61 protein-coding genes and 1 tRNA gene (1 of these 62 only partly in view) are annotated in these 57,477 nt (G+C 40.8%); 50 read left to right on the top strand and 12 right to left on the bottom strand.

Features of this window, described 5'->3' with window-relative positions:
* Window positions 1-454, top strand: the final stretch of a protein-coding gene (locus tag SANK73390_RS13985; protein ID WP_462766637.1) for a sigma-54 dependent transcriptional regulator. The gene continues 986 nt to the left of window position 1, outside the view; 454 of the gene's 1,440 nt are visible here — the last part of the coding sequence; its start codon lies beyond the left edge, outside the window; it ends in the stop codon at window positions 452-454.
* Here SANK73390_RS13985 and SANK73390_RS13980 read toward each other — a convergent pair.
* Complete coding sequence (locus SANK73390_RS13980) at window positions 441-1,055, bottom strand: DNA-3-methyladenine glycosylase I (RefSeq protein WP_462766635.1); 615 nt, start codon at window positions 1,053-1,055, stop codon at window positions 441-443. The two genes, SANK73390_RS13985 and SANK73390_RS13980, sit on opposite strands and share 14 nt — an antisense overlap.
* A gap of 172 nt (window positions 1,056-1,227) precedes the next feature.
* On the opposite strand from SANK73390_RS13980, the gene SANK73390_RS13975 reads away from it, so the two are divergent.
* The 29 genes from SANK73390_RS13975 (at window position 1,228) to SANK73390_RS13835 (ending at window position 29,598) form a co-directional block, all read left to right on the top strand.
* Entirely contained in the window at window positions 1,228-2,331 is a 1,104-nt protein-coding gene (locus SANK73390_RS13975; protein WP_462766633.1) for a sensor histidine kinase, read from the top strand.
* Entirely contained in the window at window positions 2,328-3,713 is a 1,386-nt protein-coding gene (locus tag SANK73390_RS13970; protein ID WP_462766632.1) for a sigma-54-dependent transcriptional regulator, read from the top strand. The genes SANK73390_RS13975 and SANK73390_RS13970 overlap by 4 nt, the downstream gene beginning before the upstream one ends.
* 153 nt (window positions 3,714-3,866) lie before the next feature.
* Window positions 3,867-4,199, top strand: a complete 333-nt coding sequence (gene fliE / locus SANK73390_RS13965) for a flagellar hook-basal body complex protein FliE (protein WP_261592199.1) — start codon at window positions 3,867-3,869, stop codon at window positions 4,197-4,199.
* A 22-nt stretch (window positions 4,200-4,221) separates the two neighbouring features.
* Entirely contained in the window at window positions 4,222-5,931 is a 1,710-nt protein-coding gene (fliF, locus tag SANK73390_RS13960) for a flagellar basal-body MS-ring/collar protein FliF (RefSeq protein ID WP_261592200.1), read from the top strand.
* On the top strand, window positions 5,924-6,964 hold the full coding sequence (gene fliG, locus SANK73390_RS13955) for a flagellar motor switch protein FliG (protein WP_462766629.1): 1,041 nt from the start codon (window positions 5,924-5,926) through the stop codon (window positions 6,962-6,964). Before fliF ends, fliG begins: the two co-directional genes overlap by 8 nt.
* A 3-nt stretch (window positions 6,965-6,967) precedes the next feature.
* Window positions 6,968-7,786 carry a flagellar assembly protein FliH gene (gene fliH, locus SANK73390_RS13950; RefSeq protein WP_462766628.1) on the top strand — a complete coding sequence of 273 codons (819 nt, stop codon included), beginning with the start codon at window positions 6,968-6,970 and terminating at the stop codon, window positions 7,784-7,786.
* Between the two features lie 14 nt (window positions 7,787-7,800).
* Window positions 7,801-9,132, top strand: coding sequence for a flagellar protein export ATPase FliI (fliI, locus tag SANK73390_RS13945; RefSeq protein ID WP_462766627.1), 1,332 nt, complete (start codon window positions 7,801-7,803; stop codon window positions 9,130-9,132).
* Entirely contained in the window at window positions 9,132-9,572 is a 441-nt protein-coding gene (gene fliJ, locus SANK73390_RS13940; RefSeq protein WP_462766675.1) for a flagellar export protein FliJ, read from the top strand. The genes fliI and fliJ overlap by 1 nt, the downstream gene beginning before the upstream one ends.
* 77 nt (window positions 9,573-9,649) lie before the next feature.
* Complete coding sequence (locus SANK73390_RS13935) at window positions 9,650-11,692, top strand: flagellar hook-length control protein FliK (RefSeq protein WP_462766626.1); 2,043 nt, start codon at window positions 9,650-9,652, stop codon at window positions 11,690-11,692.
* Between the two features lie 56 nt (window positions 11,693-11,748).
* Complete coding sequence (gene fliL / locus SANK73390_RS13930) at window positions 11,749-12,273, top strand: flagellar basal body-associated protein FliL (protein WP_462766625.1); 525 nt, start codon at window positions 11,749-11,751, stop codon at window positions 12,271-12,273.
* Between the two features lie 8 nt (window positions 12,274-12,281).
* The gene (gene fliM, locus SANK73390_RS13925; protein WP_261592205.1) at window positions 12,282-13,373 is read left to right on the top strand and encodes a flagellar motor switch protein FliM; all 1,092 of its coding nucleotides are present in this window, start codon (window positions 12,282-12,284) and stop codon (window positions 13,371-13,373) included.
* Window positions 13,374-13,401: 28 nt separating this feature from the next.
* Complete coding sequence (fliN, locus tag SANK73390_RS13920) at window positions 13,402-13,803, top strand: flagellar motor switch protein FliN (protein ID WP_462766624.1); 402 nt, start codon at window positions 13,402-13,404, stop codon at window positions 13,801-13,803.
* Between the two features lie 5 nt (window positions 13,804-13,808).
* Window positions 13,809-14,201 carry a flagellar biosynthetic protein FliO gene (gene fliO, locus SANK73390_RS13915; protein ID WP_261592207.1) on the top strand — a complete coding sequence of 131 codons (393 nt, stop codon included), beginning with the start codon at window positions 13,809-13,811 and terminating at the stop codon, window positions 14,199-14,201.
* Complete coding sequence (gene fliP, locus SANK73390_RS13910) at window positions 14,194-14,934, top strand: flagellar type III secretion system pore protein FliP (RefSeq protein ID WP_462766623.1); 741 nt, start codon at window positions 14,194-14,196, stop codon at window positions 14,932-14,934. Before fliO ends, fliP begins: the two co-directional genes overlap by 8 nt.
* Window position 14,935: 1 nt before the next feature.
* Complete coding sequence (gene fliQ / locus SANK73390_RS13905; protein WP_261592209.1) at window positions 14,936-15,205, top strand: flagellar biosynthesis protein FliQ; 270 nt, start codon at window positions 14,936-14,938, stop codon at window positions 15,203-15,205.
* Between the two features lie 2 nt (window positions 15,206-15,207).
* Entirely contained in the window at window positions 15,208-15,987 is a 780-nt protein-coding gene (fliR, locus tag SANK73390_RS13900) for a flagellar biosynthetic protein FliR (RefSeq protein ID WP_462766622.1), read from the top strand.
* A 3-nt stretch (window positions 15,988-15,990) separates the two neighbouring features.
* Window positions 15,991-17,121 (top strand): flagellar biosynthesis protein FlhB, encoded by a 1,131-nt coding sequence (gene flhB, locus SANK73390_RS13895; protein WP_462766621.1) that lies wholly within the window; start codon window positions 15,991-15,993, stop codon window positions 17,119-17,121.
* Between the two features lie 64 nt (window positions 17,122-17,185).
* Entirely contained in the window at window positions 17,186-19,282 is a 2,097-nt protein-coding gene (gene flhA / locus SANK73390_RS13890; RefSeq protein ID WP_462766620.1) for a flagellar biosynthesis protein FlhA, read from the top strand.
* 21 nt (window positions 19,283-19,303) lie between these two features.
* Complete coding sequence (flhF, locus tag SANK73390_RS13885; RefSeq protein ID WP_462766619.1) at window positions 19,304-20,791, top strand: flagellar biosynthesis protein FlhF; 1,488 nt, start codon at window positions 19,304-19,306, stop codon at window positions 20,789-20,791.
* Entirely contained in the window at window positions 20,784-21,644 is an 861-nt protein-coding gene (locus SANK73390_RS13880) for a MinD/ParA family ATP-binding protein (RefSeq protein WP_261592214.1), read from the top strand. Before flhF ends, SANK73390_RS13880 begins: the two co-directional genes overlap by 8 nt.
* 26 nt (window positions 21,645-21,670) lie before the next feature.
* Window positions 21,671-22,381, top strand: a complete 711-nt coding sequence (locus tag SANK73390_RS13875; protein ID WP_462766674.1) for an RNA polymerase sigma factor FliA — start codon at window positions 21,671-21,673, stop codon at window positions 22,379-22,381.
* Between the two features lie 38 nt (window positions 22,382-22,419).
* Window positions 22,420-22,803, top strand: coding sequence for a chemotaxis response regulator CheY (gene cheY / locus SANK73390_RS13870; protein WP_171625892.1), 384 nt, complete (start codon window positions 22,420-22,422; stop codon window positions 22,801-22,803).
* A 20-nt stretch (window positions 22,804-22,823) separates the two neighbouring features.
* Window positions 22,824-23,606 carry a protein phosphatase CheZ gene (locus tag SANK73390_RS13865; protein ID WP_462766618.1) on the top strand — a complete coding sequence of 261 codons (783 nt, stop codon included), beginning with the start codon at window positions 22,824-22,826 and terminating at the stop codon, window positions 23,604-23,606.
* 13 nt (window positions 23,607-23,619) lie between these two features.
* A complete protein-coding gene (locus SANK73390_RS13860) occupies window positions 23,620-25,827 on the top strand; it encodes a chemotaxis protein CheA (RefSeq protein WP_462766616.1) in 2,208 nt (735 codons plus the stop codon).
* Window positions 25,828-25,907: 80 nt separating this feature from the next.
* A complete protein-coding gene (locus SANK73390_RS13855; RefSeq protein WP_462766615.1) occupies window positions 25,908-27,023 on the top strand; it encodes a protein-glutamate methylesterase/protein-glutamine glutaminase in 1,116 nt (371 codons plus the stop codon).
* Window positions 27,024-27,100: 77 nt separating this feature from the next.
* Window positions 27,101-27,871 carry a ParA family protein gene (locus tag SANK73390_RS13850; RefSeq protein WP_261592219.1) on the top strand — a complete coding sequence of 257 codons (771 nt, stop codon included), beginning with the start codon at window positions 27,101-27,103 and terminating at the stop codon, window positions 27,869-27,871.
* An 8-nt stretch (window positions 27,872-27,879) separates the two neighbouring features.
* On the top strand, window positions 27,880-28,650 hold the full coding sequence (locus SANK73390_RS13845; protein WP_462766613.1) for a chemotaxis protein CheW: 771 nt from the start codon (window positions 27,880-27,882) through the stop codon (window positions 28,648-28,650).
* Window positions 28,651-28,674: 24 nt separating this feature from the next.
* Window positions 28,675-29,172, top strand: a complete 498-nt coding sequence (locus tag SANK73390_RS13840; protein ID WP_261592221.1) for a chemotaxis protein CheW — start codon at window positions 28,675-28,677, stop codon at window positions 29,170-29,172.
* Between the two features lie 27 nt (window positions 29,173-29,199).
* Window positions 29,200-29,598, top strand: coding sequence for a DUF2802 domain-containing protein (locus SANK73390_RS13835; RefSeq protein ID WP_462766672.1), 399 nt, complete (start codon window positions 29,200-29,202; stop codon window positions 29,596-29,598).
* On the opposite strand, the gene SANK73390_RS13830 is transcribed toward SANK73390_RS13835, so the two are convergent.
* From SANK73390_RS13830 to SANK73390_RS13820, 3 genes are all read right to left on the bottom strand, one after another.
* The gene (locus tag SANK73390_RS13830) at window positions 29,599-29,895 is read right to left on the bottom strand and encodes an EscU/YscU/HrcU family type III secretion system export apparatus switch protein (RefSeq protein WP_462766612.1); all 297 of its coding nucleotides are present in this window, start codon (window positions 29,893-29,895) and stop codon (window positions 29,599-29,601) included.
* Window positions 29,896-29,906: 11 nt separating this feature from the next.
* On the bottom strand, window positions 29,907-31,340 hold the full coding sequence (locus SANK73390_RS13825) for a hypothetical protein (protein ID WP_462766610.1): 1,434 nt from the start codon (window positions 31,338-31,340) through the stop codon (window positions 29,907-29,909).
* A gap of 121 nt (window positions 31,341-31,461) precedes the next feature.
* On the bottom strand, window positions 31,462-32,247 hold the full coding sequence (locus tag SANK73390_RS13820) for a hypothetical protein (protein WP_462766609.1): 786 nt from the start codon (window positions 32,245-32,247) through the stop codon (window positions 31,462-31,464).
* A gap of 103 nt (window positions 32,248-32,350) precedes the next feature.
* Between SANK73390_RS13820 and ccmA the strand changes: the two genes are divergently transcribed.
* From ccmA to SANK73390_RS13770, 10 genes are read left to right on the top strand one after another with little or no spacing between them, the layout of a single operon-like run.
* Entirely contained in the window at window positions 32,351-32,971 is a 621-nt protein-coding gene (gene ccmA / locus SANK73390_RS13815) for a cytochrome c biogenesis heme-transporting ATPase CcmA (protein ID WP_462766607.1), read from the top strand.
* Entirely contained in the window at window positions 32,968-33,654 is a 687-nt protein-coding gene (gene ccmB / locus SANK73390_RS13810) for a heme exporter protein CcmB (RefSeq protein WP_462766671.1), read from the top strand. Before ccmA ends, ccmB begins: the two co-directional genes overlap by 4 nt.
* A gap of 1 nt (window position 33,655) precedes the next feature.
* On the top strand, window positions 33,656-34,396 hold the full coding sequence (locus tag SANK73390_RS13805; protein ID WP_261592226.1) for a heme ABC transporter permease: 741 nt from the start codon (window positions 33,656-33,658) through the stop codon (window positions 34,394-34,396).
* Window positions 34,396-34,599 (top strand): heme exporter protein CcmD, encoded by a 204-nt coding sequence (gene ccmD / locus SANK73390_RS13800; RefSeq protein WP_261592227.1) that lies wholly within the window; start codon window positions 34,396-34,398, stop codon window positions 34,597-34,599. The genes SANK73390_RS13805 and ccmD overlap by 1 nt, the downstream gene beginning before the upstream one ends.
* Window positions 34,596-35,075 carry a cytochrome c maturation protein CcmE gene (gene ccmE / locus SANK73390_RS13795; protein ID WP_462766604.1) on the top strand — a complete coding sequence of 160 codons (480 nt, stop codon included), beginning with the start codon at window positions 34,596-34,598 and terminating at the stop codon, window positions 35,073-35,075. Before ccmD ends, ccmE begins: the two co-directional genes overlap by 4 nt.
* Before the next feature lies 1 nt (window position 35,076).
* Window positions 35,077-37,041, top strand: coding sequence for a heme lyase CcmF/NrfE family subunit (locus tag SANK73390_RS13790; protein WP_462766603.1), 1,965 nt, complete (start codon window positions 35,077-35,079; stop codon window positions 37,039-37,041).
* Window positions 37,038-37,610, top strand: a complete 573-nt coding sequence (locus tag SANK73390_RS13785) for a redoxin family protein (RefSeq protein ID WP_462766601.1) — start codon at window positions 37,038-37,040, stop codon at window positions 37,608-37,610. Before SANK73390_RS13790 ends, SANK73390_RS13785 begins: the two co-directional genes overlap by 4 nt.
* Window positions 37,607-38,062: a cytochrome c-type biogenesis protein gene (locus SANK73390_RS13780; RefSeq protein WP_462766599.1), complete on the top strand. Its 456-nt coding sequence runs from the start codon at window positions 37,607-37,609 to the stop codon at window positions 38,060-38,062. Before SANK73390_RS13785 ends, SANK73390_RS13780 begins: the two co-directional genes overlap by 4 nt.
* Before the next feature lie 2 nt (window positions 38,063-38,064).
* Window positions 38,065-39,327, top strand: a complete 1,263-nt coding sequence (gene ccmI / locus SANK73390_RS13775; RefSeq protein WP_462766670.1) for a c-type cytochrome biogenesis protein CcmI — start codon at window positions 38,065-38,067, stop codon at window positions 39,325-39,327.
* Window positions 39,328-40,059 carry an MlaA family lipoprotein gene (locus SANK73390_RS13770; protein WP_462766598.1) on the top strand — a complete coding sequence of 244 codons (732 nt, stop codon included), beginning with the start codon at window positions 39,328-39,330 and terminating at the stop codon, window positions 40,057-40,059.
* 233 nt (window positions 40,060-40,292) lie between these two features.
* Here the strand turns inward: SANK73390_RS13770 and SANK73390_RS13765 are convergent, their stop codons facing one another.
* Together SANK73390_RS13765 and SANK73390_RS13760 are read right to left on the bottom strand one after the other, a co-directional pair.
* Entirely contained in the window at window positions 40,293-40,586 is a 294-nt protein-coding gene (locus SANK73390_RS13765) for a hypothetical protein (RefSeq protein ID WP_261592233.1), read from the bottom strand.
* A 275-nt stretch (window positions 40,587-40,861) separates the two neighbouring features.
* Window positions 40,862-42,433 (bottom strand): cation:proton antiporter domain-containing protein, encoded by a 1,572-nt coding sequence (locus SANK73390_RS13760; protein WP_462766596.1) that lies wholly within the window; start codon window positions 42,431-42,433, stop codon window positions 40,862-40,864.
* A 201-nt stretch (window positions 42,434-42,634) separates the two neighbouring features.
* On the opposite strand from SANK73390_RS13760, the gene SANK73390_RS13755 reads away from it, so the two are divergent.
* Together SANK73390_RS13755 and SANK73390_RS13750 are read left to right on the top strand one after the other, a co-directional pair.
* Complete coding sequence (locus SANK73390_RS13755) at window positions 42,635-43,378, top strand: sporulation protein (RefSeq protein WP_462766595.1); 744 nt, start codon at window positions 42,635-42,637, stop codon at window positions 43,376-43,378.
* A 134-nt stretch (window positions 43,379-43,512) separates the two neighbouring features.
* Entirely contained in the window at window positions 43,513-43,965 is a 453-nt protein-coding gene (locus SANK73390_RS13750) for a GNAT family N-acetyltransferase (protein WP_462766593.1), read from the top strand.
* A gap of 18 nt (window positions 43,966-43,983) precedes the next feature.
* Here SANK73390_RS13750 and SANK73390_RS13745 read toward each other — a convergent pair whose 3' ends face one another.
* From SANK73390_RS13745 to SANK73390_RS13725, 5 genes are all read right to left on the bottom strand, one after another.
* Window positions 43,984-45,330, bottom strand: a complete 1,347-nt coding sequence (locus SANK73390_RS13745; protein ID WP_462766591.1) for a sodium-dependent transporter — start codon at window positions 45,328-45,330, stop codon at window positions 43,984-43,986.
* A 233-nt stretch (window positions 45,331-45,563) separates the two neighbouring features.
* The gene (locus SANK73390_RS13740; RefSeq protein ID WP_462766590.1) at window positions 45,564-46,850 is read right to left on the bottom strand and encodes a sensor histidine kinase; all 1,287 of its coding nucleotides are present in this window, start codon (window positions 46,848-46,850) and stop codon (window positions 45,564-45,566) included.
* A gap of 10 nt (window positions 46,851-46,860) precedes the next feature.
* On the bottom strand, window positions 46,861-47,568 hold the full coding sequence (locus SANK73390_RS13735) for a response regulator (protein WP_462766588.1): 708 nt from the start codon (window positions 47,566-47,568) through the stop codon (window positions 46,861-46,863).
* A 234-nt stretch (window positions 47,569-47,802) separates the two neighbouring features.
* A complete protein-coding gene (locus SANK73390_RS13730) occupies window positions 47,803-48,642 on the bottom strand; it encodes a MipA/OmpV family protein (RefSeq protein ID WP_462766587.1) in 840 nt (279 codons plus the stop codon).
* Between the two features lie 72 nt (window positions 48,643-48,714).
* On the bottom strand, window positions 48,715-49,467 hold the full coding sequence (locus SANK73390_RS13725) for a hypothetical protein (protein ID WP_462766586.1): 753 nt from the start codon (window positions 49,465-49,467) through the stop codon (window positions 48,715-48,717).
* 148 nt (window positions 49,468-49,615) lie between these two features.
* On the opposite strand from SANK73390_RS13725, the gene SANK73390_RS13720 reads away from it, so the two are divergent.
* A complete protein-coding gene (locus tag SANK73390_RS13720) occupies window positions 49,616-50,755 on the top strand; it encodes a serine hydrolase domain-containing protein (protein WP_462766585.1) in 1,140 nt (379 codons plus the stop codon).
* Between the two features lie 23 nt (window positions 50,756-50,778).
* Here the strand turns inward: SANK73390_RS13720 and yhbY are convergent, their stop codons facing one another.
* Window positions 50,779-51,072, bottom strand: a complete 294-nt coding sequence (gene yhbY, locus SANK73390_RS13715; RefSeq protein ID WP_261592243.1) for a ribosome assembly RNA-binding protein YhbY — start codon at window positions 51,070-51,072, stop codon at window positions 50,779-50,781.
* Window positions 51,073-51,155: 83 nt separating this feature from the next.
* Here yhbY and rlmE point away from each other — a divergent pair, with 83 nt between their 5' ends.
* From rlmE to SANK73390_RS13680, 7 genes are all read left to right on the top strand, one after another.
* Complete coding sequence (rlmE, locus tag SANK73390_RS13710; RefSeq protein ID WP_462766583.1) at window positions 51,156-51,785, top strand: 23S rRNA (uridine(2552)-2'-O)-methyltransferase RlmE; 630 nt, start codon at window positions 51,156-51,158, stop codon at window positions 51,783-51,785.
* A gap of 68 nt (window positions 51,786-51,853) precedes the next feature.
* Window positions 51,854-53,791 carry an ATP-dependent zinc metalloprotease FtsH gene (gene ftsH / locus SANK73390_RS13705; RefSeq protein ID WP_462766582.1) on the top strand — a complete coding sequence of 646 codons (1,938 nt, stop codon included), beginning with the start codon at window positions 51,854-51,856 and terminating at the stop codon, window positions 53,789-53,791.
* A gap of 157 nt (window positions 53,792-53,948) precedes the next feature.
* Window positions 53,949-54,797: a dihydropteroate synthase gene (gene folP / locus SANK73390_RS13700; protein WP_462766581.1), complete on the top strand. Its 849-nt coding sequence runs from the start codon at window positions 53,949-53,951 to the stop codon at window positions 54,795-54,797.
* Window positions 54,794-56,134 (top strand): phosphoglucosamine mutase, encoded by a 1,341-nt coding sequence (glmM, locus tag SANK73390_RS13695; RefSeq protein ID WP_462766580.1) that lies wholly within the window; start codon window positions 54,794-54,796, stop codon window positions 56,132-56,134. Before folP ends, glmM begins: the two co-directional genes overlap by 4 nt.
* 79 nt (window positions 56,135-56,213) lie before the next feature.
* Complete coding sequence (gene tpiA, locus SANK73390_RS13690) at window positions 56,214-56,963, top strand: triose-phosphate isomerase (protein ID WP_261592247.1); 750 nt, start codon at window positions 56,214-56,216, stop codon at window positions 56,961-56,963.
* Window position 56,964: 1 nt separating this feature from the next.
* Window positions 56,965-57,315: a preprotein translocase subunit SecG gene (gene secG / locus SANK73390_RS13685; RefSeq protein ID WP_462766578.1), complete on the top strand. Its 351-nt coding sequence runs from the start codon at window positions 56,965-56,967 to the stop codon at window positions 57,313-57,315.
* A gap of 64 nt (window positions 57,316-57,379) precedes the next feature.
* Window positions 57,380-57,464, top strand: a tRNA-Leu gene (locus SANK73390_RS13680).
* Window positions 57,465-57,477 lie beyond the last annotated feature (13 nt).

Raw genomic sequence — 57,477 nt, 5'->3', positions numbered from 1 at the left:
AATTGAAAGTTTAAAAGCGCATGATTGGCCCGGTAATATTCGCGAGCTTGCTAATTTAGTGGAACGTATGGTTATTATGTTCCCAGATAAAGTGGTTGATGTTACTGATTTGCCTAATAAATATCGTTATATTGAAGTAGATGCATACGAGCCAGAATATCCCGAAGAGCTGCTTGAAAAAGACGCGTTTAATGAACTATTCAGCGATGGCTTTAGTGACTTTGAAGAGGAAGGAGAAGAGACTGCAGATACGATGAATGCTTCATCTCACATTGGTTTATTACCCGATGCGGGTATTGAACTCAAAGATTACTTAGCTGAATTAGAAGTGAGTTTAATTACGCAAGCACTTGAGCGTTATGATTATGTGGTGGCACGTGCTGCAGAAGTGCTAGGGGTTAGACGCACCACACTGGTAGAGAAAATGAAAAAATATAACCTTAATCGAGATTAGACTTAATCTTTGTAAAATCGATGTTTTTATAACTATCGATAATTTGTTGCTTTCTAAAGCAGCTGTTGTCATGATCATTAATCATGCCGCAAGCCTGCATATGTGCGTATACCGTAGTTGGCCCTAAAAACTTAAATCCTCTTTGTTTTAAATCTTTGGCGAATGCGACGCTTATCTCACTTTGAGAATGGTAATCCGTTTTACTCATGATTTGATTAACAATAGGAAAGTAATTAACAAATTGCCATTGATAGCTGGCAAAACTCCCGTGACTACGTTGAATCTCAATAAATACCTTTGCATTATTAATCGTAGCTTGTATTTTTTTTTCGTTACGTACTATCCCTGTGTTATTCATTAGCTTTATTAAATCTTGCTCGCCCATTGCGGCAACATGCTTTACATCAAATTGAGCAAATGCAGTTTTATATGCTGCTCTTTTTTTTAAAATGGTGTACCAACTGAGGCCTGCTTGTGCAGATTCAAGAGTGATGAATTCAAATAGCGTTCGGTCATCAAGTACCGGCACACCCCATTCTTGGTCATGATAGCGAATATAATCTTCTTTACTTAGGTCTAACCACATGCACCGTGTACACATTTTAATTCCTCTTATAAATCATCCTAAAATTTATTGTACATGATGCTGTATAAAAAAACAGTGTCAAAAATTTGATGCAATTGTATTGATTAAGTTTTTGAAAGTATTGTATTTTATTTTGGCCTAAATCCTGCATTGGTCTGTGTAGAGTTTTAATTTAGAGAGCTATGTTATGGCATTAGCACATGTTTTGAATCCACAGTTCGTGCCACCAGCACCATTCTCTGCAGGTCTGCTTCAAGAAGCATATGTGGGAGAGTTAAGTGAATTACGTCAACAGGCAAGCTGGTTAAGCCATCTGGTGCACACCATGCCTGCAGGGGTCGTCGTACTCGATGGTCAAGGCATGATAGCAAAAGCAAATCAGATCGCTATTGATATGTTAGGAGAGCCACTGGAAGGTGAGAAGTGGTTTAATATTATCCAGCGTTCTTTTAACCCAAAGCAGGATGATGGCCATGAAATTTCTCTTAAAGATGGACGATTGATCAAACTTGATATAACAGCGCTCGCCCCAGAGCCTGGACAGCTAATTTTAATGACAGATTTAACTGAAACGCGACGTTTGCAATCCAGAGTTGCGCATATGCAGCGTTTGAGTGCATTGGGTAAAATGGTAGCTTCATTGGCTCACCAAGTACGTACCCCTTTGTCTGCTGCAATGTTATATGCAGCAAATTTAGGCAGTGGCACGTTACCAAAAGCATCTCGTACGCGATTTCATGAAAAGCTCTTGTCTAGGCTTAAAGATCTCGAGTCTCAAGTGAATGATATGTTGTTGTTCGCAAAAAGTGGTGAGCAGCAAGTTGTTGAAACTGTTTCAATGGGACAATTGCTCAATGAAGTTAAAGCGGGTGCTGATGCTATGGTGGCCATGAACAATAGTGCATTAGATGTGTTATTACCTGAGCCGGACATTGCGGTTATAGGTAATAAGACAGCCCTTGCTAGTGCGATACAAAACTTGATACACAACAGTATTCAAATTATTGGTTCACAAGCCGAAATTAAAGTAAGTGCAAAGCGTGAAGACGATAAAGTGCGAATTTCCGTTATAGATAACGGCCCGGGTATAGACCCGCAAATAGCAGAAAAAGTATTTGAACCGTTTTTTACAACAAAAAGCCAAGGCACAGGTCTTGGACTTGCGGTGGTGAGCTCGGTGGCTAATTCTCACAAAGGGCAAGCAGAAGTACAAAATATGCCAGATGGCGGTGCATGTTTCAGTTTACTTCTTCCTATTTCATTCAATACCGAACAGTTGGAGGTTGTATGAGTCATTCTATTTTAGTAGTGGAAGATGATGCAGGGCTCAGAGAAGCGCTAATTGACACCTTACATTTATCTGGATTTGATTGTGTCGAAGCATCTAGTGCTGAGCAGGCTGTTATCTTGCTAAAGCAGGCAAGCTTTTCTTTGGTTGTCAGTGACGTTCAAATGGGCACTATGAGCGGGATTGATTTGCTTAGAACAATTAAGCTAAATTACCCAGACTTACCAGTGTTGATGATGACTGCGTATGCAACCATTGACGATGCTGTAGAAGCGATGCGATTAGGCGCTATTGATTATATGGCTAAACCTTTTGCGCCTGAGGTTTTACTGAATATGGTAAGCCGCTACATGCCAGTGAAAGAAAAAGAAACTGATGGTCCTGTTGTTAAAGACCCACAAAGCCTCCAGTTACTTGAATTGGCAGCCAAAGTCGCAAAGTCAGATGCGAGTGTAATGGTACTTGGGCCAAGTGGTTCAGGTAAAGAAGTTTTGGCGCGCTATATCCATGATAAATCTGAGCGTGCCCAAGAAGTATTTGTTGCTATAAATTGTGCTGCGATACCAGAGAATATGCTAGAAGCGACGCTATTTGGTTATGAGAAAGGTGCGTTTACGGGAGCTATTCAAGCTTGTCCAGGTAAATTTGAACAAGCCCAAAAGGGTACTATTTTACTTGATGAAATCACCGAAATGGACCTAGCCTTGCAAGCAAAGCTGCTCAGGATATTGCAAGAGCGTGAAGTGGAACGATTGGGTGGCAGAAAAACCATAGAGCTTGATGTACGTGTATTGGCTACCAGTAACCGAGACTTAAAAGAAGCTGTCGCGGCAGGTAATTTTAGAGAAGATTTGTACTATCGGCTAAATGTTTTTCCACTAATGTGGTTGCCATTGTGTGAACGTCCAGGCGATATTGTTGTGCTTGCAGAGCATTTGATTGCAAGGCATTGCACCAAAGCGAGCAAACCGATACCAACACTTTGTGAGGATGCCAAACAAAAGCTCTTATCACATTTTTGGCCAGGTAATGTGCGTGAATTAGATAATGTTGTGCAGCGAGCTTTGATATTACACCAAGGCTTGCAAGTTAATTCAGATGATATTTTTATAGAAAGTCATCAGCCTGTTTTGTCTCGAAATGACAATAAAGCAATAGATCAAATTCAAGTTGAGTTGGCTACGAAATGTGAGATAGCTGACAGTGTGGATAGTCAAAGTTATAAAGTAGAGTTACAAGATAAGGAACACCAAATGATTCTGGACACCTTGTCTCGATGTCAAGGTAAGCGCAAAGACGTGGCTGAAATATTAGGGATGAGCCCTCGAACGTTACGGTATAAGTTAGCGAAAATGCGTGACATGGGGATCCCACTACCAGCTTAACCCCTTCCAAATACCATGAGCCAGTTTAATACTGGCTTTTTCTAGTCAAAATCATGACAGCCCGCTTTGTTTGTAACTAACTGTTATAGTTGATTTTTATTTTGGCATGAATTGTGCTTCATCTATGTATCTTTAGTAAAAAGGGTGAGCACAATGAACATTCAACCCAATGCTTTATATCAAGAAATGCAGTCGTTAGCTTCAGAAGCTACACGCAATAAACCGCAAGATAGTCTGCCAGTACAGACATCAGCAAATTCATCAGCGCAGTTTGGCGACATGCTATCAGATGCTATTAATACGGTCAGTGGCTTGCAAAAAGATGCAAAATCAAAAGTAACGGCACTGGAGATGGGTGATCGCAGCGTGTCGCTCGCTGAAGTCATGATTGCTTCTCAAAAATCGTCAGTGGCTTTTGAGGCGACGGTACAAGTTAGAAATAAGCTTGTAGAGTCATATAAACAAATTATGAGCATGCCTGTTTAAGCTTAGGTAGTGGAGAATAACTGTGGCAACGAACCAATCAACAGAACTGGCTTTATCGGATGGCGCTACTGGCGCAGATTCTGGTGAACAGCAAGAGCAAAAATCAGGTTATCTGAGTGCGCTAAGTGGCGTTGATATGCTTCGCCAAGTTACTTTAATTATCGCTTTAGCTATCTGCTTAGCTATTGCTGTGTTTATTATTATTTGGGCACAACAACCAGATATGCGCCCACTTGGTCAATATCCTACCGAAGAGCTAGTGCAAACATTGGACTTTTTAGACGCTCAAAAAATTGATTATGAATTAGATGGTAATACCATCTTGGTAGCTGAAAATGATTACCAAACCATAAAACTACAAATGGCACGTGATGGATTTACGCAAGCACCAAGTTCGGGTACGGATATTTTAATGCAGGATATGGGCTTTGGTGTCAGCCAAAGACTAGAGCGAGAGCGATTAAAGCATAGCCGTGAGCAGCAGTTGGCGCGTACAATTGAAGAATTAGACGACATTAATCGTGCAAAAGTACTGTTAGCTATACCAAAAGAAAACGTGTTTGCTCGTCGTGAGAAAAAGCCATCAGCTACCGTAGTACTCACATTAAAACGTGGCAGAACCCTAGGTGGTGAAGAAATAGATTCAATAGTGGATATAATTGCTTCTGCTGTACAAGGACTAGAGCCAGCACGAGTGACTGTTACAGATCAAAATGGCCGCTTATTGAATTCAGGCTCGCAAGATTCACTAGCAGCACGTTCTCGCAAAGAATATGACCTTGAGCGTAAAAGGGAACAAGAATACCTAGAAAAGATTGACAGTATTTTGATCCCTGTTATTGGATTAGGTAAGTACACTGCGCAGGTTGATTTAACGATGGACTTTAGTGCTATTGAAGAGACCCAAAAACGCTACAACCCTGACTTGCCAGCAGTGCGCAGTGAGACAACATTTGAAGAGAATAATATTGGCGGGTTAGCGGTTGGTATTCCTGGCGCTTTAAGCAATCAACCCCCAGTGAACTCAAATATTCCAGAAGTAGCAGGTAATGGTAATGCCGGCAGCGCATCGAACCCAAGTCGAATGCAAAAAGAAGCAACGCGAAACTATGAATTAGACACTACAATTAGTCATAAGCGTCAACAAACTGGCGTGATCCGTCGCATCAGTGTATCAGTGGCGGTTGATTATTTACCCAAAGCCGATGCTGAAGGCAATGTAACGCTGCAACCACGAGCACAAGAAGATTTAGCAAATATTCGCCGTTTATTACAAGGTGGAGTTGGCTTTGACATGCAACGAGGTGATGCACTGGAAGTTGTAACAGTACCGTTTGTACGAGAAGACATGGCTGAAGCTGCAGAGTTGCCACTTTGGGAGCAAGAGTGGTTTATGAAAACAACTCGTTTAGCATTAGGTGCTTTAGTCATTATTGTACTGATCCTAGCGGTTGTTAGACCGATGCTGAAACGTTTAATTTATCCAGATGATACGTTAGAAGAGTTTGATGAAGATTCACTTACGGCAGGCGTGGATTTAGGAGATAGTACGTTAGATATGCTAAATCATGAATTTGACTCAGCTGCTGTTGGCTTCTCATCAGATGGTACTTTACAATTACCAGACTTACATGGTGATGAAGACTTACTCAAAGCAGTACGTGCACTCGTTGCCAATGAACCAGAATTATCATCACAAGTAGTGAAAGCGTGGTTAACAGAAGATGACTGATGAAGAACAAAAACAACTACCCGCTGCGTATGACGTCGATAAACTTGATGGCGTAGATAAAGCCGCCATTTTGTTGCTTAGTTTATCTGAAGAAGATGCTGCACAAATTTTAAAGCACCTAGAGCCTAAGCAAGTTCAACGTGTAGGTATGGCAATGGCTGCACTTGATGATTTGTCGCAAGCAAAAATAAGTGCTGTTCATAACTTGTTTATAGAGCAGATACAAAGCTTTAGTACCATTGGTTTTCAATCTGAAGACTTTATCAAAAAAGCGCTTACAGCAGCGCTTGGTGAAGATAAGGCGGCAAGCCTTATTGACCAAATTGTGATGGGTTCAGGGGCTAAGGGCTTAGACTCTCTAAAATGGATGGACTCAAAACAGGTTGCCAATATTATCCGTAATGAGCACCCGCAAATTCAAACTATTGTATTGTCATATTTGGAGCCAGAGCAATCAGCTGAAATATTGTCACAATTCCCAGAAAAAGTGCGGCTTGACTTAACAATGCGTATTGCAAATCTAGAAGAAGTGCAACCTGCCGCATTGCAGGAACTAAATGAGATTATGGAGAAACAATTTGCCGGTCAAGCGGGGGCACAAGCGGCGAAAATGGGCGGCTTAAAAGCAGCAGCAGATATAATGAACTACTTGGATACCAATGTCGAAGGGCAGTTAATGGACTCAATTCGTGAACATGACGAAGAAATGTCGCAACAAATTCAGGACTTAATGTTCGTATTTGAAAACTTATTAGATGTGGACGATCGCGGTATTCAGGCAATATTACGTGAAGTGCAACAAGACGTGCTTATGAAAGCAATCAAGGGTACGGATGATGCACTTAAAGATAAAATTCTCGGTAATATGTCAAAACGAGCGGCAGAAATGCTTGCTGATGATTTAGAGGCGATGCCACCTGTACGTATAAGCGAGGTAGAAGCCGCTCAAAAAGAGATTTTATCTACAGCTCGTCGCTTAGCTGATTCAGGTGAAGTTATGCTTGGTGGTGGTGGTGGTGAGGAGTTCTTGTAATTTATGACTGATACCAAATTTTATAAAGGTCGGCCTGTTGAGGGCGAAGCACTTGATGAGTTGCTGAAGAACTGGCCTATTCCTGATGTGTCAGAGGATCCTCGCAAATATTCGGGTCGTTCAACTGCTTTTGGTAAACCACTGGATCAAGTATATCAAAAGCCTGAAAAAAAACCGCAAGACCCTGATAGCCAAGAGCCTGAATTTCCGACTTTGACCTTGGAAGAGTTAGAACAAATTCGCCAAGATGCTTACGATGAAGGTATTAAACAAGGTCATGAGCAAGGGTATATAGATGGCTTTGATAAAGGTGTATCTGAAGGTAAGGAAGCGGGTTATAAAGAAGGTGTTGAGATAGGTAAGCAACAAGGAGAGGATGAAGCAAAGCCGCTTATCGAAGAAAAGCTCCAGACATTGACCCTTATTGTGAATGAATTACATGAGCCATTACGTTTGGTTGATGAACAGTGCGAAAAACAGTTAGTACAGTTAGCCAATTTATTGGCGCAACAAGTCATTTTTCGTGAAGTAGCATTAGATCCCAACGTTGTTTTGCTCGCATTAAAAAAAGCCATGGATGCCTTACCTATTGCAGATCAAACAGTAAAAGTGCATTTGCATCCTGATGACCTAGAACTTGTTAAAGCGGCCTACGGTGAGCAGCAACTCGCAGCACAACATTGGCATCTATTGCCTGAACCCACTTTAGAAAGAGGAGGCGTTGAGGTAAAAACGTCCCAATCCTCTATCGACATGACGCTCAAAACAAGAATGAAAGAAATCTTGGAAGACTTTTTGCATGACAGTGGTATCGAGTTGTAATATTTGGCTAAACCATGAGTGTTGAAAGCCCGCTTGCTGAGCGTTTATCAAAATATAAAAAGCATATCAGACCATTTACAGTACCCGTCGCTGGTAGTTTAACGAGAGTTGTAGGTTTAACGCTTGAAGCACGGGGGCTTAGTGCGCCAGTAGGAAGCCAATGTAAAATTGAAACTACTCGAGGGTTTGTGGATGCAGAAGTTGTTGGTTTTAACGATGACACTTTATATCTAATGCCTAATGATCACATATCAGGTGTGTTACCAGGGGCTCGTGTTATTCCACAATTGAAAGAAACGGGGCTGCCTGTTGGCATGAGTTTACTTGGTCGTGTGGTTGATGGTTTAGGCCGCCCTCTGGATGGACTTGGAGCAATCCACGCTGAGCATACACTTAAATTTGCACAAAACACCATTAACCCACTTGCGAGAAGACCCATTAATCAGCCTATGGATGTGGGTGTAAGAGCAATTAACTCAGTTATTACAGTCGGACGAGGCCAGAGAATGGGTTTATTCGCAGGAAGCGGTGTGGGTAAGTCAGTGCTACTTGGTATGATGACTAGAGGCTGTGAAGCTGACGTAATAGTTGTAGGTTTAGTTGGTGAGCGTGGTCGTGAAGTTAAAGAATTTATAGATGAAATTTTAGGCGCAGAGGGGCGTAAGCGCTCGGTGGTGGTTGCGGCTCCCGCAGATGCATCTCCACTTATGCGTTTAAAAGGCTGTGAAAGTGCAGTAACGATTGCTGAATATTTTCGGGATCAGGGCTTGAATGTTTTATTGTTATTAGACTCTGTCACTCGATATGCTATGGCGCAACGTGAAATAGCACTGGCAGTGGGCGAGCCACCTGCGACGAAAGGCTATCCACCTTCAGTGTTCGCAAAATTACCCGCGTTGGTTGAGCGTGCTGGTAATGGGGGGGAAGGGCAAGGTTCAATTACCGCTTTTTTCACGGTTTTAAGTGAAGGGGATGATATGCAAGACCCGATTGCTGATGCTGCTCGAGCAATACTTGACGGGCATATTGTGCTTTCACGAGATTTGGCTGATAGCGGCCATTACCCTGCAATTGATATAGAAAAATCGATAAGCCGAGTCATGCCTCAAGTGATCTCTGAAAGTCATTTGCAGCAGGCAAGAATACTTAAACAAGTTTATGCAATGTATCAGCAAAACAAAGATATGATCACATTAGGTGCATATCAAAAAGGCAGTGACCAAATGCTTGATCAGGCAATTATTATGATGCCAACAATCAATGGTTTTTTACAGCAAGGTATGAAAGAAGTACTTAATTATGATCAGTGCTTACAAGAGCTTGCTAAATTGCTAGGACAAGAATGATGGCCAATAACAAACTAGATTTACTCTATAAACTTGAGTCAGAAAAAGAAGAGTCTCTGCGAGTCAATTATATGCAGGCACAGCATCATTTAAATGATAACCAGCAAAAACTATCAGGGCTTAATGATTTTCGTTTAGAGTATGCTCAGCAACTTCACATAAAGGCAAAGCAGGGTCTGACCAGTAGCGGTTTTACTCAGTATCATGCGTTTATAAAGAAGATTGAAGAAGCTATTTTACAACAAGCAAGTACGGTTAATACTGCAAAACAGGTGGTTGAGCAACGAAAAACGCTTTGGCTTGCTCAGCAGGTTAAAGCAAAGGCTATTGCAAAACTAATAGAGAAAAAACAAGCTGCTCACCAAACACGTATAAATAAAGCAGAGCAAAAAATGTTAGATGAGTTTGCAACGAATCAGTTTATGCGCCGCCGAGCCTAATATTATGGCTCGATTTTTGCTTTTAACCCATTAGTGATGTAATTGCGGCTCAAAATTGCCGCCTCGCAGGTACCCAAATGCTTAATGTAACTTTTAACAATTCTAAGACTTTAGCGAATGGATCAGGTTCACAAGATGTTATCAGCACACAAAGTGATAATTTGGCAGATGAACCGAATAGTTTTCTTTCTACATTTAAGATGTTAACTGATGCAAGTGACAAAGAAACCCCTGACACTTCAACCCCTGACACTTCAACTTCTGAAGAATTAATAGTTGATAGCTCTGACTCAGCCAGCAATGTGGCAAAGCAAACGTTATTAACTTCAACAACTGAAAACCAAAACCAGTTAGTTGAAGAGCCAATTGAGGAAGTTTCAGACCACAAGGCGGTGGTAGCGGAATCGACCGAACAGCAGGTATTACCTAAAGCAGTCGATGAGCTAATGGCTCAGATCAACGCCGCGAATCAACAAAAAACGGATGTAGTCGTGCATCCAATATCCACTTCCAATGAAGAGGAAGTTAGTCAGACCGATACAATAAAAATAATTGATTTTTTAAATTCGAAAAAAAGTACTTCAGCTTCTCATTTAGAGGATGAGTCGGTTTCAGTCGTGAAAAATACAGACTTTAATCGTGTTGAGGAGGTTGACAAAATGGTTGGCTCTGAAACTAAAGTGAATGAACTAATTGATTCAGGTACGAAAATGAGTAAGGAAGAAATTGTTACTCCATTAAAGTTAAACGCACAAATAAAAAATGAAGCTGGGGAAGCTGCTCGAGAAGGTAAAGGCCAATTATTGCAGCAAACTTTACAACCCAGCCAAGCTGAATTAGCACATAAGCTTGAAAAAGTAAGCTCACAGATTGAACATAGCAAGGAAGTTAAAGAAGCAGGAGAACAGATAAAAACACCAGCTGATACGAGAAGTTTGAATGAAGATAAGCAAAGTATTGCAGCGCTACATACATCACAACAAGGTGATATTGAACAAAGAACGGCTGATACACCATCCGTGAGAAAACAAAATGAATTGGCCAAACAAATAGGCGAAATAGTAAAGCAAACTGAGTCCCACTTACCAAAAGAAAGCACAAGTTTAGCATCGATTAAAGAGTACTCTGTAGAGCAACGACTAGCGCAACAGTTAGCCTCTTTAACTCCTAAAGAAAGAAGTGCGCTAAAGCAGGGCTTACAGCAGTTAACTAATGAAGGAAGGTCAACACCGCTTGTTGAGCAAGCGTTATCTCAACTGAAGGCGCTAGAAGAAAAGCAGGTTTTAACCGATAAGTCATTACCCAATGATGCTAACTTAGCAGCAGTAAGTGTTTCAGTGGCTAAAAATAAGCCAGCAGCGTACAACAGTACCAAAGTAGATAAAGATACAGCTAAGCATGAAGCTAAATCTGGAATTAAGACTGAAGGAGATCACGGCGCAAAGCAAAACGTGAGTTCCAAAATAAAACAAGACATGAGTGCGTCAATATCCTCTTTGAGTCAAGCGATGCCGACGCCTCAAGTAGAGCAACTATTTAAAGCAATTGCGGCTCCATTAACAAATGGAAGTGCTTCACAATATACTGAATTTGTTAATTATATGCAGCAATTAGACGAAGCCCCAAAAAATATTCAAACACAGCAAAACCATGCAACAGCGCAAAAAATACAAGTAGATCCACAAATGTTACAAGCGGTAAATATTGCTAGAAATGATGCTGCGAAAATACTGCAAGAGAAAGTGTCTATGATGCTGAACTTGAATAATCAAGAGGCTGAAATACGTTTAGATCCCAGAGAGCTAGGCGCTATGCAAATACGTATCCGAACGGATGCAGAGCAGGCACAAGTAAACTTTATCGTTCAAAATCAGCAAGCTAAAGATTTGCTAGAGCAGTCTTTGCCAAAATTAAAAGAGATGCTTGCAGAGCAAGGCATTGAGCTTGGAGAAAGTAATATAGAGCAAGGTGATGGGTCACAAGGCGAGCAAGAGTTAGGCTCTGAACAGCAAGGGCAGTCACAATCGTCATCGTTGGAGCACGGTGAGGACGAAAAAAATAGTCAATCACCGACTCAACAATCCCTAAACGATGGTTCTTCAATAGATTATTACGCCTAACTACTGCTATTATATAGAAATAGGCTCTTAGCTTTGTAGCTTAAACAAGGATTAACATGGCAGAAGAAACTGATTTAGAGATTGAAGAAACGGGTGGTAATAAAAAGAAAATTATTATTATTGCAGCTATTGCCGCAGTGGCTTTAGTCGTTGTAGCAGTATTGTTTTTAACATCCGCTGATGATGAGCCTGTTGAAACCCTAGCAGAAGAAGAAACGGTATCTCAGACCGTTGAATCAAGTAGCTCTTCCGCTGAAACAGGCAGTGCACTATATGTTGCAATGCCAAGGCCATTTGTTTTTAACGTACCTGGTGCGAGCCGAGATCGTATTGTACAGATAAAAGTGCAACTACTTGTGCGTGGGGATGTTAATGAAGAAGTTGCTAAAAAACATATTCCTCTTATTGAAGGTACACTTTTGAGTGTCTTTTCTACCACAACAGCTGATGAATTGAGTACGAGTGCAGGAAAAGAAACATTACGCTTGTCAGCCGTTGATAAAGTTCAAGAAGCAATGGAAGGGGTTGAAGGTAGTAAAGTCATTGAACGCGTACTTTTTACCGGCTTTGTAATGCAGTGAGGTCTTAAGTGAGTGATTTATTATCCCAAGACGAAATCGATGCGCTATTACATGGTGTTGATGATGTTGAAGAGGAAGAGGTAGGCGGCGATGATGAGGGTGATTCAACTGCGCTACAGTATGACTTTTCGTCTCAAGACCGTATTGTTCGCGGTCGGATGCCAACGCTTGAAATTGTGAACGAACGTTTTGCACGCCATATGCGTATCAGTTTATTTAACATGATGCGTCGTACTGCTGAAGTATCGATTAACGGTGTGCAAATGCTGAAGTTTGGGGAGTATATTCACACCTTATTTGTACCAACCAGCTTAAATATGGTGCGCTTTAGACCGTTAAAAGGTACGGGTCTAATCACCATGGAAGCGCGACTTGTATTTATCCTAGTAGATAACTTTTTTGGTGGTGATGGTCGATATCATGCAAAAATAGAAGGGCGAGAGTTTACGCCAACAGAGCGACGCATTGTTCAAATGTTGCTAAAAATTATTTTTGAAGATTACAAAGAAGCTTGGGCACCAGTCATGGATGTGTCGTTCGAGTATCTTGATTCTGAAGTAAACCCTGCAATGGCTAATATTGTAAGCCCAACAGAAGTGGTGGTGATCAGCTCATTTCATATAGAACTTGATGGTGGTGGAGGGGATTTTCACATATCTCTACCTTACTCCATGTTGGAGCCTATCAGAGAGTTATTAGATGCGGGTGTACAATCTGATACAGAAGATACTGACTTACGGTGGAGTAAAGCATTACGCGATGAAATTATGGATGTTGAAGTTGAACTTTCAACCCAATTATTAGAAATTGATTTGACGCTTGCACAAATTATGGATTTGAAAGCGGGTGATGTTATTCCCGTTGAAATGCCTGAACACATTACGGTATTTGTAGAAGAACTACCAACATTTAGGGCAAAAATGGGTCGCTCACGTGATAATGTTGCCTTGCAAATAAGTGAGAAAATTAAACGCCCAGAGTCTGTTAAATCAGAGTTACATGTATTTACAAAGGGTGGCAAAAAACTCGATTCAGATGCAGAATTAGCGGAATTGGAAGAAGATTTACACCTATCAGAAGGTGTGGACTTAGATTGGTAAAGATTGATTATATAAAGGTTTTGATAGTATGAGCGATGATCAAGATACAATGGATGAATGGGCTGCAGCCCTAGCAGAAGCTGAAGAGACTGATGCACCAGATGGTGAGCCTGAAGTTGCTGAACTTGATGAGCTTAAGGACTCAACCGATAACTTATCTTCAGATGAAAAGCGCAAGTTAGATACAATTTTAGATATACCTGTCACCATATCAATGGAGGTGGGGCGTTCTAAAATTAATATTCGGAATTTGCTGCAACTAAACCAAGGTTCGGTTGTTGAACTTGACAGAGTTGCCGGTGAGCCGTTAGATGTATTGGTTAACGGAACTTTGATCGCACATGGTGAAGTAGTTGTAGTGAATGATAAATTTGGTATTCGTTTAACTGATGTTATTAGCCAAGTTGAACGAATTAAAAAGTTACGATGAATAAAATGACACTATGGTTATTGTTAGCTTTTGCTACACCTGTAGCCGCAAAGTCTGCAGCTTCGGGGTTAAGTACCGAGCTGTTGTCAGTGGGCTTATCGCTGATGTTGGTCGTTTTACTTGTGATTGGGTTAGGCTTTTTGGTTAAAAGGTTTAACCCTAATATTGGTAACACACCAGGTTTTAAAGTGATCCGTAGTTTGCCACTTGGAACAAAAGAGCGGCTGATGGTAATTGAGATAGATAATAAACAGCATTTATTAGGTGTAACGCCTGGCAGTATTAACTATTTATATCAGCTTGAACAGCCGCTAGAGCAGGCTGATATGCCGGTATTTGCGAAAGAGTTGAGTCGGTTTATTGGCAAGCAAAATAACAAGAATAATTTAAATGATTAGATTTCTCATCATATTGATAGGTATCGGCTTTTTTCCTTATGCGGGAGCAGAAGGTATTGATGCTCTGAGTATTACGACTAACCCAGATGGGTCTCAAGAATACTCTGTAACTCTACAAGTACTTGCAATTATGACCGCGCTGAGTTTTATTCCAGCGGCAGTTATAATGATGACGTCTTTCACCCGTATTATCGTCGTTTTAGCAATTTTGAGACAAGCTATAGGCCTCCAACAAACACCTTCTAACCAGATTCTTCTGGGTATGTCTTTGTTTTTAACTTTTTTCATTATGGCACCGATATTTAGCCAAATACACGATAAGGCAGTTCAACCTTATCTCAATGAAGAAATGACCTCGCTGCAAGCTTTAAATCAAGCGAAAGAGCCGTTAAAAACATTTATGTTGTCTCAAACACGAATTAAAGATTTAGAAACCTTCGCTAAAATAGCAGGATATGACAGTCTTGATAAGCCAGAAGATACGCCGTTTATAGTTATTATCCCTGCGTTTGTTACGAGTGAGTTGCAAACTGCATTTATTATTGGTTTCATGTTTTTTATACCCTTTCTGATTGTTGACTTAGTCGTAGCCAGTGTTTTAATGGCAATGGGTATGATGATGTTATCGCCGATGATAGTGTCTTTACCATTTAAAATTATGCTGTTTGTATTAGTTGATGGCTGGGGTTTGGTAATGGGTACGTTAGCCCGTAGTTTTGGCTTAGGAACGTGACATGGAACCAGAAGTATTTGTTGATATTCTAAGTGACTCGCTTTTTATAGTGATAAAACTGGTTGCTGCAATCGTTCTACCCGGTTTATTGGTTGGCCTCGTTGTTGCAGTATTTCAAGCAGCGACATCAATTAATGAACAAACTTTAAGCTTTTTACCCAGATTGATTATTACAATTGTTGCGCTCATCATTGGAGGGCATTGGTTTACACAAGTGTTGATGGACTTTTTTATAGGGATTGTAATGCGGATCCCTGAAATAGCAGGTTAGGAATGGAATTTCCTTTAGCCGTTATTATACAGTGGCTTAGTGACTTATTGCTTCCCTTAGTTCGCATTAGCTCGATGATCATGATAATGGCAGGCTTAGGTGCTAAAACAGTGCCAGCGCGAATAAAGATGGCGTTGTCAGTGGTTATTACTCTTGCGGTGATGCCTGTACTGCCCCCTTCCCAGTTTGTCGACTTGTTTTCTTTTGGTATGGTATTTGTTGTTATTCAGCAAATGATTATTGGTATAGCAATTGGGTTTGCATCATTATTATTACTAAATACATTTATCATTGCAGGTCAGATTTTAGCAATGCAAACTGGTTTAGGTTTTGCATCTGTGGTAGACCCAGCAAACGGGTTGAGTGTACCTGCAGTAGGGCAGTTTTATCTCATTTTATCGACACTGCTCTTTTTTGTCTTTAATGGTCATTTAATGATGCTGAAAATGATTATTTTTAGTTTTGAAACGCTCCCTATTAATGGGCAGTGGTGGGTGGTTGATAGCTATTGGCTAATTATTAATTGGGGAGGGTGGATGTTTGCAACTGCATTAGCGCTTTCACTTGCCCCTTTAACAGCCATGTTAGTTATCAATATTTCATTTGGCATAATGACTCGGGCAGCACCTCAAATGAATATTTTTTCAGTAGGGTTTGCGTTTACGTTGATAGCAGGTTTGGCAATTATTTGGGCTACACTTGGTAATTTTGTGGTTCAATATGAATTTCAATGGCTGAAAATGACGGAGTTAATGTGTAACTTAATTGGATGTACGGTGTAAGCAATGGCAGAAGATTCAGGCCAAGAACGTACCGAAGAACCTACCTCAAAGAAAATAGAAGAGGCGCGGAAAAAGGGGCAAATTGCGCGCTCTAAAGAACTAGGCACAACGTTTGTTTTGATTTTTTCTGCTATTGCCTTGTTATTGTATGGACCTGCGCTCGGACAGGGGCTGTATAATATTATGGGCCGCGCCTTAACTCTTAATCGTAATGAAACATATGATACAACTAAAATGTTTTCTGTATGGGATATGGCTTTCGCAGAATTACTATTTCCATTTTCTATGTTTGTACTCATTATTGCTTTAGCAGGAATTATAGGTAATACATTACTAGGTGGGTTTAACTTTAGTTGGCAAGCCGCAGCGCCTAAAGCAAGTAAAATGTCTCCCATGAAAGGCTTAAAGCGTATGCTTGGGCCTCAGGCTGCAGTTGAACTAATCAAGTCGATTCTAAAGTTTATATTGGTTGCAGGTGCTGCAATTTTTCTTATTAACACTTTTTTTTATGAAATACTGCACCTTAGCATTGAGGCAGTACCGGGCAGTATTATCCATTCATTAGAGATACTGGCATGGATGTTTCTAGGACTAAGTTGTACTTTGATTATAATTTCAGCAATTGATGCGCCTTATCAAAGTTATAATCACCATAAACAGCTAAAAATGACACTGCAAGAGGTGAAAGATGAATATAAAAACTCTGAAGGTGATCCGCAAATTAAGGCTCGTATCAGGCGAACACAGCGAGAAATGTCACAACGAAGAATGATGCAAGATGTACCTGATGCCGATGTGGTGGTGACTAACCCGACACATTATTCTGTCGCGCTTAAATATGATACCGATAAAGCAGGTGCGCCGATGGTAATAGCTAAAGGTGTTGATGAATTGGCCATGCAAATTCGAAAGGTTGCCATAGGTAATGAAGTGCCAATTGTTGAATCACCATTGTTAACACGTTCTTTGTATCATACTACTGAAGTAGGAGAGCAAATACCTGATCAGCTCTTTACTGCGGTAGCACAAGTTTTAGCATATGTTTTTCAGCTTAAGCGTTTTAATAAAGGGCGAGGTCGTAAGCCAACCTCATTAAGTAAAGACTTGTCTATTCCCGACCACCTAAAACATTAATAACGATAATTGGCTCACTACTTGCTTTAGTAGCTTAGTGTCAATATTTTGCAGTTGTTAAGTTATGGAATTTAAAGCAGTTTTATCACAGCTCAATAAAGATAAAAAAGAATACGCTAAAGGTGTAGGTACGCCTTTACTGGTGCTTGCGGCTCTGGGTATGGTTATTTTGCCGTTACCCCCATTTTTGCTGGATATTCTGTTTTCGTTCAATATTGCATTATCTCTTGTGGTCTTACTAGTTACTGTTTATACCATGAAGCCATTAGAGTTTGGTATGTTTCCGGCTGTATTGTTAATTGCGACGATTATGCGTCTGGCTTTGAATGTTGCAAGTACACGTGTTGTACTTTTAGAAGGACACAATGGTGGAGATGCCGCGGGTAAAGTGATTGAAGCGTTTGGCTCAGTTGTTATTGGCGGAAATTATGCTGTTGGTCTTGTGGTATTTTTAATTCTGATCATTATAAATTTTGTTGTAATCACCAAAGGTGCAGGGCGTATTTCTGAGGTGTCAGCGCGTTTTACCTTGGATGCTATGCCAGGTAAGCAAATGGCGATTGATGCAGATTTAAACGCCGGGTTTATAAGTGCAGAAGACGCTAGAGCTAGGCGTGAAGAGGTAACTCGAGAAGCTGACTTTTATGGTTCTATGGATGGTGCTAGTAAGTTTGTAAAAGGTGATGCAATAGCGGGTATCGTAATATTGGCTATTAATATTATCGGTGGTTTGTTTGTTGGAATGATCCAGCATGACCTGACTTTTGGTAGGGCAATGGAAGTATATACGTTGCTAACAATCGGTGATGGATTAGTTGCGCAATTACCATCACTTTTATTATCAATTGGTACCGCAATTGTGGTGACTCGACAAAATGAGTCTCATAATATGGGTGATCAGTTTAAGTCTCAGCTTGGTAACGAAAAGTCTCTGTTTATCGCTTCAGGCATCTTAACCGTAATGGGGCTTGTTCCTGGTATGCCGCATGTTGCATTTTTAAGTTTGGGCGCTTTATTAGGTTATCTTGCTTATTACACCCACAAGCAAAAGAGTGAGGCGGCTGAAAACAATGCTGGGCAAGAAGCTAAAGGTACTGATATTGCCAACAAGCAAGAACAAAAAGAGTTGGGATGGGATGATGTTCAACCTGTAGATGTCATTGGTTTAGAAGTTGGCTACCGTCTTATTCCACTGGTTGATCAATCACAAGGTGGAGAGCTATTAAGTCGTATAAAGGGCGTGCGTAAGAAGCTATCTCAAGAGCTTGGCTTTTTGGTACCGCCAGTACATATTCGTGACAACTTAGAGCTTGACCCAAACGCGTATAACATCACATTAATGGGTGTTGGATCTGGCGAAGGTGAATTAAAACATGGTGACGAGCTAGCGATTAATCCAGGGCAGGTATTTGGTCCTATCAAGGGGGTGGAGACAAAAGACCCTGCATTTGGTCTAGATGCGGTTTGGATTAAACCCGAGCAAAAAGACGAAGCGCATTCTTTAGGTTATACAGTCGTTGATGCGGCGACAGTAGTTGCGACACATATTAGTCAGTTGCTAACCAACAATGCTTCGTTATTGTTAGGCCATGAGGAAGTGCAAAACTTATTGGACATGTTGGCTAAGAGTCATCCTCGACTCGTAGAAGGGTTAGTACCTGATGTACTTCCTCTCACTACCATTGTAAAAGTCCTACAAAATTTACTTAATGAAGGCGTTGCAATTCGTGACATGCGCTCAATAGTTCAGACCCTTGTCGAATACGGACCACGCAGCCAAGACCCAGATGTATTAACGGCTGCAGTAAGAATTTCACTGCGTAGATTAATAGTTCAAGATGCGGTTGGTAATGCTGATGAAATCCCTGTCATAACATTGGCACCTGAGTTGGAACAGATGTTGCATCAGTCACTTCAGAACGCAGGTGATGAAGGGGCAGGTATCGAACCAGGTCTTGCTGAACGGCTTCAAAACTCATTGAGAGAAGCCCACCAAACGCAAGAGATGCTAGGTGATCCGTCCATTTTATTAACCTCAGGTATGTTAAGAAGCGTGCTTTCAAGATTTGTTAAACATACGATCCCAGGCCTTCGCGTGATGTCATATCAAGAAGTGCCAGATGAAAGACAAATAAAGATTGTGAGCTCGGTTGGACAGTAATAGGATTTAAGGGGTTGTAACATGAAAATCAAACGTTTTTTTGCCAAAGATATGCGCACTGCACTTAAAGAAGTGAAAGAAGAGCTAGGTGTAGATGCTGTCATTATGTCAAATAAAAAGTTGGCTGATGGCGTGGAAATTGTTGCTGCAATAGACAATGATCGCGCACCAGTAGCTCCTACACATGAAGAGCCGATGGAGCAACAGCCTCAAACTCGTTCAGCTTCGCCTCGTTTTGTTCGCCCTGAATCTCTGCGTGCACGCCCTGAACCTCAGGCCCCTGTTGCAGACAGCCTTGAGGCACTATTGGAACGTCAAGCCCCGCGTCCTCGCTCTGCACAATTAGCCTCTATGTTTTCGCAATCAGGCATAGATACAGAGCAAGTTTTTAAGGCTCGTCAACAAGCCCCTCAAGATAACCGGGTTCAAGAGCCTGCACAACAAAGCCTCAAAAGCCATACTAATCCGTCTCAACATGTCGCTAATGAAAGAATGCAAGCGGCTGCAGACTGGCAGTTTGAAGATGAGTTAGAGTCTGGGTTTGGGGATGATATGAATCATAGTAGTCCCGAAAATAATGAAATGACTTCCATGCGTGAAGAAATGAATGCTATTCGTCAACTTTTAGAGCATCAAGTCTCTGGCTTGATGCAACAAGATATGGCGCGCAGAGACCCTACTCGAGCTTGTTTAATCGACAGACTCCAGGGTATGGGAATTGATGCCGAGGTAGCACAGCAGATGGCGTGCTTTATTCCCGATGATGTATCACGAAAAGAAGCATGGAATGCACTTTTAAACATGGTTGTAAACCAAATGCATACCACTAATAATGACATTCTTCGTCAAGGTGGAGTCTATGCATTTGTGGGCCCTACAGGTGTTGGCAAAACAACGACCGTTGCTAAATTAGCTGCGCTGGGCGCACAAAAATATGGTGCTGATAAAGTTGCACTTATCACCACCGATACATACCGTATAGGTGCTTATGAGCAGTTATCTACTTACGGACGCATTATTGGCTGTCCGGTAAAACAAGTCAAAGATGCTAATGAACTTGCAGAAGTTTTATATCACTTACGCAATAAGCGACTAATATTAATAGATACAGCAGGTATGAGCCAAAGAGATTTGCGTTTAACCGAGCAATTAAATACTTTAATGCGTAGTACCCGGGTTGATATTCGTAGCTATTTAGTATTAAGTGCAACATCACAGATGCATGTATTGCAAGAAACAGTGCGTCACTTTCAAAAAGTTAATTTAAGTGGCTGTATCTTTACTAAACTTGATGAATGTCTGAGTTTGGGTGAGATTATTAGCATAGCGATTCAAAATCGCTTGCCAATAGGGTATCTTACCAATGGACAGCGAGTTCCTGAGGATATTCGTGTTGCGAATGCTCAAAAGCTAGTCAAAAAAGCGGAACAATTGTATTTAAAGAGAATAAAAGCACAACATTCGAGACCTGCAGCAGTAGCGTCTCAGACAGTAGGAATGTATGATTAACACAGTATTAGATCAAGCAAGTGGCCTGCGTAAAATGAGTCAAAATAATAATCACGGTGTTAAAGTTATTGCGGTAACAGGTGGTAAAGGTGGGGTTGGCAAAACTAATGTCTCCTTAAATACTGCAATCGCACTGGGTCAGCAAGGAAATCGTGTCTTGGTATTGGATGCTGATTTGGGTTTGGCAAACTGTGATGTCATGTTAGGTCTTAGAGTTGAGAAAAATTTATCACATGTGCTTTCTGGTGAGTGTGAGCTAGATGAAATATTAGTCGAAGGACCTGCGGGAATTAAAATTGTGCCTGCTACGTCTGGGTCGCAAAGTATGGTGGAGCTAACACCAGCAGAACATGCAGGTCTTATTCGCGCATTTAGTGAGTTAAATACTGAATTTGATATACTTATCGTAGATACTGCAGCTGGCATTTCGGATATGGTGCTGAGCTTTTCTCGTGCAGCACAAGATGTGATGGTAGTCGTGTGTGATGAACCTACATCAATAACTGACGCTTATGCACTCATAAAGGTATTAAGCCGTGAGCATGGTGTTTATAAATTTAAAATTGTTGCAAATATGGTGCGAAGCTTGCGAGAAGGGCAAGAATTATTTGCTAAACTCTCAAAAGTAACGGATAGGTTTTTGGATGTAGCTTTGGAGCTTGTAGCAACAGTACCGTTCGATGAAAATATGCGTAAGTCGTCAAGGCGTCAAAAGACGATTGTTGAGTTGTTTCCCAATTCACCTGCAGCGGTCGCATTTAGAGGTCTTGCGAGTAAGGCTGTAAAGTGGCCAATACCGCATCAGCCATCGGGGCATTTAGAGTTTTTTATTGAACAATTAGTCAATGGTTAACTATGGCATCATCGGTGAGTAAAGCGATGGGGTATCAGACATCTGAACATTTACATAAAGTGGTGGAACGTCATGCATCACTGGTCAAAAAAGTTGCGTGTCATATGCTGGCGCGTCTACCTGCAAATATTCAATTAGATGATTTGATACAATCTGGCATGATAGGGCTAATTGAAGCAACTAAAAATTTTGATGCATCAAAAGGAGCCAGTTTTGAAACGTTTGCTGGTATTCGCATTCGAGGTGCAATGTTAGATGAGATCCGCAGAGGTGATTGGGCTCCTCGTTCAGTTCACCGTAAAAGTAGAATGGTTGCAGAAGCCATCGCAGAACTTGAATCTACACTCAATCGAGAGCCAAAAGATACGGAAATAGCTGAAAAACTTGATATTACGCTGGATGAGTACCATCATATCTTAAGTGATGTGAATAGCAGTAAAGTCATAGGTATTGAGGACTTAGGTGTAGATGAAGATGTTATTTCACCTGCAGACAACGATTTATCGCTAGACAAACCATTTAATAACGTTAAAAATGAACGTTTTAACGAGTCGTTAGTGGCAGCGATAAATGCTTTGCCAGAAAGAGACGCCCTAGTGTTGTCGCTTTATTACAACGATGAAATGAATTTAAAAGAGATCGGGCAAATACTAGATGTAAGTGAATCTCGTGTTAGCCAAATTCATGGGCAGGCAATGATAAGGCTAAGAGCCAAAATCAATGACTGGGTCAATTAGAGTAAAAATAATAGGTTCAAACCTCACTGGAGGATGTTTTGGATAAAAACATGAAAATTCTCGTGGTTGATGATTTTTCTACAATGAGGAGAATAATCAAAAATCTGCTTAGAGATTTAGGCTTTACCAATGTACAAGAAGCTGATGATGGCAGTACTGCGCTTCCAATGCTACAAAACCAAGAGTTTGATTTTGTAGTAACAGATTGGAATATGCCTGGCATGCAAGGTATCGATTTGCTACGAGCTATTAGAGCGGATGATAACCTTAAGCATATCCCAGTGTTAATGGTGACTGCGGAAGCTAAAAAAGAACAAATTGTGGCAGCTGCACAAGCTGGGGTTAACGGCTACATTGTTAAACCTTTTACTGCAGGAACACTAAAAACAAAGTTAGAAAAAGTGTTTGAACGTTTAGGCTAAGAACTAAGAAGGAGAGGCTAATGTCAACGCCTTCTGTGCCTCAGATCAGTCTTGAGCAGGCAAAACAGCTTGTTGCTTATCTAGAGCAAGGTGAACAAGAAAAAGCAGATCAATTAATTCTGGATGCTGCCAATAAAGAGCAATCTGAGTTATTTGCAGAGGTGGGTAAATTAACCCGCCAGCTGCATGAGTCACTAAAGAGCTTTGAACTCGACACGCGTCTTGCTGATTTGACGACTGATGCCCTTCCTGATGCAAAGCAACGTTTAAACTACGTTATGGAACTGACGGAAAACGCTGCTAATAAAACGATGGACGCTGTTGAAGCAAGCTTGCCGCTTGCACAACAGTTAGCAGATGATTTGTCTGATATAAAACCGACTTGGGATCGCCTAATGAGGCGTGACATACAACTTGGTGAGTTCAAGTCACTATGCCATGATTTAGACAATTTCATGCAAGGGTCACAAACGCGGACTGATGAACTGCAAAGTTTGATGACTAATGTGCTAATGGCTCAAGATTATCAAGATTTAACAGGACAAGTTATACGCAGAGTTATAGAGCTGGTAAGAGAAGTTGAAGATAGTCTCATAAATCTGTTAACCGTTTTTGGCACCTCTGATGAACTACCGAGTAAAAGTCAGCAAACTCAAAGCAAGGCCGTTTTACCAAATGAGATTGACGCTGACGTAAACGAGATTTCAGGGCCGGAAGGGCCCATTATTGATGCAGATACTCGAGATGATGTGGTATCAGGTCAAGATGAAGTTGATGATTTGCTATCAAGTTTAGGCTTCTAATAGGAGAGTATGCATGAGCTTTGAAGTCGATGAAGATATCCTACAAGACTTTCTCGTCGAAGCTGGAGAGATCCTTGAATTGTTGTCTGAGCAGCTTGTAGAGTTAGAAAATAACCCTGAAGACAAAGACCTTTTAAATGCGATTTTTAGAGGGTTTCATACAGTTAAAGGTGGCGCTGGCTTTTTAAGCATGACCGAGTTGGTTGATGCATGTCATGGTGCAGAAAATGTGTTTGATGTGTTGCGTCAAGGGCAGAGGAAAGTGACTTCAGAGCTAATGGACGTTATTCTCCAATCGCTTGACACCATCAATGAAATGTTCGCACATATACAAAACCGTGAAAAACCTGAGCCTGCAGACCCAGCTCTTCTTGAGACTCTTCACCAACTTAGTAAACCTCAATCTGAGGACGAAGTAATTGCTGTCGAATCACCTGCAGAGGATTCGACACATCACCCTGAAGAAGCAATCAGTGCAGACGATATTTTGTTTGATATGGATGCACAAAGCCCGGAAGCTGCGTCAGGCGAAGATGATAGTATTGATGAAATCACTGAAGATGAGTTTGAAAGCTTACTTGATGAACTGCACGGCAGTGGTAATGGGCCTGCAGTTGTAGAAGAGGATAAAGCGCCAAACGTTAGTGGTACGCAAAGTGGGGGGGATATCACGGATGATGAGTTCGATAATTTACTTGATGAATTACATGGGGTAGGGAGTTTTGGCTCAATTAGTAAAGATGAAAACTCAACGCCTACAACACCAGTACAAAAGCCAGCGGCTGGTCAACCATCAAATAGTATGGACGATGATGAAATTAATGATGATGAGTTTGAAGCATTATTAGATGAATTGCACGGAAAGGGAAGTGCACCTAGTTCAATTGAAGCAAGTGCACCTGCACCAGTTGAACAGCCTAAAGCAGTGCCAAAGCCAGTAGCAGCGCCAAAGCCAGCGACACCAGCGAAGCCACCTACTCCAGCACCAGCTACAAAAGCGCCTGCCCCTGAAACAAAAGCCCCTGTTGCTGCTAAGAAGCCACCAGCTCCTCAAGCAGAGACAACAGTTCGGGTAGATACCAAACGTCTAGACCAAATTATGAATATGGTTGGCGAGTTGGTTTTGGTTCGAAATAGACTAGTGAGCTTGGCTAACAACACTAATAGTGAAGCTATGGGTAAGGCAATCTCTAATCTTGATGTGGTTACTGCAGACTTGCAAGGTGCAGTTATGAAAACCCGCATGCAGCCGATTAAGAAAGTATTTGGTCGTTTCCCACGTGTAGTAAGAGATTTAGCTCGTAGCTTGAAAAAAGATATCAACCTTGTCTTAGAAGGTGAAGAAACCGATTTAGATAAGAACTTAGTTGAGGCTTTAGCTGATCCTTTAGTTCACTTGGTAAGAAACTCCGTAGATCACGGTATTGAAATGCCAGATGTACGAGAAGCCGCAAATAAAGTTCGCACTGGTACTGTGACTTTGGCGGCCTCACAAGAAGGTGACCATATCTTACTTACCATTCGTGATGATGGTGCTGGTATGGATCCTGAGAAGCTTAAAAAAATAGCAATCAATAAAGGCGTTATTGACTCTGATCAAGCGAGTCGATTATCAGATACTGAAGCATACAACTTAATATTCGCACCAGGCTTCTCTACTAAAGAGGAAATTTCTGATATTTCAGGGCGTGGCGTGGGTATGGATGTGGTGAAAACAAAAATCACCCAGCTCAATGGTTCTATCAACATCCAGTCAGAACTTGGTGTTGGTACTGTATTAGAAATAAAAGTTCCACTAACACTGGCTATTTTACCTACACTAATGGTAGTGGTTGGTCAACAAACATTTGCTTTGCCTTTAGCGGGGGTGAGCGAAATTTTCCACTTAGATTTAACCAAAACCAATATTGTTGATGGACAACTCACGATTATTGTTCGTGAAAAAGCCATTCCTCTGTTCTACTTAGAGCACTGGTTGGTTAAAGGAGCAGATAGAAGTACTCGCAAAGCAGAAGGCCATGTAGTTATCGTTCAAATCGGTACTAAGCAGGTAGGCTTTGTGGTTGATTCCTTAATTGGTCAAGAAGAAGTGGTTATCAAACCTCTTGATGCGCTATTGCAAGGGACTCCTGGCATGGCCGGTGCAACTATAACATCAGATGGTGGTATTGCACTTATCTTGGATGTGCCAAACATGCTTAAGCATTATGCAGGCAAATAGCAGCCTCTGATTTTAGCCAGTTAGACACAGTGGTGCCTTGGGCACCACTTTTTCGATCTAAATTTTAAATGAGCGTGCCAATGGCAGTTAAAGTTTTAGTAGTTGATGATTCAAGTTTTTTTAGACGTCGAGTTAGTGAAATACTTGAACTAGATAGTGATATTAAGGTGATAGACTTTGCAGTGAACGGCAAAGAAGCCGTTGAGAAGGCTGCTCAATTAAAGCCTGACGTTATCACGATGGACGTAGAAATGCCGGTATTGGATGGCATTAGTGCTGTGAAACAAATAATGGCTTCAAATCCTACGCCAATCTTAATGTTTTCGTCTCTAACCAGAGAAGGGGCCGGCGCTACTTTAGATGCCCTTGATGCTGGTGCATTAGATTTCTTACCTAAAAAGTTTGAAGATATTGCGCGCAATAGCGATGATGCCATTAAGTCTTTGCAAACTAAGGTAAAAGAAATTGGTCGCCGAAGACTACCTCGGTTTGCAGCAAGTACTGCAGCTCGACAATCTCCTAGGCCAACGACTGCTCGCTCAAATTCTAGTATTAGCCAGCCTGATAGGACCTTTCAGCGCGCAGGCAATGCAAATATATCAAGTGGTACTGCTAAGGCATCGGGAAAGAAATACCAACTGGTTGCTATTGGCACCTCCACAGGTGGTCCTGTGGCACTACAAACTATTTTAACGCAGCTGCCTGCAAACTTCCCTTACCCAATTTTGTTAATACAGCATATGCCAGCGGCGTTTACTCCTGCTTTTGCAACTAGATTGAATAGCCTGTGTAAAATAAGAGTTAAAGAAGCTCAACAAGGGGATAGGCTTGAACCTGGGGTTGCGTATTTGGCACCAGGTGGTCAGCAAATGATGGTTGAGTCTCGTGGTTCACTTAAGGTATTTGAAGATGATAGCCCTCGAATTACTTATAAGCCAAGTGTTGATATTACGTTTGCAAGTGCAGCCAAAGCATATCAAGGTGATGTTTTAGCCGTTGTCCTGACTGGGATGGGGGCTGATGGTAGAGATGGTGCGCGTATGCTTAAGCAAGCAGGTGCTACTATTTGGGCACAGGACGAAAAAACCTGTGTTGTCTACGGAATGCCACAAGCTATCGCAAACGCAGGGCTAGCGAGTGAACACGTTGCACTACCAGATGTAGCAAATCGAATTAGCAAAGAAGTAGGGTGTTAACGGATAACACTGTGCAGTAGATGTACGATAATAATAACAATAAACTTGTATCGTAATTTGGGAGAATGTATTCGCTCGTGAAAATTTGGACAGTAGCAAACCAAAAAGGGGGAGTAGGGAAAACAACTACTACAGTGAGCTTGGGAGGAATATTAGCTCTGCAAGGGAAGCGAGTACTGTTAATTGATACTGACCCTCACGCATCTTTGACTTATTATTTCGGTATAGATTCTGAAGAGCTTGAAGTTAGTGTTTATGATATTTTTGCTCGAGGCAATGCAATGCAAAGTGAAGAGATCTTGCAAGCATTGTGCCCTTCGACGATAGATAATTTGGACATATTGCCTGCAACTATGGCAATTGCAACATTAGATAGAAGCATGGGCAATCGGGCTGGGATGGGGCTGGTATTAAAAAAAGCGCTGGAAAAGATTAGCGAGCATTACGACTATGCAATATTAGATTGTCCCCCTGTACTAGGTGTTTTGATGGTCAACGCACTGGCTGCCAGTGAACGAATATTGATACCCGTACAAACCGAATTTTTGGCACTTAAGGGGCTGGATAGGATGATGCGGACAATGGAATTAATGCAAAGTTCGCAATCTAAGAAATATCAATATACCATAGTACCTACTATGTATGATAAGCGCACGAAGGCTTCGTTAGAGGCATACAAGAATTTATTATCCAATTATAAAGAATATGTTTGGCCCGGTGTTATTCCTGTGGATACTAAGTTCCGAGATGCGAGCCTAGCGCAAAAAGTTCCAATTGAGTATTGTCCAAAATCTCGAGGGGTGTTTGCTTATCGTGCTTTATTGGATTATTTGTTGCAGGTCAATTAGAGGTATAGATGAGTAAACAGTTGTTTGCTAATGAAAAAGTAATGAAACAATATTTGGGTGCGCTACTGAATGAAGAAGAGCCTGGAGATAGTTCGTTGCTACCTGTTGCTAAGTTACTTGAACAAGTTCCAGATGTATCCGAGCAACCACAGGATGTTATAAAAGAAACACCGATAAAAAAACAAGTTGTAGAAGCTAAGTTAAAGCCGATTGTTACGCAGGAAATCCCTGAAGAACAAACAAAAAATCTTGAGATAACAGAAAATAATACTATTATCAAAGAATCGGCTGAAGTATCAAATCAATTAGTTAGCGCAAAGGAAGCTTACGGTGAAAATGAGTTCCAAGCGTTGTTTTTTGAAGTGGCGGGGCTCACTCTTGCGGTACCTTTAAAATCATTGGGTGGAATTCACCAATTAGGTGAAGTTAATCAACTCTTTGGTAAGCCAAAATGGTTTAAAGGGGTAATGTTAAATCGCGATGAAAAATTAAATGTAGTTGATACAGCACGATGGGTTATGCCTGAAAAATTTTCCCCAGAATTGGAAGAGGGACTTGATTACCAATATTTAATCACTTTAGGTGATAGCCCCTGGGGTTTATTAGCGGAAAACTTGGTTAATAACATTACTTTACGACCAGATGATGTAAAATGGCGTACGGGAGATGGTAAGAGACCATGGCTAGCAGGCGTCATAAAAGAAAAAATGTGCGCTTTGATTGATGTAGAAAATTTAAACCGCTTGCTTGAGCAAGGCCTCGATAGTCGAGAGCAGTAAATAAGATCTTTTTGGAGTTGAACCATGAGCCAAGATAGACTACTTTCCGCAGACAAGAATGCCGATAGTAATGATGAAGTTCTTCAATGGGTGACGTATAAGCTCGAGGATGAAACATACGGTATAAATGTAATGCAGGTGCAAGAAGTATTGCGTTATACTGAAATAGCACCGGTTCCCGGCGCACCAGCATACGTTTTGGGTATAATAAACTTACGCGGTAACGTAGTGACAGTGATAGATACGCGAGCGCGTTTTGGTTTAGTTAGCTCTGAAGTAACTGACAATTCTCGTATTGTGATCATTGAAGCTGAGAAACAAGTCATCGGTATATTAGTCGACAGCGTTGCAGAGGTTGTTTACTTACGTAGTTCTGAAATAGACAGTGCTCCAAATATAGGCACAGAAGAAAGTGCTAAGTTTATCCAGGGTGTATCTAATCGTGAAGGCGAATTATTGATCCTTGTCGATTTGAATAAACTACTCAATGATGATGAGTGGGATGAATTGAGTCATATATAAGTTGTGGAAGTAGTAAACAATAATATTATCTTACTGGTATTGGTTGCCTCAAGTCTATTGGTTGTTGTATGTTTGGGGCTGATTTTTATGTTAAGTAAACGCCTAGGCTACAGTCAGCAGGAAGTCTTTGCCCTCACTCATAAGATTAAAGATACCAATGATCAAACGGCAATTTTACGAAGTGAAATTGCAGAGGTTCGTAGCAGCTTGATGAGTATTGGAAAGCGACTCGTTGCTTGTGAAAGTTATGCTAAAGAATTGGCACAACAACAAGCTGTGCAAAAGTACGATGATCCCGATGCAAAAATTTACTCGCGTGCGGTCAAAATGATTGAGCTGGGAGCTGACTTGCAAGAGATAATGCGTGAATGTGAACTACCTCGTGCAGAGGCAGAGTTATTAATGTCTTTACATCAAAAATCGTAATTACGCTTTTATGTCTAATTTGTTACTGAACCCTTGCCAGCCAGGTGGAAATTTCCCACGCAAAACATACGAAAAAGCAATGAGTTCTGCGATTACATAGTAGAGCTCTTTTGGGATCTCTTCATGTAAATCTAGTTGACTTAGCGTGTTTGCCAACTCAGCATCTTCATGTATCATAATGCCCTTTTCATTTGCCAGAGCAACTATTTCATCTGCAAGTTCACCAAAGCCTTTACACGCAATGTGAGGTGAGCTGCCAGCCTCATATAACAATCCGATCGCTGTTTTTTGTTTCATGATCTCACTTCCTATACCTTGATGTTAACAATCGCATGGTGTTCATAAAATGTATGTAATTGTTGGGCATCTTCGTTAAGTATAATCTCATTGACTTGAAGGCCATGAGCACAGAGTTTTCTTCGTAAAGCATCAAGATGAGGCTCTGCCATGTCACATACCTGTTTGCTGTTACCGATTATTTCACATTCAAGCGCTTTGTCCATAAGTTCAGCATGCGCACTAAGCTTACCCATGTTTGCATAATCAAAGTTTAAACGCACAAACCATACTGTTTTTTCAGGCATTTTTGCTTTTGCAGGCTTTTTATATTGACCAATTTGTAGTTCAGTTTGTCTGCATTCAGCTGGTACTTTCATTGGCATAAGGAGGTTAAGTAATAGCTGGGTTTCACTTTCTATCTTTTGAGTAGTTGGTGGCGTAAGTTGTACACTGGATGAAAAACTATTTTGTAGCTGTGATAACTCAGCTAATAAGTTGCTATTCAATTGCTGAAGGTGTGGCACCAGCTGTTTGGCAGACACATTTTTTGAATTTGGTAATAAGGTCTCAAGTAAAGTGTTAAGGCGCTGAGTTTGGTCATTATCCTCAGGCATTGATTGTGCTGACAATGCTTTTGGTGAGGCCAGTAAAGTAACTAGAAGTTTATCCAGTGCCTGCGTAAAGCTGTTGGCCATTACCAAAGGTGCAGATTGTGTGTTGGTATTTACTAACCCAGGGACCATGCTATTTAACTCGCTAGCTACAAGGCTAGCAGAGATATTATTTGCATCAATCATACGGCTAAATGCTTGGTGTACAAGTTTTGACATATCAACCGACTGGGGATGCTTATATTGACTGAGTTGTGATATTTTTTCACTGATTACTTGGCTGTTTATGGGTTTTAGGGCTGATGTGTCGGATTGGTTGATAAGTTTAAGCAGTGGCTCAAATAACATTCTTTCAATTGGAAGACTTGCTTTGTACAAACTGTTGAGTTGTGTAGGATATGGTAACGGTCGGTTTATGTTATCACGAGCGCTCACATCATTATCAGTAGGCAAGTGCGTATTGTTTGTTTGTAATGGTGTTTTTAGTTGATTTGTATTTAAGCTTGATAACATAGGTTGAGTGAGCGGAGTTTGTGATTGTGCGGCCACATTTTTACCCAATAATTTGCTATTTTCATCTTTTGGCGTCGTATTACGATGAATAATCGGGGCTAATACATTTTTTAGCTGCGCTACTAATTTTACAATAGGTGGCAGTGTTTGCGTTTGCATCGGAGGTTGGCGAACCATCAGTGGCAGTGCATCTTGTTTGACTATTGTCTGGTTGGTGCTTGGCTGAGATACATGTAATGCGCTTTGTGCTTTATTTACCTGTTTAAATGGTTTTGTTAACCATTGGCCAATTGCCTGTTCTACTGCTTGTTTAATATCTTGAAGGGTAATGTTAAACATTGGCTTCGCGTAATTTAAGGTATGTACGTTTGCTACGGTGTCAGTATTTTTCACTGGGGGGATGTGGGCCACTTGATTTAACTTGCCTTTTACTGATTGCTTTAAATCAATGCTGCGTTGCTCACTTGATGTTTTTATTTCTACACCCTGTATATTGGTTTGTAACTTGGCATGTTGCCATTTTTAGCGGACCTATCTGTGGTGCACTGCTGAGGTTACTAATCGATAAACTCAGGGGCTGTTGTTGTGCAGAAAACTTAACTTGCAGGGCATGTTTTTCAACTAATATCAACGGTCTTTTGCCGAGCAAGGCCAGTTGCTCAGCAACTTTTTGTTTACTCAATACACTACTAAATAGTTGATCCGCAAAACCGTTGAGCAGCTTAAGCTGAACTTTATTTTCATTTGCTTGTAGTTGTGCAACTAACTTATGCTCACCATGGAGGATCTTTGCAAGAGAGGGGTCTAGTGCCAATTTAATTCCCAGTTGTTCCAGTATAAGCTGTGGGTTTGACCCTGTGTGCACACGAGCATTGGTGATTAAGCTTGATTCTGCCATTCCTCCTTTAAGTAACGTAAGGAGTGATAGAAGATCATTCGCAGCCTTAATATTAATAACTTGGTCAACACTCTTTATAGTCAGTGTTTGACCATTATTATTTAACGTTATATGTGCTTCGTTCAAACGAAGTGGCTGTTGGTTTGCGTCTTTGGTGGCCAAGCGAATGGTTTGCCAGCGGCCATTTATTTCAACATCCATTTGTAATGAATCGGGTTTGATTTGCACATTATGCGCAACAAACTGACTAGATTTTTTGCTGAGGTCAATATTTGTACGGCCTTCGTTTAAAGCTGCGTTTGCATCAGGTGTTGTCGAATATTGAATAGAAATCGGTGGCTTATTCATTATTTTAAATCAAATTTCCGTTAATCGGTCGCAAGGCGTTATTCGTATTACCATACCATTATGGTAGACTAACGCCCAATTTTGGGTAATGAGAATAACCAATTTGCTAGAGATTAAATCTGTTACTTGTACTAAACAAGAGCGCTGTCTGTTTGAGTCGCTAAGCTTCTTTTTGGGAGCTGGGGAGATTCTGCAAATTGAAGGCCCAAATGGTGCCGGTAAAACGTCACTGTTACGAATTATTGCAGGCTTTGCACGACCAGACGAGGGTGAAATATTTTTTGATTCAAAGCCAATTAGCCAATACTACGATGAGTTTGCCGCTCAGCTATTGTTTATTGGTCATAAGAGCGGTGTAAATGGTCAACTAAGTGCATATGAAAATGTATGCCATTGGTTGCAAATACATGGTTATAAAGTAGATAAACAAGCTTATGAGTTGTTATCTGAGCTTGGCTTAGTTGGATTAGAGGACGCTCCTGTGCGGACACTTTCAGCGGGGCAACAGCGACGTGTTGCGTTGGTAAGGTTATGGTTGAATGATGCAAAGCTTTGGGTGTTAGATGAACCATTCACAGCACTTGATAAAAAGGGTGTAATACTTTTACAAGGGCAATTTGCTAAGCACCTCGCAAAAGGTGGGTCTATTTTATTGACTACGCACCAAGACTTAACGACACATTTTGACGCGCTTAAAACACTTGTTTTGGAGTATCAGTTCTGATGATGCATCACTCCTACTGGCAGCTATTTATTAGTGTTTATAAAAAAGATGTGACGTTGGCTTTTAGACAACGCTCAGAGATTGTTAATCCACTGCTGTTTTTTTTGATTGTGATTACTTTATTTCCTTTGGCTATAGGTCCAGAACCCACACTTTTGACTCGAATGGCGCCTGGTATTATTTGGGTAGCAGCATTACTTTCTACCATGTTAGGGTTAGATAAGCTGTTTAGAGACGACTTTAATGATGGTTCTTTAGAGCAGTTAATAGCCTCTCCTTATCCGTTACCGCTGTCTGTATTGGCTAAAGTCTTAGCGCATTGGACAACAACAGGCTTACCTATGGTGATCATGGCCCCCGTGTTTGCTCTATTAATGAACTTAGAAGCTCAAGCCCTTGGCGCGACAGTACTGACGCTTTTAATTGGCACACCATTGCTGAGTTTTATCGGTGCAATTGGCGCGGGGCTTACTGTAGGTTTACAAAAGGGAGGAATACTGATGAGCTTGCTGGTCTTGCCTCTTTACATCCCTGTACTAATTTTTGCGACGTCCGCCATTGATACCAGTAGTATGTCTTTAGCGTATGGTGGGCAACTAGCAATCCTCGGTGCCATGTTGGCTATTGCCTGCGTATGTGCACCGATAGCAATATCGTCAGCATTAAAAGTGAGTGTAAATTAACATGTGGAAATGGTTACATCCCTATGCAAAAGCAGAGCGTGCGTATCAGTTGTGTAACACGCTACTGCCGTATTTTGCAGTTATCACCTTAGTATGTTTAGTTATTGGTTGGGTTTGGGGGCTTGCCTATGCGCCTGCAGATTATCAACAAAAAGATAGCTATCGCATTATTTTTATTCACGTGCCATCGGCTATCTTGTCAATGGGAGCGTACTCATCAATGGCGATAGCGGCCATTATAGCTCTAGTATGGCAAATTCGTAATGCTGAACTGGCCGTGATTTCTATAGCACCTGTCGGCGCTGCTATGACTGCTATTGCACTCTTAACCGGTGCCGCATGGGGTAAGCCAATGTGGGGCGCATGGTGGGTGTGGGATGCTCGTTTGACGTCTGAACTCATTCTCTTGTTTTTATATTTTGGTGTCTTGTCTTTATATCACGCTTTTGAAGACAAAAAGTCAGCGGGGCGTGCCGCATGTATCCTCGCAGTTGTTGGTGTGATTAATCTTCCGATTATTCATTTTTCTGTAGAATGGTGGAATACATTACACCAAGGTTCAACTATCACTAAATTTGATACATCAGCAATAGACCCTTCAATGCTTTGGCCATTACTTATTAATATAGTGGCGTTTGCAGGGTTTGTTGGGTTGGTTACATTGATCAGATTGAAAAATGAGATCATACAACATGAAAAGCACCGCCCGTGGGTGCGTGAACTAGTTGGTCGAGGTGAGTGATGCAATTTGAATCATTTAGTGAGTTTTTAGCCATGGGCGGCTATGGCTTTTATGTTTGGCTATCTTTTGGTAGCTGCAGTGCAATTTTGTTGGCAATTTTTATTAGTTCGTTGCGAGATGGTTATAAACTGCGTGATGAAGTTCGTGCCCAGATGCGCCGAGAAGAGCGCATTAAACAAGCAAAGCAACAGGAGCAAGTATGAATCCAAGAAGAAAGAAACGTCTACTTACCGTCGTTGCTATAGTTTTTGGTGTTGGGTCGGCGATTGGTTTGATGTTGTATGCTTTGCAAGAAAACATCAATCTATTTTATACCCCAAGTGAACTAATCAATGGTAAAGGTGAAAGTCACGAGAAGCCATTTATCGGTCAAAAGCTAAGAATTGGTGGCATGGTTGTTCCGGGTACTGTTGAGCGAGATGAAGATAGCTTGGATGTGAGCTTTAAACTAGTAGATACAGGCCCTACAGTGACTATCCGTTACCATGGGATTTTGCCTGATCTATTTAGAGAGGGTCAGGGTATTGTCGCTCAAGGGACATTAGTTGAACCCAATGTTATTGAGGCATTTGAGGTGCTGGCTAAACATGATGAAGAATATATGCCCCCAGAAGTCGCTGAAGCACTTAAGGGTATTAAGCATGAGAAGCCAAAGTACAACTTAGGAAACGAGAACTAATATGATCCCTGAAATTGGTTATTTTTCACTTGTTCTAGCAATGGCGCTGAGTTTATTGTTATGTATTTTTCCACTATGGGGTGCACACACAGGTAATTTGCGCTTAATGCGGGCTGCACCGTCATTAGCGGTCGGCCAGTGTGTGTTTGTGTTGTTCTCTTTTGCGATTTTAATTTATGTCACCTTAACTGATGATTTTACTGTCGCTTATGTAGCGCATCATTCAAGTAGTACCTTACCTTGGTATTATAAAATCACGTCGACATGGGGTGGGCACGAAGGTGCTATTTTACTGTGGCTCGTAATGCAAACATCATGGACTGCTGTTGTCGCTTTGATGTCTAATTCTATCCCTTGGGTATTGCGTGCAAGAGTGTTAGGTGTTTTAGGGTTTCTAGGCGTAGGGTTTATGTTATATACGCTTTGGATGTCTAGCCCATTTGAGCGTTTATTGCCTTATTATCCAGTGGAAGGTCGAGATTTAAATCCACTATTGCAAGACCCAGGTATGATCATACACCCGCCTCTGCTGTATATGGGTTATGTTGGACTTTCTGTCTCTTTTTCTTTTGCTATTGCGGCATTACTGACAGGTAAATTAGATAATACGTGGGCTAAATGGTCTCGACCTTGGACTATTGTTGCTTGGGCTTTTTTGACACTAGGCATCACCATTGGTAGCTGGTGGGCGTATGCTGAACTTGGCTGGGGCGGCTGGTGGTTTTGGGATCCGGTTGAAAATGCATCTTTGATGCCATGGCTTGTGGCAACAGCACTGCTACATTCTCTTGCGGTAACTGAGAAACGTGGCGTATTCAAGTCTTGGACCGTGTTATTGGCTATCACGGCTTTTAGCTTATGTTTGCTGGGCACCTTTATCGTTCGATCGGGCATTATAGTATCTGTACATGCCTTTGCGACTGACCCTGACAGAGGGTTATATATACTGTTGTTTCTTGGCGTGGTGGTTGGCGGCAGTTTAGCGTTATATGCAGCGCGTGTATCGCAGGTTAAAAGTGAAGGCCGATATCAACTCTTCTCACGCGAGGTGGCGCTTTGGGTCAATAATATATTTCTTGTTGTTGCTACTTTAGTGGTGTTTTTGGGCACCTTGCTTCCTATGATCCATAAAGAGTTAGGTTTAGGCTCAATTTCTATTGGAGTACCGTTTTTTAATCAAATGTTTGCCATTTTAATCGTCCCTTTTGCAATTTTAATGGGCTTGGCACCAATGCTTCGCTGGAAGCAAAATAAACTTTCATTGCTTGTTAAAAGGTGGTTGGTGGTATTTGTGGTAACAATAGTTATTACATCAGCATGGTTATTTGGTAATTATGAAGTGGTTAAACCACTGACTTTCTTAGCCACTGCGTTGGCGGTTTGGATTGTGCTAGCAACAGGGTTAGATATTGTGCAAAAAGTATCTGTACCCGACAGCCTAGTGGAAGGGTTTAAACGCCAAGGCTTGAGTTATTGGGCAATGGTGTTGGGTCATGTTGGTATTGCTTTTGTGATTGCTGGTGTCACATTAACTTCCGCTTATTCAGTTGAGCGTTCAGTGCGCATGCAACCGGGAGATACTGCATCGTTGAATGAATACGTTTATCGTTTTGAGGGTGTTAAAGAAATTGTTGGACCAAATTATAGTGGCCATGCAGGAGTTGTGACGGTTTTAAAAAATAACCAAGTCGTTACCGAATTATATGCAGAAAAACGATTATACACCATTGGTATGCAATTTATGACAGAAGCTGCGATTGACGACGGTTTCTTTCGGGACCTGTATTTGGCTCTCGGTGAACAGTTAAGCCAAGGAGCTTGGTCGTTGCGTATTTATCACAAGCCATACGTACGTTGGATGTGGTTAGGTGGGTTATTAATCGCTTTAGCTGGCTTTATTGTGGTAGCTGACAAGCGATATAGAAAAGGCACGATGCTAGATAGTAAGCAAGGAGCCAATGCATGAACCGTAAATTGCTTGGATTAATTCCGTTTCTTATTTTTACATTGCTATGCGTGTTTTTATATCAGGGGTTATTCGGTAACCCTCGAGAGCTGCAAACAGGGCGAATAGGGCACACAATGCCAAGTTTTACGTTACCTGATTTAATGGATAGTCAAAAACAGTGGCAAAATCAAGATTTGTTGGGCGAAGTTTACTTACTCAATGTCTGGGGTACATGGTGTCCAACATGTGTTGCAGAATTAAGTTATCTAACTGAGCTAAAAGAACTGGGTGTCAAAATTGTAGGTTTGTATTATGAACAAGCTTATGATCCCGATTTTGGTGACCGATTCGATATAAATAAACTACGCGGCGAAGTGCAGGCTATGTTAGCTAGAACTGGCAATCCTTATCAATTTAATATTCTCGATTTAGAGCGAACCCTAGCGTTAGACTTAGGTGTATCTGGTGCCCCCGAAACATTTTTAGTCGATAAGCAAGGAACGATTTTGCTCCATCATACGGGCGATATAAACCCACGTGTTTGGCGAGCTAAGTTTGCACCTAAAATTATGGAGTTAACGCAATGAAAGTTGTGATGGTATTACTTTTGTTATGGTGTAGCTCAGGCTTCGCAGCAGAAGACAAATATGAGTTTTCAAATCAAGAACGTGCCTCTACATTTAGGGAGTTAACACATGAGTTACGCTGCCCTAAATGTCAAAATCAAAATATTGCTGATTCAGATGCGATTGTGGCTAAAGACCTCAGAGATAAGGTTTTGAGCTTAGTTAATGACGGTAAGAGTAAGCAAGAAGTCATTGATTATATGATAGACAGATATGGATACTTTGTGCATTATCAGCCGCCAGTTACTCCCGCCACTATCATTCTTTGGGTGTTACCAATACTGATCGTTATTATTGGTTTTGGAGTTATTGTATTTAGGCATAAGAAGGCGTCAAGTAAGCAAGCTTGGAGCCCAGAAGATGAGCAACAGCTTACAAAATTAATTCAGCAATACCAGCGTAGGGAGCAATAATGATGACAGGTATTATGCAAATGTGGGGTATGTTTGCGTTACTCACATTATTGGCCATATTGTTTGTTGTTGTGCCATTTTTGCGTCGAGAGAAAGTACTAAAAGTTGACAACGAAGCGAATGCGCAGCGTATTGATATTTATCAACAGCGATTTAATGAGCTACAAGTAGAGCTTGATAATCAAAAAATTGATACACAGTTATATCAAGAGTCGATATTAGAACTAAAGCGCCGCTTGCTTAATGAATTGTCTCCTGAGAAGCAGCTAAATAGCCGAGGCAATAACCGTATATATGCGCTCACAGGCTTGTTATTTACACTTGCTGTAAGTGGAGTTTTTTATCAATTTATGGGTAGTCAGCAACAAATCGAAAATTGGTATGATGCAATAGAAAAACTACCGGAGTATGGTGAACGAGCAGTATTACAGCAAGGCGAAGCGTTGTCAGCAAACGAATTGCAGGCCTTCGCTTTGGGTTTGCGTACTAAACTTGCTAATAGTGGCGATGACGCAGTTGCATGGATGTTGCTTGGCCGTGTTGCTATGTCATTGAATGATTATGAAATGGCTAAACAGGCATTTGATAAAGCATTAAAAATGGACCCCAATAACCATAATATTTTAATTAACTATAGCCAAGTACTACTGGTTGAAGGCTCTGAAGCAGGCATGAATCGCGCTGCGCGTTTGCTTGCTAAGGTGCTTAAAAGTGAGCCGACAAATATCGACGCAATTTCTTTGCTCGCGTTAATTGCTTATGAAAAACAAGACTGGCTAGAGGCAAAAACCGCTTTTGAAGTGCTGCTTGCTAACATGCAAAAAAATGACCCTAGATATGCCATGATTGAGCAGCGTATTGTACAAATTGAAGATAAGATAACACCGGTACAGCAGGCTAAGTCTGTAAGTTTAACCGTTAAGGTGGTGCTAGATAGTACCTTACAAACTCAGTTGCCAGAGCAAGGCACTTTATTTGTTTTTGCTAAAGCGATAGATGGACCCGCTATGCCGCTTGCAGTAGCGAAGCTTACAAATTTTAACTTGCCTTTGACTGTCACCTTAGACGATAGTATGGCTATGATGCCAAGCTTAAAGCTTTCTAATTATCAGAATGTTGTTATAACTGCCCGTATATCAAAAGATAGTAGTGTGATGACACAAGAAGGTGAGCTGGAAGGGTTAAGTCAGATAATTTCATTAGCTGAGGACAGCAAAGAGGCTTTTGTAGAGATTAATCGGATTATATCAAGCACAGGAAAGTAAATGTTTAAGCCATTTTTAGCTGCCTTTGCAGCCGTTGTAATTTGTGGATGTAGTAGTATTCCTGTCGAAAAACAGGATGATCGAGATCCATTGCAAACACTCAATAGACCGATATATGATTTTAATATGGATGTGATAGATTCATATATTTTGCGTCCCGTTACCGTTGGATATGTTGCTATAACCCCACAACCAGTGCGAACTGGCTTAGTGAATTTTACGACAAATTTAACAACGCCTACCGATGCTATCAATGCGGCCTTGCAAGGTAAGCCCGAAAGTTTGGGAATAAACACGGCGCGCTTTTTGATTAACTCCACCGTTGGAGTGCTAGGTTTGTTTGATGTTGCCAGCAGTTTAGGTCTTAAGCATCATGATGAAGATTTTGGACAAACGTTAGGAGTTTGGGGGGTTGGGGATGGCGCTTATTTAATGCTTCCGGGCATGGGGCCATCAACATTAAGAAATTTAACCGGAGATGTGGTTGATAATGTCGTTTTACCTGAAATTGCTTTAACAACACCACAAACAATTGCTGTATTTGCATTCAAAGCAATTGAAACAAGAGCGCAGTTAATGGCGCAAGAAAAGTTGCTACATGAGTCTTTGGACCCTTATATATTTGTAAAAGATGTGTATTTCCAAAGGCAATTATATGAACTTTATGATGGTAATCCACCAATTAAAGAAGAGCCGGAAGACTTCGATGAGGATTTTTTAGAGAATCTATAATACCAATTGCATTAAATAAATGATCCGATGTTGCGATAGATGAATGCTTTAGTAACTAGGCAAAATTTCGATATATAGTGATTCAACATAAGGCATTTTTAACGCAAATAGTGAGGCGTTGAACTCGCTAAAATGATCGATTTTTTTAATAGATTGGTATGAAGGAGGATAGGCTGGCGACGGGCAGTGCCAGCCTATTATAGTTGGGAGAGTAGGCTCCCATAAATTAGTTATTAGTGGATTACACCATTTTGTTTCTGTTTGCGAACAAAGCCAAGATTATTGAGCTTTTCTACTAAAACGGATGGGTCATCTAATTTTTTCGCTGTAGATTCATTTCTTAAAAAATGGTCATCAGGCACATTGTGTAAGTCGAGCATTTTATTAAAAAGAATGCTTCGCATTGTCAGCGCTGTCATTCCGTTATCCTGAATTTCATCAAGACGCCCTTGCAGTTCAGAAAATGGCCCAGATTGTACATCATCAACAACCGCAGCGAAGTGATTTACCTGTTTATTTTTTAGCATAATAGCCTTCTCCCGGAAAACATCCAATTGTCATAGTTAACAGCGTCCATCATATTTTTTGTGTTAAAAATAGATACTTACACCTTTCAAGTTAAAAACAGTGTACTCTGTTTTTAGGGCAGATTACTAACTTGGATGTAAAGCTTTGTAAATCGAGTAATGAACGTTTTAAAGTGGCTTACACAAAATGGTTTGGACATCTAGAAGTAAGATATTGATGAGCAAATAAAAATAGTTATCAGTACCTTTTATGGTACTGATAACAAACTTTTACATTAAGAAAATAAATTCTGTTTTACATGTTCAGCGAAGCCACTTCCAGCTTCAAGATAGAAGTTATAGGTTGAATCGACACCCATTTCTTCAAGTTCTTTTTGTTGATCAGGATAATTTGCAATAGCGGTAACTTGGCCTTTAAAACCCGATGCTTTTAGTTGCTCCAGTGCGTATATATTCTGCATATGCTTGGGCATTGCGAGCATGACCATATCAACACGGGAGTGGTTTACACGCTGCCAAAAATCAGGGTCAGTTGCATCTGCTAACAATACTCTGCGGCCTCTTTGTACATGCCTATCAACTACTTCGGGCTTAATATCAACTCCAGCAATTGATCCAGGATGAGTGGCTTCAATTGTTTCATAAGCCCCAGTGCCGATACGGCCCATACCGAAAATAGCAATACGTGTATCGGTCAAGTTAACGGGCAGCTCTTCTTCTAGCCTTTTAGTGCTTTCAAACTTCAGTAAAAATGATTCGAGTTTTACATAAACACCGTTGGCGCGTTTATTCAGTGGTGAAGCTATCACAAAGGTAATCGATACAGCGATAGCAACGACGGCTAGCCAGTCTGCTGCAATGGCACCGCTACTGGCTGCAACAGCACAAACGATAAGACCAAACTCACTGTAATTTGATAGTGTAAATGCACTGAGTAATGAGGTCCGAGCTCGTAGTTTAAACAAGTTTGTCAGTATATAGTAAAAACAAACTTTTACTGGTAACACAAGGGTAAGTAAACAAGCGATAAGTAAGGCATCAAAACTCATATTGGCATTAAGGCCAATATTTAAAAAGAACCCTACGAGTAAGATATCTTTTAGATTCATTAATGACTTTGATAGCTCACCTGCTTTTTTGTGAGGGGCGAAGAGCATACCAATAATAAGCGCGCCTAGATCGCCTTTTAAGCCTGCGAATTCAAAAGCATGATAGCCAACGACCAATGCAAAGAAAAATCCAAACAGTGGCAATAGCTCACCATGTTTAGAGCGATTCAATACCCAAAACATAACTGGCCTAAAAAGAGGCAAGGATATGAGTAATACCAAAGCCCATACGTTGGGCGTTTTACCTGTGCTAATAGCTAAAAATACCACAGCAAAGATATCTTGCATAACGAGTATACCAATAGAAATTTTGCCATGCAGGCTTGCCATTTCACCTCGCTCTTCAAGTACCTTTACAGCGAATACGGTACTTGAAAAGCTAAATGCAAAGCCGACTAATAGGGCGCTGGACATCGATAAATCAGTAAATAGTGGTAAGCTTAATGAACCAAGTAACAGTAAAAGTGCTGCAAAAAAAGTACTACTCAAAACTATATGGAGGGTTGCAGGTGCCCAAACTTGTGCTTTTACAAGGTTGCCAATTTTAAGCTTTAGACCGATGCTAAACAACAGCAAAGTAACACCCAAATCAGCCAATTGATTTAATAGCTCTGTACTGCGATAGCCAAGTAGGTTAAGAATAAACCCAGCCATCAAAAAACCAATAAGAGGTGGTAGCTTTAATTGATATACTGAAAAGCCACAGGCAAATGCTGCAGCAAAAAACAAAAGTTCCATAGTATGTATATATTGATTTTATCTAGCTTAAGTGTATCAGAACTATCTGATTTATAAATTGAATTTTTCTTCCTTATCAAAAAAATAGGCCATGTTTTGCTTTAACTCAATAATAATACGGACGATAACGAAAATTTTCGCTGACAATCGGCGATAAATGTGGTTAAGATGCGATAAAGGAACATTCTCACAGGAGAAGTAATGTTTAAAAAAATCCTCGCATCTGTTGGTATAGGTGCGGCAAAAGTAGATACAGTTTTAGAAACCGAGCATTTATACCCCGGACAAAAATTTCAAGCCAAGATTATCATAGAAGGTGGGGATGTTAGCCAACAAGTGAGTGGCTTAGAAATGGCACTAATGACTCGTGTAAAAGTTGAAAATGATGATGGTCATTATTTTGTCAATCATGTAATTGAAACGTTTAAGATTGGCGAGCAATTTGACATTGCTTCAGGTCAAACTAAGGTGATACCCTTTGAGGCTAGGCTTCATTCTGAGACGCCAATCACTGAACTTAACGCGGGTTATAACCATTGTCATGTTTGGTTAGAAACGGGCCTAGATATTGATTTAGCACTAGATCCTACAGACAGAGACACCCTGCATATTTACCCTAATGATGCGATTAAAACGTGTATGTCAGCTATGGAGAAATTGGGTTTTGGTCTTGTTAAAGCTGATGTTGAAAAAGGGCAGCTTAGGGCGAGTAATTTCCATACGGTTTCAGGTTGTTATCAGGAATTGGAATATCGACCGCACAGTAAATCACTGTTTGGCATTCAAGAGGTGGAGTTATCATTTGTACCAGAAGCACACCGAACTCATGTGCTGATTGAATTAGATAGAGCATTTCGAAGTGACGGTTATGTGGATTTAACCATTGAACATGACCAAGTGAATTTATCACAGTTGTGCGACCAATTAGAGCGTTTATTTGCTTAAATTTACTTGTTATTTATAAGCCCAGCCAATGCTGGGCTTTTTTATCACTGAATTTTAATGAAGATCAACAGCTCCTAATTTGATTACGACATTGATCATTTATTTAATGCAATTGGTATAATAGGAGCTATTAAATGCAGTGGCAGACTAAACTTTTCTCTGAACTTGAAAGGGATATGTTGTTTAATTTAATGAAAGCGTGGGTGGATGTATTTGTTGTTGAGCAGCAATGTGCGTATCCAGAGTTAGATGAAATTGATAAGCATGAACAAACAAGACATGTATTTTTATCTCAACATTACGATGTTCAAGCTTATGCACGAGTGTACAGAAAATCGATGAGTGAATGTGCAATAGGGCGGGTACTAATTGTTAAAACCGAACGAGGGAAGGGGCTGGCAAAACTTTTAATGAAACAGGCATTGGATGTGTGTAACACCCACTTTTCACCGGCTGAAATAGTAATATCCGCGCAAACTTATTTATTGCCTTTTTATGAGTCTCTAGGTTTTAAAATTGAGGGAGTGGAATATTTAGAGGATGGTATACCTCATCATGACATGCGATATAAAAAAGCGCTTGAATAATCAAGCGCTCATCAGTATTTATTGTGAGTGTATAAACACTAAGGCGATTGCCACGGGACAGACAAACTTAATATACCAAGGCCATATTTTCCAAAAAAGGCTATTATCAGCTTCTGGATAGCCATTTTTTATTTCTGTGAGCAAGTTGTTTCTTTGCCATATCCAGCCAACAAAAACACAACAAAACATACCAATCAGTGGCTGACCAAATTGTGTTGTTAAGCTCACGACAAAACCAAATAAATCACTAAAGTTAAAGATGATTGTGAAGCTAACGAAAGAGATAAGGGCACCAATCATCCAAGTGGCTTGCAAACGTGATAAAGCAAATCGTTCAACTGCGTAGGATACTGGTGCTTCCAACATGGAAATCGATGAAGTTAAAGCAGCAATACTCATAAGTGCAAAAAATGCAAACCCAACAAATAGCCCGACATCTCCCATACTATCGAATAGTGCTGGTAGCACTTGAAAGACTAAAGTGTCCTCAGATAAGAGTTGACCGTTAGCGCTGAATATTTCAACCCCTTGCGCTTGGGCTACATACATTGCCGGAATAATTAATAAGCCAGCAACAAATGCGATAAAGACATCAATAAGGGTTACATAAGCACCTAGAGAAACTAAGTTTTCTTGTCTGCTGATGTATGAGCCGTAGATGATCATCACACTTGTGCCAAGAGAGAGTGAGAAAAACGCTTGGCCAAGCGCACTTACTAGTAGCTCTGGGTCTAAAATTGATGAGAAATCTGGCACCAAGTATGCTTTTAAGCCCTCACTTGCCCCGTCTTGTATCAGAACATATGCTATCAGTAAAAATAAAATCCCTAAAAGTGCAGGCATAAGACGCTTGGACCATTTCTCTATTCCATTTTCAACGCCTTTGCTGATAATAGAAATGGTGAGTATCACAAATATAGAAGTAAATATTAAATCACGTGCAAGTGATTGGTTACTTAACCACACGGTGGCATCGGGCATATTTGCAAGTTTAGTAATGGGTTCTAAGGTTGCAGTAAACATCCACCCAGCAACAATGGCGTAAAAACTTAAAATTAACCCTGCGCAAATAATACCGCCAAACCCCACCGCGAATGCGAAACGTTTATTAAAAGCATTTTTAGAAAGTTTCTGTAATGAAGATACGGCATTAGCTTGGCCATGGCGGCCAATGACCAACTCAGCCATTAAAGCGGGGTAAGCTAAGCAAAATGCTAACACTAAATAAACTAATACAAATGCGGCCCCGCCATTACTAGCGGTTTGAGTAGGAAAGCCCCAAATATTACCTAAGCCCACAGCCGACCCAGCTGCTGCCATTATAAAACCAAAGCGAGAACTAAATTCTCCGCGCACACTGCTCATATTTTTATACTTCTCTATTTTTTACGGCGGCTGACAATCTACTGTAAATAATGACAAATAAAAAGCGCTAATTGTAATTAGAATGCCATGATCTAGCGCAGTTTTTCTTCAATTAAAGGGTTGTAACATTAAACCTCCAGAGCTTTGTAGGCACTTTAGGGATAAGTTATTTATTTTTCAGTTAATTAACAGCCAGCTATTATATATGTGTGATAATTACTTTACGCTGCTTACTAGGCTTTACAAGGTAAAATTAAAGTAAACTTGGCACCACCTAAAATATCAGATTGTGAGACTGTGGCGTGCCCATGGTGCCAATCAACGACTTTGGCGACAATAGCCAGACCTAACCCATAGCTCTTTTGTGCGCGATTACGGTGAGTTTGCTCCTGAAAGAATGGGTTAAATACTTTATGCCAGTTCTGTGGTGCAATACCAGGCCCATCATCTTCTATATGAATAAGTACGTTGTGTTCATCACTAACAACCCTAATTAACACTGAGTGCTCAGCAAAATCAGCTGCATTGGTTAGTAAGTTAGTTACCGCGCGTGCCAACCAGTGTAAATCGGCTTTAATAGATAGTGGATGCTCAACTTCGTGCTCAATGCGCAGTCCAGAGTTTTGAAATTTAGGCGCCACTTGCTCGGTTAAAGAGCTAAAATAATCGCCTGCACCAGTGACCTCAAACTTTAGTAAATGTGATTTTTGTTCTAGGGTGGCAAAAGATAGGTAGCTTGCTAGCATATCTTCCATTTGATCTAGGTCTTTTTCCATGCGTGATAATAGAGTATGTATTTTGCTCACATCTTGTTCGTCTAGCGCAGCGTCCAGACCGAATCGTAAACAAGCAACAGGTGTACGAATATCATGAGATAGACTAGAAGCCAGCAGTTTATTTTCAGCAAGAAGCTTTTCAATCTGGCTTGCCATGCGGTTAAAAGTGAGTTCTACATCTTTAATATAGGTGAACTTGTTTGTAGCAATGCGCGCACTGAAATTACCGCTGGCGAACTGCTTAGCAGCCTCAGTTAGTATGGATAAGCGCTTGGCCAGTGGCGAGAGAATAAACCACATGAATGTGCACACACCAGCGTAAAACAGTAAAGTTAAAAGCGCATCATTATCCTGACGTTCAGGTGGCTTTTCTAAGCGTAGTTCTAAGTAATCAGGCAGCAATGCTTGGTTGGTCTTGAGCAAATAGAAGCCTTGCTGGTCCTCAAGTACTAACCCTTTTTTTGTTAGCATTTGGGCTTTAAGCTCAGTAGGAACCGCGAGCATATTACCTTTTTTATAATTAATTGCTAACTCATAATCTGCACTTAAAGTCTGAATGTAAGTTGCACGTTGCTCGGGTGCTTGGCGTGCGGCTTGAATTGCTGCACCCGTTGCCAATGTACTTTGCCAGCCAAAGGTATCTTCTACTTCTAATGCTTGTTCACTAAAAATATCAATGAGCCAACCAAGTACGACAATTGAAACAAGGGCACTGGCAAGCAGGTAAAGGTAAAGTTTTCTCACATTGTGGCCTTTACCATGCGCTGGGTACCATTAAATAGCCTTTCCCCCAAATTGTTTTAATCTTTTCTGGGTGCTGTGGGTCGTCATCGAATTTTTTACGAAGTGCAGAAATGAGCACATCAACACTTCGGTCAAGCCCATCATATTCTCGTCCTTTGGTTGCTTTGAACACGGCGTCGCGAGAAACCACTTCGCCAGCATTAGAGGCTAAAAAGTGCAGGAGTAAATATTCAGCACTTGAGATATTGACTTCGCTACCTTGTAATAATACTTTACGTGCTTGAGTATCGATATTTAGGTTGCCAACACGTATTAAATTGTCATTGGTATTATTTGCCGTCGTTGCGTCATTTGATACGCGCAACATGGCTTTGATCCTTGCAAGCAAAGCTCTTGGTCGCACAGGCTTTATGACGTAGTCACTAGCACCGACCTCTAAACCAATTACTTCATCCATTTCTTCATCTTTTGCAGTAAGCATTACAATCGGTTTTTGATAGAATTGACGCAGTTCACGGCACACACTGATCCCATCTTGACCTGGCAGCATAACATCAAGTAAAACAATATCGGGATTGAGGGTTCTGACCATATTTACGACTTTATCGCCACGTTCGCATACATGTGTAGTATAACCTTGGTTATTTAAGTAATCGGCTACCCACTGAGCAAGAGATTCATCATCTTCTACTAGCAGAATCGTGCCATAATTATCCATTTTTAACTCCTGTTTATTAATTGTTCTAGTAATGATGCTCGCGGGATCACAAGGTTGTTACCAATTCTGCCTTAGTCATCCGCAACTGTCACTTTATAAAGTTAAACTGAACTTTAGGAAAAGTTAGTTAACCAAGTAAAATACTTAAAATATTGGATCTGAAAAAATTATTTCTCCAAGCTTAATTGAGTGCCGTTATAGTTATAATTTCGCAATACAGAAGTTCGCTGAGTTTCAAAATACATAACGTACTCCAAGTTTGGCTTTATGTTGATGGTTTTGGCGAACAATGGGGCTGTGGTAAATTTGCTTTGAAAACCAAGTTGACATCCACCCAGCTAAAAACACCCAGCGTTCGGCGATGGGGTATTCTGTGTGTAATTCATACACTAAGCTATATGCACCCTTAGGGTTATATGCTAGGCGTTCAATCGTTTGTTCATCTGGGGCGATACCAAAATAATAATCAGTAAAATCATTAGAGTATAGGTTAATGCCGATAGCTGTTCTAAAATCCCAATTTTGCCATGGTACTATTTTGCTAAAGAATGTACTTAATACCCAGCCATTGTGAGTACTACTAATATCTTGTAGTAACTCAAATGATAATTGATTGCCACCATAGCGTTTGCTTAAACGTAATCCTGCGGTAATATCAAATTGTCGTTCATTAATTCCTTTTAGCTCAGGTATTTGATTAGACCGGTATAAGTCAAAACCATTTTCACTAAAGCCATCTTGTGCTTGAGTTAAAATTAAATCTAACCCCCAATCGTATTTTTCTATTGCGCTGTAACCAAGCACCAGACCACCTGACAGTTGACTGCGATCTACATCAAAGTACCAATTGCCATAGTTTACATAGACATTTATATTCAGTAACTCGACGCCTTCTTGGTGGGCTTGTGAACCCACTAGGTATGAATCTTCAAACACATACCCAGCTCCAAAGCTAATATCAAAGACGAAATTTTCACTCGGCTTAAAAGTGTTATCTGCGTAAAGCCGATTACTTGCATGTACAGTATTGGATAGACAGAAAAGTAGCGTTACCAAACGGAGAGTTCGGGACATAATATTCACCAACCACATTGATGGTGAATATTATATTGATATGTGAGGCAGGGAACTGTAAAAAAGTGTCAACTAAAGCACGTTTATCTTATCAATCAATATTGTACTTAACGTTTGGTGCATTGCACTGCTAAGTGCACTCACTTCAGTTTCAGAACAAGCGCCAGCTGTTTTTTGCGGCTCGCTAATAGTGTGTTCTATTTGATATTTTGGTATTTCTACTGGTACTTTAGTACGCGCAATTCTGGCTTGTTCAGTATTTTGTTCTACGATAAATGAGATAATATCATGCTCATTTGCGATTTTTTCTTCTTTGGTATAGCTAAACTGTAGAGGAATACCTTGAAAACTTGCACTATCGATTGATGATTTAGCAAACCAAACAACATCGGATGAAGCGACATGTGTCAACCTCATACTTACACTGGCAATAATATTACTGCATTGATAGCTGGGTGCTTTTTGAGTAACCAATTCATAAAGCGCGTGTGAAGTTTTTGGCTTATTTAGTATATAGGTATTATTTGGACCGAATGTTAAATCTAGTTGATGTACATTTAGAACATAGTCAGCACTACTTTTAGAAACTACTTTCAGACCTTGTTGCTTCAATGTGTATACAAGGTGTGCGCGTAATGTATCAGTCATAGCAACTTTGTGATCAACAATACGCACGGTATTGTTTTTTTGGATAGGGTGAGCGGGCAGTTGCACAGACTTGATTCTGGCTGAGTCTAGTTCAGTACCGTAGCTGAGTTGGTAAACCTCTTTACTTAATATAGGCTTAGGCGGCACATTAAGTTTTGGTGCCATCTTTTTGGTCATCGAACAGCCAAAAGACAAAGCTAAAATAAAAAGTATAAGCAAAAAACGCATCCAAGTACCTCACGTTATAATTAAAGTCTTAATTGGCAATACAAATAACGGTTAACTTCGTGATAAACTTTCTTCAATTCGAGTTTATAGGGTCATTATGAAGTATTTAGTTATTGTTGTATTTTGGCTATTTACGACAAAAGTCCATGCATTAGAAGACGCAAAGCAGCAGTGGCACCAATTTTTGAACAGCTATTCTAAGCAAGTCGAGCGCAAACTGAAAGAAAAATCAATTCCAGGTGCTGCATTAAGTATTGTTCACGGTGAACTTGGCACATTAGCAAAGGGTTATGGCAATACTAAAGTGCGTAAAGGGCTGCCTGTTGATGAAAATACCCGTTTTCGGCTGGCATCTGTGTCAAAAACGTTCGCGGGCTCATTAAGTGCCAAACTTGCGAGCCAACATTACCTTCGATTAGATGATTATGTGAGTGATTACCTGCCATATATAAAAGATACAGATTATCATTCACTAAAAGTGTATCACTTACTCAGTCATTCAAGTGGCTTAGTGCCCAATGCTTACGATAATTTGATTGAATCGAGAATGCCCTATGAGCAAATTATTGAGCGTTTGATTAAAGTTAAGCGTATTTGCAAGCCGGGACAATGTTATGGTTATCAAAATGCGATGTTTAGTCTTATTTCAGACGTTATTTTGCACGCGACAGGGATGCCTTATGAGCGTTGGTTGCTGGAGTTTATTTTTAAACCATTGAAAATGAATGACGGTGGGGTGGGTATTGATAATATGCTAAAAGATAGTAATTATGCTTTACCTCATGTGTTGGGGCGAAAGCGTTGGCATACTGCCAAACTTAAACCCCACTATTATAAAGTTGCACCAGCGGCAGGTATCAATGCCAGTGCGCAAGATATGGTACAGTGGTTAAAAGCACAGCTAGGGCTATTTCCTCATGTATTATCTTTAGAGGCGCTGACGATACAAAGCCGCCCATATACATATACAAAAAGAGAACTTCGGCGTCGAATATGGCGCAATCACGTGAACGATGCATTTTACGGTTTAGGGTGGCGTATATACGATTATGATGGAGAATATATTATGTATCACAGTGGTTGGGTGCAGGGATATAGAACTGATATAGTCGTAATTCCAGCTTTAAACGTAGGTTTCAGCTTGCTACTTAATGCTGAGAGCGGCGCCATTAATCAATTAACGACGGATTTTATTTCACAAGTAATCAAAAAATATAAAATGGCGCCAAAGCAATAAACAATGGCGCACAAAGAAAGTAATTAACGTGGTAATTGAATTTTCTTTTCTTCACTTTGGCGATATAGCACGATGATATGACCGATAGTTTGCACTTTATAAGCGCCTGTTTCACGAACAATAGCATCAAAAATAAGCTGTTTTGTTTCGCGATCATTAGTCGGTACTTTTACCTTTATAAGTTCGTGAATGTTTAAAGATTGGTCAATTTCAACGAGTACGCCTTCGGTTAAACCATTCGCACCGAGTAAAACTACAGGTTTAAGTGGATGTGCTAACCCTTTAAGGTACTGCTTTTGTTTATTTGATAAAGTCATATTGGTACAATTTACTAAATATAGGCTTGAATTTTCATATTCTACCGCCATCTAGACAATATTACTAATGAGTTGCAGTTAATATGGCAAATAAAAAGCACTCAGCGAGCTCAAAGCGCTGGTTAAAGGAACATGTGGACGACCCATACGTTCATGAAGCACAAAAGCGTGGTTTTCGTTCTCGCGCAGTTTTTAAGCTAGAAGAAATTCAGCAGCGGGATAAACTCATTAAACCAGGTATGAGCGTAGTTGATTTGGGGGCAGCTCCCGGTAGTTGGTCGCAATACTTAGCAGAGCAAGTGGGTGAAAATGGGCAAGTTATTGCATGTGATATTCTACCTATGGACTCTTTGGCTGGTGTTGATTTTTTACAAGGTGACTTTCGTGAAGAGGCCGTGCTCAATACGTTATTAGAGCGCATTGGTGGTAAAAATATTGATGTTGTCTTTTCAGACATGGCTCCTAACATGAGCGGTAACATGTCCACAGATCAGGCTGGAAGTATGTACTTGGTCGAATTGGCGTTAGATATGTGCCATCAGGTGCTCGGCAAAAACGGTGCCTTTGCGGTGAAAGTTTTTCAGGGCGAAGGATTTGATCAGTTTGTGCAAGAGGTTCGTAAATGTTTTAACATAGTTAAAATCAGAAAACCAAAAGCCTCTCGCCCTCGTTCACGTGAAGTATATATAGTGGCGACAGGATACAAACTGTAGTACAGTTGAAGGGCACAAAAAATGAATTTAAATAATTTTGGATACAAGAGGTTAACCCCTTGAGCGATATGGCGAAGAACTTAATACTTTGGTTGGTGATAGCAGTAGTGCTTATGACCGTTTTTCAGAGTTTCAATAGCGGCGATTTAACAGATCGTCAAACCAGTTACACGCAGTTTGTTAAAGAAGTGCGAAGCGGCGCAGTGCGAGACGTTAACATCGATCGTTCATCCGGTACTATTACTGGAATGAAAGGAAATGGTGAGCGTTTTCAAACTATCATGCCAATGTATGACGAAGATCTTATCAATGATTTATTGAAAAATGATGTCAATGTCAAAGGTGTTGCTCCAGAAGAGCAATCATTCTTGGCTAACATTTTTATTTCTTGGTTCCCAATGTTACTACTTATTGGTGTGTGGATTTTCTTCATGCGTCAAATGCAAGGTGGCGGTGGAAAGGGCGCAATGTCATTTGGCAAGAGCAAAGCTCGTTTAATGAGTGAGGATCAAGTTAAAACAACATTCTCAGATGTTGCTGGCTGTGATGAAGCAAAAGAAGATGTCACAGAGTTAGTGGACTTCTTACGCGACCCATCAAAGTTCCAGAAATTAGGTGGTAGCATACCTAAAGGTGTGTTGATGGTTGGCCCTCCAGGAACAGGTAAAACCTTACTTGCTAAGGCGGTTGCCGGTGAAGCGAAAGTACCGTTTTTTACTATTTCTGGTTCAGACTTTGTTGAAATGTTTGTAGGTGTAGGTGCATCGCGTGTTCGTGACATGTTTGAGCAAGCTAAAAAAGCAGCACCTTGTATTATTTTTATTGACGAAATTGACGCGGTTGGACGTAAACGCGGTGCTGGTATGGGGGGAGGGCATGATGAACGTGAGCAAACCTTAAACCAGATGCTAGTAGAAATGGATGGCTTTGAAGGCAATGAAGGTATTATAGTAATTGCTGCAACCAACAGGCCTGACGTTTTAGATCCAGCTTTATTGCGCCCAGGTCGATTTGATCGTCAGGTTGTAGTTGGTTTGCCAGATATCCGTGGTCGTGAGCAAATATTGAATGTACACATGCGCAAAGTGCCACTAGATGATAATGTTGAAGCATCATTAATTGCACGAGGTACGCCTGGCTTTTCAGGTGCCGACCTTGCAAATTTAGTCAACGAAGCTGCCTTATTTGCTGCTCGTGGTAACAAACGAAAAGTAAGTATGGCCGAGTTTGATGCTGCAAAAGACAAAATCATGATGGGTGCTGAGCGTAAGTCAATGGTGATGAGCGAGCATGAAAAAGAAATGACTGCTTATCATGAGGCTGGGCATGCCATTGTAGGTCGCTTAGTGCCAGAGCATGATCCTGTTTATAAGGTTTCTATTATTCCTCGCGGTCGTGCCTTGGGTGTGACTATGTATTTACCTGAACAAGACCGTGTGAGCCATTCTAAAGAACATCTAGAGTCAATGCTTTCTAGTTTATATGGTGGTCGAATTGCAGAAGCGTTAATTTATGGCGAAGATAAAGTAACAACAGGTGCAAGTAATGACATTGAACGTGCAACTGATATCGCCAAAAAAATGGTTATGCAGTGGGGATTAAGTAGTAAGCTTGGACCGCAAATGTATCTTGAAGAGCAAGGTGAAATGTACATGGGCAGTGGTTCGCATAGAACTGCTGGTATGTCAGATGAGACTGCAAAGTTAATTGACTCTGAGATTAAAGACTTTGTTACTCGCAACTATGACCGCGCAGAGCAAATTTTAAAAGATAATATGGATATCTTGCATAGCATGAAAGATGCATTAATGAAGTTCGAAACGATTGATGCGGGTCAGATTGATGATTTGATGACGCGCTCAGAAGTTAGGCCTCCACGTGATGCACATGACCGCAAGCCGGAAAGTAAATCTGACAAAACAGCTGAAAAGTCATCATCAGATGAGGAAAAAAAGGCTGCAGATGACTCTCAGACCCCTTCAGAGCTTGATGATAGGCCTGAATAACGGTTAAAATAGCACTATATTGCAAAGCCCCGCGATGTCGGGGCTTTTTCATATCCGCTAAATTGAATTATCGCGATGATGTTGTTTCGCATAATTGTTAATTTGCCAAGCAAAGTGCTTTGGCACTAACTAATATTACTCTGAGCTGAGTAAAACAATGATAACTACAATCCGTTTACCTAGAGGCCGCACACTTTGCCTCGATACGCCCCAGATTATGGGGATCGTCAATGTAACTCCTGATTCTTTTTCAGATGGTGGTGCTTATTATCAGAGTGACATCGCTGTCAAACAGGCTTTATCCTTAATTCAACAAGGTGCGACAATACTAGATATTGGTGGTGAATCTACACGCCCTGGTGCGCCAGATGTTGCTTGCGATCAAGAGTTGCAGCGTGTGATACCCGTGATAGAGGGTATACGTCGCTATAGCGACTGTATTATTTCTGTTGATACCAGTAAAGCACAAGTGATGCAACAGGCGATCAAAGCTGGCGCAGATATTATAAATGATGTTAGGGCCTTACAGGAACCAGATGCATTGCAAGTGGTGGCTGCTTACCCAGATGTGCCAATATGCTTAATGCACATGCAAGGCCAACCACGTACGATGCAAAAAAAGCCAACTTATAATGAATTAATTTTAGATATTAAGGCGTTTTTCAGCGAACGGCTGCTAGTTTGTAACAAATACGGTATCGATAAAGAGCGCATTATACTCGACCCGGGTTTTGGCTTTGGTAAAGACTTATCCCACAATTTTGAGTTGTTGGGTAACTTTGGCGCTTTTAAGTCTTTCAAACTGCCATTATTAGCAGGGCTTTCTCGAAAGTCTATGTTTGGTAATTTACTAAATAGAGAAACCAGTGAGCGGCTTGCTGCGAGTTTAGCGGGGGCGTTGTTGTGTGCACAGCAGGGTGCGCACATCTTACGGGTTCATGATGTTCAACAAACTGCTGACGTGCTTACTGTATGGCACGCAGCGCGTAATGGAGTAACCATATGACAACTAGAAAATATTTTGGTACAGATGGAGTGAGAGGTTTGGTTGGGCAATACCCAATTACACCAGAGTTTGCGCTGAAATTAGGTTGGGCTGCTGGTAAAGTTTTATCGAAAACTGGCACAAAAAAAGTAATTATAGGTAAAGATACGCGTATTTCTGGTTACTTATTAGAAACCTCTTTAGAGGCGGGTTTAATTGCTGCTGGTATTGATGTGGTGCTACTAGGCCCTATGCCAACCCCTGCTGTAGCATATTTAACACAAACTTTTAGAGCAGAAGCGGGTATTGTGATCAGCGCGTCACATAATCCGTATCATGATAATGGCATTAAATTTTTTAGTGGTAACGGGTTAAAGCTAGCCGATAGTGTTGAACTTGAAATTGAAGCTATGATGGATGAGGAAATGACCTGTGTTGCCTCAGAGAAATTAGGTAAAGCGCGTCGTCTTGAAAATGCTGATGGCCGTTATATTGAGTTTTGTAAAAGCCAATTTCCTAAAGACTTATCTCTTGAAGGTTTAAAGATTGTATTGGATTGTGCAAATGGTGCCACTTATCACATTGCACCCGCAGTTATGCGTGAATTGGGGGCGACCGTAATTTGCCATGCATGCGAGCCAAACGGGTTAAATATTAATCATGAATGTGGTGCAACACATGTTGATAGTCTTAAGCGTCAAGTATTAGAACACCAAGCTGATGTAGGTATTGCGTACGATGGTGATGGCGACCGTGTCATGATGGTGGACCACAATGGTCACGTATTTGATGGTGACGATATCGTCTATATTATTGCCTGTTTAGCGCATGCGAATGACACATTAAATGGTGGCGTTGTGGGTACGGTCATGTCTAATATGGGACTTGAAAATGCGCTCAAGGCAAGAGGAATAGATTTTGTAAGAAGTAAAGTAGGTGATCGTTATGTCATGGAGCTACTTAATCAAAATGGCTGGACCATTGGTGGTGAAAGCTCTGGACATATACTGAATCTTGGCCTTATTTGCACAGGTGACGGTATTATCTCTAGTTTACAAGTATTGGCTGCCATGGTGTCACAGAACAAAACATTGCAGGACTTGGGTAGTGGTTTTACAAAATATCCAATGAAAATGATCAATGTTCGCTACAAGACTAATAATGATCCAACCGAGCAGGACATTGTTAAGCAAGCCGTTGTAGAGGTAGAGCAAGAATTAGCGGGTAAAGGTAGAGTGTTACTGAGAAAGTCGGGAACAGAACCTGTGATCAGAGTTATGGTTGAAGCCGAACAAGAGAAGCAAGTTATCGACTTTGCAACTAAAATTGCTGAAGTTGTTGAATCTGTGAGCAATTAATCTTATTTTTTATTTTATTTCTTGTAAATCAGGGTGAGGCAAGTTAGTATCTCACCCGCTTTCTGATGCGGAGTATCGTATGGCACAGCGTAAGCCTATTGTTGCAGGTAACTGGAAGATGAATGGCTCTGTGGAGTTAGTATCTCAAGTGTGTGATGAAGTTAAAAAGTATAGTAATTCAAATGTGGATGTTATTATATTTCCTCCCGCATTATTGCTTAGTGAAGTGTTAAGTGAAAATGTTGAGGCCGGAACTCAAACTATTTCAGAGTTTGACTCAGGTGCTTTTACTGGAGAGATTCATGCACAACTAGCTAAACAGCTAGGTGCAAAATACACTTTAGTTGGTCACTCTGAAAGACGGAGTATTTTCAAAGAATCAGATCAGCAAGTAGCTGATAAGTTTGCTAAAGCTCAAGAATTTGGCTTAATACCAATATTATGTGTTGGTGAAACAGAATCTGAACGTGAAGCTGGCAAAACAGAACAAGTTGTTGCCAAGCAAATAAAAGCAGTTATTAGCAAATTAGGTATAGCGGCATTAAATGATTCTGTGATAGCATACGAGCCCGTTTGGGCTATCGGAACTGGTAAAACAGCTTCTCCAGAACAAGCGCAAGCGGTACACAAGTTTATTCGCGACATGCTCATAGCTTATGATGAGCAAGTTGCTAACGCACTGCGTATCCTTTATGGTGGCAGTGTTAATGAAAAGAATAGTGAATTATTATTTGCACAGGCAGATATTGACGGCGGTTTAATCGGCGGAGCGAGTCTGAAAAAAGATGCTTTTGCGAGTATCTGTAAAAGTGCAGTAGGGAACGTATAAAATGTACGAAATATTATTGGTTGTTTACTTAATTGTTGCCTTAGCACTTGTTGGTATGGTGCTAGTTCAACAAGGTAAAGGTGCGGATATGGGTTCGTCGTTTGGTGCAGGCGCATCAGCGACAGTATTTGGCTCATCGGGTGCAGGTAATTTTATGACAAAAACTACAACCGTTTTAGCGACTGTATTTTTTGTTTTAAGTATTGTTTTGGGTAACCTCACCGCAGGTCAAATTAAAAAGACCGACGAGTGGGAGAATCTTGAAGCACCGGCTGCATCAACTGTAGCACCCGCAGCGTCAGACGTACCTGCGTCATCTGATAATGATAATACATCAGATGTGCCAAATTAATAGAGTAGTAGCCTTAAGTTACTCGGCTGTTTGATTCCTCAATCAAATGTCATGTCGAAATAAAGCGGATGTGGTGGAATTGGTAGACACGCTACCTTGAGGGGGTAGTGCTTTCGGGCGTGGGGGTTCAAGTCCCCCCATCCGCACCAAATATAAAAAAAA

The organism is Pseudoalteromonas sp. SANK 73390, from assembly GCF_054966645.1.
Note: the sequence above shows the minus strand (reverse complement) of the source record. Positions and strands in the feature narration are given on the sequence as shown.

What these genes read in the sequence shown, in the direction of transcription:
- glmM (WP_462766580.1), top strand. Translation starts at nt 54,794, where the DNA reads ATGACAACTAGAAAATATTTTGGTACAGATGGAGTGAGAGGTTTGGTT.
- flhB (WP_462766621.1), top strand. Translation starts at nt 15,991, where the DNA reads ATGGCAGAAGATTCAGGCCAAGAACGTACCGAAGAACCTACCTCAAAG.
- folP (WP_462766581.1), top strand. Translation starts at nt 53,949, where the DNA reads ATGATAACTACAATCCGTTTACCTAGAGGCCGCACACTTTGCCTCGAT.
- SANK73390_RS13755 (WP_462766595.1), top strand. Translation starts at nt 42,635, where the DNA reads ATGTTTAAAAAAATCCTCGCATCTGTTGGTATAGGTGCGGCAAAAGTA.
- SANK73390_RS13855 (WP_462766615.1), top strand. Translation starts at nt 25,908, where the DNA reads ATGGCAGTTAAAGTTTTAGTAGTTGATGATTCAAGTTTTTTTAGACGT.
- ccmE (WP_462766604.1), top strand. Translation starts at nt 34,596, where the DNA reads ATGAATCCAAGAAGAAAGAAACGTCTACTTACCGTCGTTGCTATAGTT.
- SANK73390_RS13980 (WP_462766635.1), bottom strand. Translation starts at nt 1,055, where the DNA reads ATGTGTACACGGTGCATGTGGTTAGACCTAAGTAAAGAAGATTATATT.
- SANK73390_RS13880 (WP_261592214.1), top strand. Translation starts at nt 20,784, where the DNA reads ATGATTAACACAGTATTAGATCAAGCAAGTGGCCTGCGTAAAATGAGT.
- ccmI (WP_462766670.1), top strand. Translation starts at nt 38,065, where the DNA reads ATGACAGGTATTATGCAAATGTGGGGTATGTTTGCGTTACTCACATTA.
- SANK73390_RS13735 (WP_462766588.1), bottom strand. Translation starts at nt 47,568, where the DNA reads ATGGATAATTATGGCACGATTCTGCTAGTAGAAGATGATGAATCTCTT.
- SANK73390_RS13840 (WP_261592221.1), top strand. Translation starts at nt 28,675, where the DNA reads ATGAGCCAAGATAGACTACTTTCCGCAGACAAGAATGCCGATAGTAAT.
- yhbY (WP_261592243.1), bottom strand. Translation starts at nt 51,072, where the DNA reads ATGACTTTATCAAATAAACAAAAGCAGTACCTTAAAGGGTTAGCACAT.
- SANK73390_RS13770 (WP_462766598.1), top strand. Translation starts at nt 39,328, where the DNA reads ATGTTTAAGCCATTTTTAGCTGCCTTTGCAGCCGTTGTAATTTGTGGA.
- fliQ (WP_261592209.1), top strand. Translation starts at nt 14,936, where the DNA reads ATGGAACCAGAAGTATTTGTTGATATTCTAAGTGACTCGCTTTTTATA.
- tpiA (WP_261592247.1), top strand. Translation starts at nt 56,214, where the DNA reads ATGGCACAGCGTAAGCCTATTGTTGCAGGTAACTGGAAGATGAATGGC.
- rlmE (WP_462766583.1), top strand. Translation starts at nt 51,156, where the DNA reads ATGGCAAATAAAAAGCACTCAGCGAGCTCAAAGCGCTGGTTAAAGGAA.
- fliN (WP_462766624.1), top strand. Translation starts at nt 13,402, where the DNA reads ATGAGCGATGATCAAGATACAATGGATGAATGGGCTGCAGCCCTAGCA.
- SANK73390_RS13875 (WP_462766674.1), top strand. Translation starts at nt 21,671, where the DNA reads ATGGGGTATCAGACATCTGAACATTTACATAAAGTGGTGGAACGTCAT.
- fliJ (WP_462766675.1), top strand. Translation starts at nt 9,132, where the DNA reads ATGGCCAATAACAAACTAGATTTACTCTATAAACTTGAGTCAGAAAAA.
- SANK73390_RS13805 (WP_261592226.1), top strand. Translation starts at nt 33,656, where the DNA reads ATGTGGAAATGGTTACATCCCTATGCAAAAGCAGAGCGTGCGTATCAG.
- fliG (WP_462766629.1), top strand. Translation starts at nt 5,924, where the DNA reads ATGACTGATGAAGAACAAAAACAACTACCCGCTGCGTATGACGTCGAT.
- SANK73390_RS13830 (WP_462766612.1), bottom strand. Translation starts at nt 29,895, where the DNA reads ATGAAACAAAAAACAGCGATCGGATTGTTATATGAGGCTGGCAGCTCA.
- fliI (WP_462766627.1), top strand. Translation starts at nt 7,801, where the DNA reads ATGAGTGTTGAAAGCCCGCTTGCTGAGCGTTTATCAAAATATAAAAAG.
- SANK73390_RS13820 (WP_462766609.1), bottom strand. Translation starts at nt 32,247, where the DNA reads ATGAATAAGCCACCGATTTCTATTCAATATTCGACAACACCTGATGCA.
- fliO (WP_261592207.1), top strand. Translation starts at nt 13,809, where the DNA reads ATGACACTATGGTTATTGTTAGCTTTTGCTACACCTGTAGCCGCAAAG.
- SANK73390_RS13845 (WP_462766613.1), top strand. Translation starts at nt 27,880, where the DNA reads ATGAGTAAACAGTTGTTTGCTAATGAAAAAGTAATGAAACAATATTTG.
- SANK73390_RS13725 (WP_462766586.1), bottom strand. Translation starts at nt 49,467, where the DNA reads ATGACCAAAAAGATGGCACCAAAACTTAATGTGCCGCCTAAGCCTATA.
- SANK73390_RS13760 (WP_462766596.1), bottom strand. Translation starts at nt 42,433, where the DNA reads ATGGAACTTTTGTTTTTTGCTGCAGCATTTGCCTGTGGCTTTTCAGTA.
- SANK73390_RS13780 (WP_462766599.1), top strand. Translation starts at nt 37,607, where the DNA reads ATGAAAGTTGTGATGGTATTACTTTTGTTATGGTGTAGCTCAGGCTTC.
- SANK73390_RS13730 (WP_462766587.1), bottom strand. Translation starts at nt 48,642, where the DNA reads ATGTCCCGAACTCTCCGTTTGGTAACGCTACTTTTCTGTCTATCCAAT.
- fliR (WP_462766622.1), top strand. Translation starts at nt 15,208, where the DNA reads ATGGAATTTCCTTTAGCCGTTATTATACAGTGGCTTAGTGACTTATTG.
- flhA (WP_462766620.1), top strand. Translation starts at nt 17,186, where the DNA reads ATGGAATTTAAAGCAGTTTTATCACAGCTCAATAAAGATAAAAAAGAA.
- fliH (WP_462766628.1), top strand. Translation starts at nt 6,968, where the DNA reads ATGACTGATACCAAATTTTATAAAGGTCGGCCTGTTGAGGGCGAAGCA.
- ftsH (WP_462766582.1), top strand. Translation starts at nt 51,854, where the DNA reads ATGGCGAAGAACTTAATACTTTGGTTGGTGATAGCAGTAGTGCTTATG.
- SANK73390_RS13975 (WP_462766633.1), top strand. Translation starts at nt 1,228, where the DNA reads ATGGCATTAGCACATGTTTTGAATCCACAGTTCGTGCCACCAGCACCA.
- flhF (WP_462766619.1), top strand. Translation starts at nt 19,304, where the DNA reads ATGAAAATCAAACGTTTTTTTGCCAAAGATATGCGCACTGCACTTAAA.
- fliL (WP_462766625.1), top strand. Translation starts at nt 11,749, where the DNA reads ATGGCAGAAGAAACTGATTTAGAGATTGAAGAAACGGGTGGTAATAAA.
- SANK73390_RS13970 (WP_462766632.1), top strand. Translation starts at nt 2,328, where the DNA reads ATGAGTCATTCTATTTTAGTAGTGGAAGATGATGCAGGGCTCAGAGAA.
- secG (WP_462766578.1), top strand. Translation starts at nt 56,965, where the DNA reads ATGTACGAAATATTATTGGTTGTTTACTTAATTGTTGCCTTAGCACTT.
- SANK73390_RS13750 (WP_462766593.1), top strand. Translation starts at nt 43,513, where the DNA reads ATGCAGTGGCAGACTAAACTTTTCTCTGAACTTGAAAGGGATATGTTG.
- SANK73390_RS13865 (WP_462766618.1), top strand. Translation starts at nt 22,824, where the DNA reads ATGTCAACGCCTTCTGTGCCTCAGATCAGTCTTGAGCAGGCAAAACAG.
- SANK73390_RS13935 (WP_462766626.1), top strand. Translation starts at nt 9,650, where the DNA reads ATGCTTAATGTAACTTTTAACAATTCTAAGACTTTAGCGAATGGATCA.
- SANK73390_RS13790 (WP_462766603.1), top strand. Translation starts at nt 35,077, where the DNA reads ATGATCCCTGAAATTGGTTATTTTTCACTTGTTCTAGCAATGGCGCTG.
- SANK73390_RS13720 (WP_462766585.1), top strand. Translation starts at nt 49,616, where the DNA reads ATGAAGTATTTAGTTATTGTTGTATTTTGGCTATTTACGACAAAAGTC.
- SANK73390_RS13765 (WP_261592233.1), bottom strand. Translation starts at nt 40,586, where the DNA reads ATGCTAAAAAATAAACAGGTAAATCACTTCGCTGCGGTTGTTGATGAT.
- SANK73390_RS13785 (WP_462766601.1), top strand. Translation starts at nt 37,038, where the DNA reads ATGAACCGTAAATTGCTTGGATTAATTCCGTTTCTTATTTTTACATTG.
- fliE (WP_261592199.1), top strand. Translation starts at nt 3,867, where the DNA reads ATGAACATTCAACCCAATGCTTTATATCAAGAAATGCAGTCGTTAGCT.
- SANK73390_RS13860 (WP_462766616.1), top strand. Translation starts at nt 23,620, where the DNA reads ATGAGCTTTGAAGTCGATGAAGATATCCTACAAGACTTTCTCGTCGAA.
- SANK73390_RS13825 (WP_462766610.1), bottom strand. Translation starts at nt 31,340, where the DNA reads ATGTTTAACATTACCCTTCAAGATATTAAACAAGCAGTAGAACAGGCA.
- ccmD (WP_261592227.1), top strand. Translation starts at nt 34,396, where the DNA reads ATGCAATTTGAATCATTTAGTGAGTTTTTAGCCATGGGCGGCTATGGC.
- SANK73390_RS13745 (WP_462766591.1), bottom strand. Translation starts at nt 45,330, where the DNA reads ATGAGCAGTGTGCGCGGAGAATTTAGTTCTCGCTTTGGTTTTATAATG.
- fliP (WP_462766623.1), top strand. Translation starts at nt 14,194, where the DNA reads ATGATTAGATTTCTCATCATATTGATAGGTATCGGCTTTTTTCCTTAT.